This window comes from Cohnella suwonensis (assembly GCF_042655365.1).
Lineage (GTDB): Bacteria > Bacillota > Bacilli > Paenibacillales > Paenibacillaceae > Cohnella > Cohnella suwonensis.
The window spans coordinates 114,813-171,464 of record NZ_JBHSMH010000005.1; the positions used below are offsets into that span (position 1 = coordinate 114,813).

At 57.1% G+C, this 56,652-nt stretch carries 55 protein-coding genes (2 of these 55 running past the window's edge); 7 read left to right on the forward strand and 48 right to left on the reverse strand.

From position 1 onward, the window contains the following. Window positions 1–541, forward strand: partial view of an alpha/beta hydrolase gene (locus ACFPPD_RS02670; protein ID WP_209742855.1) — the 3' portion only. 215 nt of this gene lie to the left of the window's left edge; the window shows 541 of its 756 coding nt (coding positions 216–756); its start codon lies off the left edge, out of view; its stop codon occupies window positions 539–541. A 25-nt stretch (window positions 542–566) separates the two neighbouring features. On the opposite strand, the gene ACFPPD_RS02675 is transcribed toward ACFPPD_RS02670, so the two are convergent. From ACFPPD_RS02675 to ACFPPD_RS02685, 3 genes are read right to left on the reverse strand one after another with little or no spacing between them, the layout of a single operon-like run. Continuing rightward, window positions 567–1,091 (reverse strand): hypothetical protein, encoded by a 525-nt coding sequence (locus ACFPPD_RS02675; protein WP_209742857.1) that lies wholly within the window; start codon window positions 1,089–1,091, stop codon window positions 567–569. Then, the gene (locus ACFPPD_RS02680; protein ID WP_209742859.1) at window positions 1,075–1,560 is read right to left on the reverse strand and encodes a low molecular weight protein-tyrosine-phosphatase; all 486 of its coding nucleotides are present in this window, start codon (window positions 1,558–1,560) and stop codon (window positions 1,075–1,077) included. The genes ACFPPD_RS02675 and ACFPPD_RS02680 overlap by 17 nt, the downstream gene beginning before the upstream one ends. Continuing rightward, complete coding sequence (locus tag ACFPPD_RS02685; RefSeq protein ID WP_209742861.1) at window positions 1,557–2,198, reverse strand: trimeric intracellular cation channel family protein; 642 nt, start codon at window positions 2,196–2,198, stop codon at window positions 1,557–1,559. Before ACFPPD_RS02685 ends, ACFPPD_RS02680 begins: the two co-directional genes overlap by 4 nt. 141 nt (window positions 2,199–2,339) lie before the next feature. Here ACFPPD_RS02685 and ACFPPD_RS02690 point away from each other — a divergent pair, with 141 nt between their 5' ends. Next, window positions 2,340–3,002: a thiamine diphosphokinase gene (locus ACFPPD_RS02690; RefSeq protein ID WP_209742863.1), complete on the forward strand. Its 663-nt coding sequence runs from the start codon at window positions 2,340–2,342 to the stop codon at window positions 3,000–3,002. Here the strand turns inward: ACFPPD_RS02690 and ACFPPD_RS02695 are convergent. The 3 genes from ACFPPD_RS02695 to ACFPPD_RS02705 all read right to left on the reverse strand — a co-directional run bounded on the left by ACFPPD_RS02695 (window position 2,999) and on the right by ACFPPD_RS02705 (window position 5,317). Continuing rightward, window positions 2,999–3,772, reverse strand: a complete 774-nt coding sequence (locus ACFPPD_RS02695) for an MBL fold metallo-hydrolase (RefSeq protein ID WP_209742865.1) — start codon at window positions 3,770–3,772, stop codon at window positions 2,999–3,001. The genes ACFPPD_RS02690 and ACFPPD_RS02695 overlap by 4 nt on opposite strands. A gap of 239 nt (window positions 3,773–4,011) precedes the next feature. Further along, window positions 4,012–4,683: a GNAT family N-acetyltransferase gene (locus tag ACFPPD_RS02700; RefSeq protein WP_209742867.1), complete on the reverse strand. Its 672-nt coding sequence runs from the start codon at window positions 4,681–4,683 to the stop codon at window positions 4,012–4,014. A gap of 1 nt (window position 4,684) precedes the next feature. Then, window positions 4,685–5,317 carry a GNAT family N-acetyltransferase gene (locus ACFPPD_RS02705; protein ID WP_209743654.1) on the reverse strand — a complete coding sequence of 211 codons (633 nt, stop codon included), beginning with the start codon at window positions 5,315–5,317 and terminating at the stop codon, window positions 4,685–4,687. 386 nt (window positions 5,318–5,703) lie between these two features. Here ACFPPD_RS02705 and ACFPPD_RS02710 point away from each other — a divergent pair, with 386 nt between their 5' ends. Continuing rightward, a complete protein-coding gene (locus tag ACFPPD_RS02710; RefSeq protein WP_209742869.1) occupies window positions 5,704–6,198 on the forward strand; it encodes a C40 family peptidase in 495 nt (164 codons plus the stop codon). Window positions 6,199–6,251: 53 nt separating this feature from the next. Here the strand turns inward: ACFPPD_RS02710 and ACFPPD_RS02715 are convergent, their stop codons facing one another. From ACFPPD_RS02715 to ACFPPD_RS02775, 13 genes are all read right to left on the reverse strand, one after another. Further along, a complete protein-coding gene (locus tag ACFPPD_RS02715; RefSeq protein ID WP_209742871.1) occupies window positions 6,252–7,601 on the reverse strand; it encodes a HAMP domain-containing sensor histidine kinase in 1,350 nt (449 codons plus the stop codon). Next, window positions 7,598–8,296 carry a response regulator transcription factor gene (locus ACFPPD_RS02720; protein WP_209742873.1) on the reverse strand — a complete coding sequence of 233 codons (699 nt, stop codon included), beginning with the start codon at window positions 8,294–8,296 and terminating at the stop codon, window positions 7,598–7,600. Before ACFPPD_RS02720 ends, ACFPPD_RS02715 begins: the two co-directional genes overlap by 4 nt. A gap of 10 nt (window positions 8,297–8,306) precedes the next feature. Further along, entirely contained in the window at window positions 8,307–9,524 is a 1,218-nt protein-coding gene (chrA, locus tag ACFPPD_RS02725) for a chromate efflux transporter (RefSeq protein WP_209742875.1), read from the reverse strand. Between the two features lie 128 nt (window positions 9,525–9,652). Further along, window positions 9,653–11,317: a serine/threonine-protein kinase gene (locus ACFPPD_RS02730; RefSeq protein WP_209742877.1), complete on the reverse strand. Its 1,665-nt coding sequence runs from the start codon at window positions 11,315–11,317 to the stop codon at window positions 9,653–9,655. Window positions 11,318–11,435: 118 nt separating this feature from the next. Continuing rightward, window positions 11,436–12,458 carry an SAM-dependent methyltransferase gene (locus ACFPPD_RS02735; RefSeq protein WP_209742879.1) on the reverse strand — a complete coding sequence of 341 codons (1,023 nt, stop codon included), beginning with the start codon at window positions 12,456–12,458 and terminating at the stop codon, window positions 11,436–11,438. Then, window positions 12,455–13,234, reverse strand: coding sequence for an ABC transporter ATP-binding protein (locus tag ACFPPD_RS02740; protein ID WP_209742881.1), 780 nt, complete (start codon window positions 13,232–13,234; stop codon window positions 12,455–12,457). The genes ACFPPD_RS02735 and ACFPPD_RS02740 overlap by 4 nt, the downstream gene beginning before the upstream one ends. After that, complete coding sequence (locus ACFPPD_RS02745) at window positions 13,231–13,551, reverse strand: thioredoxin family protein (RefSeq protein ID WP_209742883.1); 321 nt, start codon at window positions 13,549–13,551, stop codon at window positions 13,231–13,233. Before ACFPPD_RS02745 ends, ACFPPD_RS02740 begins: the two co-directional genes overlap by 4 nt. Next, window positions 13,544–13,894: a cyclic-phosphate processing receiver domain-containing protein gene (locus tag ACFPPD_RS02750; protein WP_209742885.1), complete on the reverse strand. Its 351-nt coding sequence runs from the start codon at window positions 13,892–13,894 to the stop codon at window positions 13,544–13,546. The genes ACFPPD_RS02745 and ACFPPD_RS02750 overlap by 8 nt, the downstream gene beginning before the upstream one ends. Beyond that, a complete protein-coding gene (locus ACFPPD_RS02755) occupies window positions 13,891–14,742 on the reverse strand; it encodes a deoxyribonuclease IV (protein ID WP_209742887.1) in 852 nt (283 codons plus the stop codon). The genes ACFPPD_RS02750 and ACFPPD_RS02755 overlap by 4 nt, the downstream gene beginning before the upstream one ends. After that, window positions 14,743–15,561: a bifunctional DNA-formamidopyrimidine glycosylase/DNA-(apurinic or apyrimidinic site) lyase gene (gene mutM / locus ACFPPD_RS02760; protein WP_209742889.1), complete on the reverse strand. Its 819-nt coding sequence runs from the start codon at window positions 15,559–15,561 to the stop codon at window positions 14,743–14,745. Between the two features lie 61 nt (window positions 15,562–15,622). Next, window positions 15,623–16,501, reverse strand: coding sequence for an HAD-IIA family hydrolase (locus tag ACFPPD_RS02765; protein WP_378081198.1), 879 nt, complete (start codon window positions 16,499–16,501; stop codon window positions 15,623–15,625). Between the two features lie 7 nt (window positions 16,502–16,508). After that, window positions 16,509–17,885 (reverse strand): ribonuclease H-like domain-containing protein, encoded by a 1,377-nt coding sequence (locus ACFPPD_RS02770; RefSeq protein WP_209742891.1) that lies wholly within the window; start codon window positions 17,883–17,885, stop codon window positions 16,509–16,511. Next, complete coding sequence (locus ACFPPD_RS02775) at window positions 17,882–20,167, reverse strand: DEAD/DEAH box helicase (RefSeq protein ID WP_209742893.1); 2,286 nt, start codon at window positions 20,165–20,167, stop codon at window positions 17,882–17,884. Before ACFPPD_RS02775 ends, ACFPPD_RS02770 begins: the two co-directional genes overlap by 4 nt. Before the next feature lie 268 nt (window positions 20,168–20,435). On the opposite strand from ACFPPD_RS02775, the gene tlp reads away from it, so the two are divergent. After that, complete coding sequence (tlp, locus tag ACFPPD_RS02780) at window positions 20,436–20,657, forward strand: small acid-soluble spore protein Tlp (protein WP_209742895.1); 222 nt, start codon at window positions 20,436–20,438, stop codon at window positions 20,655–20,657. Window positions 20,658–20,728: 71 nt separating this feature from the next. Here tlp and ACFPPD_RS02785 read toward each other — a convergent pair whose 3' ends face one another. Both ACFPPD_RS02785 and metH read right to left on the reverse strand, forming a co-directional pair. After that, on the reverse strand, window positions 20,729–21,697 hold the full coding sequence (locus ACFPPD_RS02785) for a metal-dependent hydrolase (protein ID WP_209742897.1): 969 nt from the start codon (window positions 21,695–21,697) through the stop codon (window positions 20,729–20,731). 164 nt (window positions 21,698–21,861) lie between these two features. Then, a complete protein-coding gene (metH, locus tag ACFPPD_RS02790; RefSeq protein ID WP_209742899.1) occupies window positions 21,862–25,317 on the reverse strand; it encodes a methionine synthase in 3,456 nt (1,151 codons plus the stop codon). 145 nt (window positions 25,318–25,462) lie between these two features. On the opposite strand from metH, the gene ACFPPD_RS02795 reads away from it, so the two are divergent. After that, on the forward strand, window positions 25,463–26,002 hold the full coding sequence (locus ACFPPD_RS02795; protein WP_209742901.1) for a cupin domain-containing protein: 540 nt from the start codon (window positions 25,463–25,465) through the stop codon (window positions 26,000–26,002). 50 nt (window positions 26,003–26,052) lie between these two features. On the opposite strand, the gene ACFPPD_RS02800 is transcribed toward ACFPPD_RS02795, so the two are convergent. The 4 genes from ACFPPD_RS02800 to ACFPPD_RS02815 all read right to left on the reverse strand — a co-directional run bounded on the left by ACFPPD_RS02800 (window position 26,053) and on the right by ACFPPD_RS02815 (window position 28,171). After that, a complete protein-coding gene (locus ACFPPD_RS02800; protein WP_209742904.1) occupies window positions 26,053–26,850 on the reverse strand; it encodes an HAD family hydrolase in 798 nt (265 codons plus the stop codon). Between the two features lie 12 nt (window positions 26,851–26,862). Continuing rightward, window positions 26,863–27,381, reverse strand: coding sequence for a hypothetical protein (locus tag ACFPPD_RS02805; protein WP_209742906.1), 519 nt, complete (start codon window positions 27,379–27,381; stop codon window positions 26,863–26,865). A 22-nt stretch (window positions 27,382–27,403) separates the two neighbouring features. Next, entirely contained in the window at window positions 27,404–27,595 is a 192-nt protein-coding gene (locus tag ACFPPD_RS02810; protein WP_209742908.1) for a DUF896 domain-containing protein, read from the reverse strand. A gap of 180 nt (window positions 27,596–27,775) precedes the next feature. Then, window positions 27,776–28,171, reverse strand: a complete 396-nt coding sequence (locus ACFPPD_RS02815) for a LysM peptidoglycan-binding domain-containing protein (RefSeq protein WP_209742910.1) — start codon at window positions 28,169–28,171, stop codon at window positions 27,776–27,778. Between the two features lie 170 nt (window positions 28,172–28,341). On the opposite strand from ACFPPD_RS02815, the gene lexA reads away from it, so the two are divergent. Beyond that, complete coding sequence (gene lexA, locus ACFPPD_RS02820; protein WP_209742911.1) at window positions 28,342–28,965, forward strand: transcriptional repressor LexA; 624 nt, start codon at window positions 28,342–28,344, stop codon at window positions 28,963–28,965. Window positions 28,966–29,289: 324 nt separating this feature from the next. Here the strand turns inward: lexA and glnA are convergent, their stop codons facing one another. From glnA to ACFPPD_RS02885, 13 genes are all read right to left on the reverse strand, one after another. Beyond that, a complete protein-coding gene (gene glnA / locus ACFPPD_RS02825) occupies window positions 29,290–30,618 on the reverse strand; it encodes a type I glutamate--ammonia ligase (protein ID WP_209742913.1) in 1,329 nt (442 codons plus the stop codon). A gap of 30 nt (window positions 30,619–30,648) precedes the next feature. Continuing rightward, on the reverse strand, window positions 30,649–31,062 hold the full coding sequence (locus ACFPPD_RS02830; protein WP_209742915.1) for a MerR family transcriptional regulator: 414 nt from the start codon (window positions 31,060–31,062) through the stop codon (window positions 30,649–30,651). Window positions 31,063–31,167: 105 nt separating this feature from the next. Beyond that, window positions 31,168–32,433: a methionine gamma-lyase family protein gene (locus tag ACFPPD_RS02835; protein WP_209742917.1), complete on the reverse strand. Its 1,266-nt coding sequence runs from the start codon at window positions 32,431–32,433 to the stop codon at window positions 31,168–31,170. A gap of 48 nt (window positions 32,434–32,481) precedes the next feature. Beyond that, window positions 32,482–33,777 carry a GTPase HflX gene (hflX, locus tag ACFPPD_RS02840; protein WP_209742919.1) on the reverse strand — a complete coding sequence of 432 codons (1,296 nt, stop codon included), beginning with the start codon at window positions 33,775–33,777 and terminating at the stop codon, window positions 32,482–32,484. Between the two features lie 32 nt (window positions 33,778–33,809). Then, window positions 33,810–34,817, reverse strand: coding sequence for an AAA family ATPase (locus ACFPPD_RS02845; protein WP_209742921.1), 1,008 nt, complete (start codon window positions 34,815–34,817; stop codon window positions 33,810–33,812). Window positions 34,818–34,892: 75 nt separating this feature from the next. Next, entirely contained in the window at window positions 34,893–35,534 is a 642-nt protein-coding gene (locus ACFPPD_RS02850; RefSeq protein WP_209742923.1) for a YdcF family protein, read from the reverse strand. Continuing rightward, the gene (locus ACFPPD_RS02855) at window positions 35,534–36,094 is read right to left on the reverse strand and encodes a ribonuclease FAU-1 family protein (RefSeq protein ID WP_209742925.1); all 561 of its coding nucleotides are present in this window, start codon (window positions 36,092–36,094) and stop codon (window positions 35,534–35,536) included. Before ACFPPD_RS02855 ends, ACFPPD_RS02850 begins: the two co-directional genes overlap by 1 nt. A 239-nt stretch (window positions 36,095–36,333) precedes the next feature. Continuing rightward, the gene (locus ACFPPD_RS02860) at window positions 36,334–37,128 is read right to left on the reverse strand and encodes an alpha/beta fold hydrolase (protein WP_209742927.1); all 795 of its coding nucleotides are present in this window, start codon (window positions 37,126–37,128) and stop codon (window positions 36,334–36,336) included. A 50-nt stretch (window positions 37,129–37,178) separates the two neighbouring features. Further along, the gene (locus ACFPPD_RS02865) at window positions 37,179–38,765 is read right to left on the reverse strand and encodes a glycoside hydrolase family 43 protein (RefSeq protein WP_378081205.1); all 1,587 of its coding nucleotides are present in this window, start codon (window positions 38,763–38,765) and stop codon (window positions 37,179–37,181) included. A gap of 37 nt (window positions 38,766–38,802) precedes the next feature. After that, complete coding sequence (locus ACFPPD_RS02870) at window positions 38,803–39,828, reverse strand: dienelactone hydrolase family protein (RefSeq protein ID WP_209742931.1); 1,026 nt, start codon at window positions 39,826–39,828, stop codon at window positions 38,803–38,805. Window positions 39,829–40,049: 221 nt separating this feature from the next. Then, window positions 40,050–41,609 (reverse strand): extracellular solute-binding protein, encoded by a 1,560-nt coding sequence (locus ACFPPD_RS02875; protein WP_209742933.1) that lies wholly within the window; start codon window positions 41,607–41,609, stop codon window positions 40,050–40,052. 65 nt (window positions 41,610–41,674) lie between these two features. Then, the gene (locus ACFPPD_RS02880) at window positions 41,675–42,541 is read right to left on the reverse strand and encodes a carbohydrate ABC transporter permease (RefSeq protein WP_209742934.1); all 867 of its coding nucleotides are present in this window, start codon (window positions 42,539–42,541) and stop codon (window positions 41,675–41,677) included. Window positions 42,542–42,558: 17 nt separating this feature from the next. Beyond that, window positions 42,559–43,470 (reverse strand): ABC transporter permease, encoded by a 912-nt coding sequence (locus ACFPPD_RS02885; RefSeq protein ID WP_209742936.1) that lies wholly within the window; start codon window positions 43,468–43,470, stop codon window positions 42,559–42,561. A 273-nt stretch (window positions 43,471–43,743) separates the two neighbouring features. Between ACFPPD_RS02885 and ACFPPD_RS02890 the strand changes: the two genes are divergently transcribed. Beyond that, window positions 43,744–45,975, forward strand: coding sequence for a helix-turn-helix transcriptional regulator (locus ACFPPD_RS02890; RefSeq protein ID WP_209742938.1), 2,232 nt, complete (start codon window positions 43,744–43,746; stop codon window positions 45,973–45,975). Window positions 45,976–46,063: 88 nt separating this feature from the next. Here the strand turns inward: ACFPPD_RS02890 and ACFPPD_RS02895 are convergent, their stop codons facing one another. The 10 genes from ACFPPD_RS02895 to ACFPPD_RS02940 all read right to left on the reverse strand — a co-directional run. Next, a complete protein-coding gene (locus ACFPPD_RS02895) occupies window positions 46,064–46,894 on the reverse strand; it encodes a phosphoenolpyruvate hydrolase family protein (protein WP_209742940.1) in 831 nt (276 codons plus the stop codon). 37 nt (window positions 46,895–46,931) lie between these two features. Beyond that, a complete protein-coding gene (locus ACFPPD_RS02900) occupies window positions 46,932–48,149 on the reverse strand; it encodes a Tm-1-like ATP-binding domain-containing protein (RefSeq protein ID WP_209742942.1) in 1,218 nt (405 codons plus the stop codon). 49 nt (window positions 48,150–48,198) lie between these two features. Further along, window positions 48,199–48,555: a cupin domain-containing protein gene (locus ACFPPD_RS02905; RefSeq protein WP_209742943.1), complete on the reverse strand. Its 357-nt coding sequence runs from the start codon at window positions 48,553–48,555 to the stop codon at window positions 48,199–48,201. Between the two features lie 18 nt (window positions 48,556–48,573). Continuing rightward, window positions 48,574–49,683 carry a Gfo/Idh/MocA family oxidoreductase gene (locus ACFPPD_RS02910; protein WP_209742945.1) on the reverse strand — a complete coding sequence of 370 codons (1,110 nt, stop codon included), beginning with the start codon at window positions 49,681–49,683 and terminating at the stop codon, window positions 48,574–48,576. 46 nt (window positions 49,684–49,729) lie between these two features. After that, window positions 49,730–50,566: a carbohydrate ABC transporter permease gene (locus tag ACFPPD_RS02915; RefSeq protein WP_209742947.1), complete on the reverse strand. Its 837-nt coding sequence runs from the start codon at window positions 50,564–50,566 to the stop codon at window positions 49,730–49,732. Between the two features lie 11 nt (window positions 50,567–50,577). Beyond that, window positions 50,578–51,471, reverse strand: a complete 894-nt coding sequence (locus ACFPPD_RS02920; protein ID WP_209742949.1) for a carbohydrate ABC transporter permease — start codon at window positions 51,469–51,471, stop codon at window positions 50,578–50,580. 70 nt (window positions 51,472–51,541) lie between these two features. Continuing rightward, the gene (locus tag ACFPPD_RS02925) at window positions 51,542–52,894 is read right to left on the reverse strand and encodes an ABC transporter substrate-binding protein (protein ID WP_378081356.1); all 1,353 of its coding nucleotides are present in this window, start codon (window positions 52,892–52,894) and stop codon (window positions 51,542–51,544) included. Window positions 52,895–52,995: 101 nt separating this feature from the next. Further along, window positions 52,996–54,588, reverse strand: coding sequence for a helix-turn-helix domain-containing protein (locus ACFPPD_RS02930; protein ID WP_209742953.1), 1,593 nt, complete (start codon window positions 54,586–54,588; stop codon window positions 52,996–52,998). Continuing rightward, window positions 54,575–56,383: a cache domain-containing sensor histidine kinase gene (locus ACFPPD_RS02935; protein WP_209742955.1), complete on the reverse strand. Its 1,809-nt coding sequence runs from the start codon at window positions 56,381–56,383 to the stop codon at window positions 54,575–54,577. Before ACFPPD_RS02935 ends, ACFPPD_RS02930 begins: the two co-directional genes overlap by 14 nt. A 188-nt stretch (window positions 56,384–56,571) precedes the next feature. Continuing rightward, a protein-coding gene (locus ACFPPD_RS02940; protein WP_209742957.1) for a transglycosylase domain-containing protein crosses the window boundary here: on the reverse strand, window positions 56,572–56,652 show its 3' end. It continues 2,436 nt past the right edge of the window; only the last 81 of its 2,517 coding nucleotides appear in the window; its start codon lies beyond the right edge, outside the window; its stop codon occupies window positions 56,572–56,574.

The window sequence follows — 56,652 nt, forward strand, 5'->3', positions numbered from 1 at the left end:
GGAACCCTTCGTCATCGTCGGCGTCGAAGTCGACAAAAGCAAAAGAACGTCGGAGTACGCCCCCGACGGCAACCGCAACGCCGCTTACATGAAATTTTTCGCCGAAGAAATGATTTCATGGGTGGAATCGAATTATCCGGTGCGCGACGAGCCGGAGCAACGGCTATTGGCCGGAGATTCGCTCGGAGGCGCGGTGTCGCTGTCCCTCGCTCTCGCCTATCCCGCCCTCTTTAACCGCATCGTTTCCTTATCTGGCGCGTTTTACGATACGTACATCGAACAAATCGAAGCGGAGGGATCGCTCGACCGGCTTAAGCTTTGGATGGTCGTCGGCTTGCAGGAGACGGCTTACGAGACGGACCGAGGCGTGTACGATTTCGTCGCCCTTAACCGGGAAGCGGTAGAGATATTGAAAGCCAGAGGAGCGAAACTCGTCTACGAGGAGAAGGACGGGGAACATAAATGGGGGTTCTGGCAACAGCAACTGCCGGAGGCGCTGGCCGTCTTTCTCGGGCCGACGCCTTCGTCGTTCGCGGACTAATAACGATACGTTTTTTTCATTGCGTTTAATTACCAGGAGGAAGCTGCCGGTCGATGTCGTCCAGCAGCTTCTTTATTTCGTCTTCGGACCATTCGACGCCTGAGCGACGGAACGCGAGCAAACGTTCGCGAATGGCCGCTCCCGCGTCCTCGTACGCCTCCTCCGCGCCGTCCGCTCCCGAAGGATCGTACCAGACGAAGCCTCCGTCGGGTCCGTTGCGCAAGTACGCCGCTTTCCAATTCGCCGGGTAGACGTAATCGCCGTTCCCGAGCGCGAAAGCGATGACGTCGTCATGGGACAGCGGCATCAAGTGATGATACTCTTCCTCGGCTCCGCCCGCAGCCATGTGAAGATGATAGACCGCGAAGTGCAAATAGTGCTCTCCCGTGGCCGAATCCTTCACGAGACGGTACAGCTCCGCCTTGCTCTCGCTTAACGTCTTCACCGGTTCCATCCGAACCGCCAGCTCGTCTTGGGAGACGAACCTCAGCTGCGACATCGGTACCGGGATCGGCGTTGGACGGATCGGCTCTTCACGTTCGCCGTCCATCGTCCAGCCTCCCTTTGATCGCATCGAGCAATCGTTCGCAGCCCTTCTTCACGAGGGCATACACTTCGTCGAAGTTGCCCGTATAGTAAGGATCCGGCACGTCGTCCATGCCCGCTTCCGGCAGCACGGAAAGGAATCGGATCACTTCCGTCCCGCGGCCGGCGCCAAGGATGGCCCGAATGTCCCGTTCGTTCTTCGTGTCCATAGCCACGATCAGATCGAACTGCCCGCCGTCGTTCGCGGCGAACTGACGGGCCTTCATCCCTTCGTATGAGATCGAGTGGCGGTCGAGAAGCGCCCTCGTTCCTTCGTGCGGCGGTTTGCCGATATGCCAATCCCCCGTTCCGGCGGAATCGACCGAGATCTCGTTCTCCAGCCCTTCCCGGCGTACGAGGTCTTTCATGACCGCCTCCGCCATCGGAGAGCGGCAAATGTTGCCCAGACAGACGAACAGCACGGAATAACTCATCGTTGACCTCCTTGCGCGCCGCCTTCCGCCGAGCGCAGCAACGACCGGCGGGGCAGCTTCCATTTGTAATGTACCGACAGCATGCGGAACAGGACGACGAGCAAGAACAACGAGAACAATTCCCAAGGCTTATCGAGCTTGAAAACGCCGAGGGCGAGTCCCGCCAAGATGGTCCACACCGCGTAGATCTCGTCCCGGAGCACGAGAGGCTTGCGTCCGGCCATGATGTCCCGGATCATGCCGCCTCCGATGCCCGTCATCATGGCGGCAACCATGACGGCGCTGATCGGCAACCCGTTGTTCACCGCGAACGACGCGCCTTGGATCGCGAACGCTCCGAGACCGATGGCGTCGAAGAACGCTTCGGCCCTTTTCCAATGAAAGATCCATACGGCCGGCAGCAGGAACACGATAAGGATCGAGATAACGGCGATTTTTAACGAAAGGCTTTGCTCCCATAGCGTCGTAACGGGCACGCCGATCAGCAAGTTGCGAACAACTCCCCCTCCGAACGCCGTTACGAGGCCCAATACGAATACGCCGAGAATATCGTATTCTTCTTCCATGGCGACGATGGCGCCGCTGACAGCGAACGCGATGACGCCGATGATGCTGAATGCTTGAAACTCCCACTCCACGATGGTCTCTCCTCCGCGCGGCTATGAATTCCTTACTCATTGTAGCGAGCGTGCCGCCGGATCGCAACGGGGGATTTCGGGCATTTTCGCGCAATTTTCGATATACTGATAACATAATCGACGAGCGGAGGCTTCGTTAACATGTACGAAAACGACACGAGGACGACAAAACGCGCGCTTATTTTCACGGGAGGAACGTTAGGCCGGTGGGCGCTAGACCGTATCGAAGAAGGCGATTTCCTCGTCGGCGCCGACCGCGGCGCCGCGTTCCTGATCGATAACGGACGCGTTCCCGATCTCGCGCTCGGCGACTTCGATTCGGTCACGCCGCCGCAACTCGAGAACATTCGCCGGTCGTCCCGGCAATTCATCGATTTCGACGCGGTAGACAAAGACTGGACGGATACGGAGCTCGCCCTTCGCGAGACGATCGCGAGAGGGTATCGGCTAGTCGTTCTTCTCGGGGCGATAGGAACCCGCTTCGATCATAGCTTGGCCAACGTGCAATTGCTGGAGTACGCGCGCGAGCGAGGCTGCCTTCTGCTGGTCGCGGACGAGCGCAACGAAATCCGGCTGTGCGACGGACGAACGGAAATCGAGCATGACGCGGCGTTCTCCCATGTCTCCCTTCTTCCTCTGACCTACGAAGTCAAAGGCATCACGTTAACCGGCTTCCGTTATCCTCTTCATGAAGCGACGATCCGCGCGGGCGCTTCGATCGGCGTGAGCAACGTACTGGACGCCCCCGCCGGGCGGATCGAGATCAAGGAAGGCTTGCTCCTCGTCATCCGAACCCGCGACTAAATCGTTAACCGCAGGCCCGTATGCGCGATCGTCACATGATCGGGATGGCCGTAGCTTCGCCTCAGATCCACGTCATGGGACAAATGCGTGAACACGACGGAGCCGGGCCGCGTCTCTTCCGCCAGCGCCAGCCCTTCCTTCATGTCGTAGACGGAACGGGTGTCCATCGGATACGGCTCTTCCGCGAAGCTCGTACCGAGCACGAGCAGGGACAAGCCGGCGAGGGGCGCCTTTTGCCCTTCCGTCAGATCGATCGAGTCCGAACAGTAGGCCCAGCTTACGCCGCGCTCCGCGTGATCGAAGCGATAGGCGTATGAATACCCGTTCTTGCCGTGATTGACTCGCCATGGCGCGATGCGCCATCCCCCGTACGCCGTCCCCTCGTCGTTAGCCTCGAACCGGAATTGACGATCTAACCATGGGAATCGCGAGAGAACGTCGCCGGTCACTTCCCTCGGCGCATGGATCGTCGCCGGCGCCTCCGTCCACCTGCACGCGTCGGCCCATTCCGGGAGCCCTACGATATGGTCGAAATGGGCATGCGTCAACAATGCCCTTCCTACACCGCGCAAGCCGGCTTTCTCCATTTGCTCCCGCCAGTCCGGACCGCAATCGAGCAACAACGGGAGTTCGCCCTCGTCTTCCAACAGCAGCGAAGAACGAAGCCTGCGATTGATTCCCGTTTCCCGCGCCTCTTCGCACACCTCGCATTCGCAATATACCCTAGGCGTCCCCATCGAATCGCCCGTCCCCAGAAACGTGATGATCATGTGCCATGCTCCCCGTCGATTGGATATGAATAGGCCCGTAACGGACCGAGGTTATCGAATTGATCGCTTCGCTTCACTTTATTTCTTATCGGGCAATTTTTCAACCGGTGCCGTTTTATCGCGCATACGAAAAAAGTCCGCATCGATTACGAGCTCGAGCAGGCGGTCGAGGAGCGGATCAGGCTCGTTTAAGACGCCGGCAGGCAAATCGATGCGGACATATTGAATTTAGGATAGGGTTACAGCGGGGAAAGCTTGAGCTCGTCCGCCCCATCCAGCTTGGCGATCATGTCGTCCCATTCCTTCGGCCGGTTCGGCAATGCCGAATAGTATCCTTTCAGAAAGCGGGATACGAGCGAAGCGTCGACCGTATCCGCGTCTTCATCGGCGGAAAGGAAGCCGAGATCGAGCTCCGACACCGCTTTGCCCTCGTGATCCCAGGACGGATGAACGTAGGAAAAGTCCAGCTTGCGGTAACCGAGATGCGACAGCACTTCGCGCCTGACGGCCGGATGCATCGCGATCACGTTGCCGAACCGGAGGGACGTCACGGCGTGCGGCTTGTAGATTTCCGCGAACATGCCGAGCGATTCCGTACCGCTTTCCTTTTCCAACCTGCGTAGATCTTTGGACCTGTTCGCGTAAAGAAAACGCCCGATGCCGAGGTTCGAAGCGCCGACGATCGTGAAATCGGTCATCGCCACGCGTAAATCCGGATAATACCGGTATTCCGTGGCGCCGACGATCGCCCCTTCGTGCACGGCGACGTACACGTGGATGTCGGGATCCGAGATCGGCTCCTTCCACAATTCGAATGCCAGCACTTCCTCCGGCGGGAAAATCGAACTCATCATTTCGTGCATGGCGGCGAAATTCGGATCTTCGATCGAGGTTACGCGGATATAATCCAAGTTAGTCATTCTCCTTGTCAAAAGGGTTTCTCCACTCCATGAGCGCGGCGAAGCCCGCGGACGACTCGTCGTCCAAATAATCGGCGACGACGCCGACGGGCATTCTGCCGCATGCTAGCAAAAACGTGATGACCGGATCCCGGCGCTTCCCCTCGCACGCCTCCGCCAAATAAGTCTCAGGCGTCAGCTCGTTCGACACGGCGGCGTAACCGGGCATTCTACCGCCCCCTAATAGCCTGAAGCATCGCAGATGCACGACGGTCTCGTACATCGCCTGCATCAGTTGCTTGCCGATACCCAACTTGCGGTAGTCCGGCGAGACGCAGATGTCAACGACATAGATGGTATCGCCGTCCGGTTCGTGATTGCGAATATAGCCGTCGTTCGTCGCCGTCGACCAAATCTCGTGGGCGCCGCTTGCGATCCGGCGCCTGAGCGCTGTCATCGAACCGACGACGGCGCCGTCGATCTCCGCGCACAGCGCCCCTTCCGGGAAACGGTTCACGTGTTCGGACAGTTGTTCGACGTTCCACAACAGTTCCGGCGGGAACGGCGGCGGAAAACATTGCTCCTGAAGAGCGATTAGTTCCGCGAAGTCCCCCCATTCATAATTGCGTATCGTGACCTCGTGCATGCGACCCCGATCCGGAATTTTGAACCTTTTGTACACGCGTATGCCGCCTCCAGTCCGTAAGCCCGGGTACGTAAGGCGGATATCGCTCTCCGGCACGCCCGTCAACGCGACTTATTACCCCTTACTCCCCTCCTATATTATAGGATAGGACGAAGCCCGGGCAAGCGGGAATCGTCCGCTTTCGGCACCCCGTCGCCGCCGCGCCTTACGGAGCGCGGCAAATGAGAAAACGTTCATCCATTTCTAAGAAATGCCTCAAGGTCCAGTAATAACGCCATTTTCCGCTCTCCTTGGAAAAATATAGTCGATTCCGCGTTTGTTATACTGAACGACATGACAGATGACTTCGCGACAACGGACTCGCATCGAAAGGATGGATGAACGGCATGGGTTGGACGAAGACATGGCTGCGCCGGATCGCCGTCGTCGGGCTTAGCGCGACGATCGCATTCGTCGGAGCGGCCGTCGGCGGAGGCCAGCGGGCGGAAGCGGCGCAGGCGGCGAGCAAAACGGACAAAATCATATCTCTCGGCAAACAATACATGGGCGTTAAATACAAATTCGGCGCGACGCCGGGTTCGACGAAATCGTTCGATTGCTCAAGCTTCACCCAATACGTATTCGGCAAAATCGGCATCAAGCTGCCGCGCGTATCCAGCTCGCAAGCGACGAAAGGCGTCAAGGTCGCGCGCAAAAACTTGATAAAAGGCGATCTCGTCTTCTTCCGCGTCGCCCGGACCGGAAACAAAATCGGCCACGTCGCCATCTATATCGGCAATAATAAAATTTTGCATACATACAGATCTACCGGAGTCACGATATCGTCTCTCGGGGAATCTTATTGGAACACCCGCTACGTCACCGCAAGACGCGTACTGTAAGGAGTTTCAAAGAAACCGGCATTCGGATCATCCGAACGCCGGTTTCTTTGCGTTTATTTACGCGGGAATTGGATCGAGATCGTCGTGCCGTTTCCCTGCTTACTGTAGACATCGACTGTTCCTTCGTGGATATCGATGATTTTCTTCGCGATCGATAAGCCGAGCCCGCTTCCGCCGGTCGATCTGTGCCGCGCCTCGTCCACCCGGTAAAACCGGTCGAACATGAAAGGAATCTCGCTCTCGGGAACGCCGATGCCGTAATCCGACACCTCGAGCTTGATGGCGTTCTTCGACTGGCGAATGCGCAAGTCGATCGGCTCTTTGCTGTACTTGATCGCATTGTCGATCAGGATGAGCAGTAGCTGGCGAACCTTATCCTTGTCGCCTTTCATATGGACGGCGTTGTCGGAATGGACGCGGATTTCCCTGCGGAACGTCTTGCCGAGCACCTCGGACAGCTCCCGGACGACGCTCGTCACGTCGAAGCGGGAGACGTTCATCCAATCGTCCTGCTCCGCTTCGGCGAGCGTCAGCATCGAACGGATCAAATGCTGCAGTCTTTCCGTTTCCTTCGCTATCGCTTCGATCGCTTCGTCGCGCACTTCCGCGTTGTCCCTGCCCCACCGCTTCAACATGTCCGTGTAACTGGAAATGACCGTCAACGGCGTCTTGAGCTCGTGCGACGCGTCGGCGACGAAGTGCTTCTGGTGTTCGATCGTCCGGTCGATCCGGTCGATCATCTGGTTGAACGCCCTGACGAGCTGCTGCAGCTCGACCGATTCTTCGCGTCCGTTCAGTTTCACCCGGTAAAGCTTGCCGCTTCGGTCGATCTCCCTCATCGTCTGCACCATCTGTCCGATCGGACCGGTCAACCGCGACGTGAACCAATACGTCCCGAAAATCGCGAATACGATCGCGCCCACGCTCGTGACGCTGAGCGCGCCGATAAGAATTTGCAGGTAGCTGTCCAGGACGGTCAGTCGGCGGGCCGCCTCGACCGTCCCGATCAGATGGCCTTGATCAAAGAACGGAACGGACAAATACAGAACGCGTTGGCCGTTGATATGCCGCGTCTCCGACAGGTTATACGGTTGCATCTGGGGAGGGATGGTCAACAATTCCTCGTCGGTCCCGACCTGATTCGCGACCCGTAAGTCGCCCGTGACGATTCTGAGCATTTCGTTATAGTTGTACAGGTCGGTCAGCAGCTTCGGATCCTCGAGTCCTCTCATGTCTTGCTTGCGCAAGTTATCGATGACGAGATCCGCCTTGTTCGTCAATAGCTGAAGTTCGCCTCTCGTCGTTACCCGGATGACGAAGAAGTAAACGAAGATGTTATACAGGATCAAAATAAATATAAGCCAGAATACGGTAAAAAGCGTAAATCTGGATCTTAAAGTCATGCATCGGGCTCCTTCAGCATGTATCCGACGCCGCGCACGGTATGCAGCAGCTTGTGCCGGTAACCTTTGTCCATCTTCTGGCGCAAGTAACGAATGTAGACGTCGACGACGTTCGTATCCCCGATGTATTCGTAGCCCCAGACGTCCGACAGGATCTCGTCCCTTGTCTTCTCGGCGTTCTTATGCCGCGCCAAGTAAAGCAGCAGCTCGAATTCCCTCGGGGTCAAGTCGATCGAATGATCCTTGCGGAACACTTTGCGGGTGAGCAGTTCTATCGACAGGTCGCCGATCTTCAGCACGTCCTCGCTCTCCCCTTCCCGCGACGCCTTGAAAATGCGTAGCAGGTTGCGTACCCTCGCGAGAAGCTCTTCCATCGCGAACGGCTTCGTGATGTAGTCGTTCGCGCCGTGTTCGAAGCCGCTCACCTTGTCCGGCACCGTATCCCTCGCGGTCAACAGAATGACGGGAACGGCCCCGTCGTTCTGGCGCAGGCGGCGCAACACCTCGATGCCGTTTAATTGCGGAAGCATGACGTCCAGCAGAATCAAATCCCATTCTCCGGAAACCGCCATCTCCAACCCTTTGCGCCCGTCCGCCGCGCGTCCCACTCCATAGCCTTCGTGCTCGAGCTCCAATTGGAGAATTCGCGCGATCGCGTCCTCGTCCTCGATGATCAAGATGTTCTCGTTGTTCATATCATTCACCTCACGAATATAGAAGCCAACCTATCGCGGCCGCCGCTACGGCAAGCAGCCAAGGCGGACAGCCCCAGACGGCGATCGCCAAGAATCCGGCGCCCGCCGCGATTAATTCCTTCTCGGTATGAATCGTGCCGATCCATACCGGATCGTATAACGCCGCCAGCAGAATGCCGACGACGGATGCATTCACGCCGCTTAACGCGGCTCTTGTCGTCCGGAACTCCCGAAGCCTGCCCCAGAACGGCAGGACGCCGGCGACGAGCAGGAAAGACGGGAGAAAAATGCTTATAAGTAATAGGATTGCCCTAAAAATGCTATCCGTTCCGGTCGAGGACGCCGCTCCCAAATAGGCGGCGAACGTAAATAAAGGTCCCGGAACGGCTTGCGTCGCTCCGTATCCCGCGAGGAAGCTCCGCTCGTCCGTAAAGCCGCCTCCGACGATCTCGTCGTGAAGCATCGGCAGCACGACGTGGCCGCCTCCGAAGACGAGCGAACCGGCGCGGTACCCGATATCCGCGAGTTGTGCCGCCGAATGCGGCCATGCCGCGGCAAGCGCCGGCAATCCCGCCAGCAGCGCCGCGAACAGGACGAGACAGCCGACCGCTCCCGCAACCTTTCGATTGCCGGGAACGCGTTCCTCCGCCGCGCTAGGGCTGGCGTTGGTTGGCCGCTTCTCATCCGTTCGCGGTTTAAGCAGCATCGCTCCCGCTATTCCGCATAGCGCGATCGGCGCCAACTGTCCGATCGCGCCCGGCACGGCGATGGCGAACGCCGCAGATGCCGCGACCATAGCGATTCGGGGCTTGTCCGGGGCGAGCGTGCGTCCCATGCTCCATACGGCGTGAGCGACGACGGCGACCGCGGCAAGATTCAAGCCGCGAAGCCAACCCGCGTCCGCTATGGCGCCATGTCTGGCGAGGAACGCGAACGCCGTCAACAACAACGCCGACGGCAACGTAAAACCGAGCCAAGAGACGATACCGCCGAGCATGCCCGCGCGGCCGATTCCGATCGCCATGCCGAGCTGGCTGCTAGCCGGACCGGGCAGAAATTGACATAACGCGGTCAAATCCGCGAATTGTTCGTCCGAAAGCCACTTCTTGCGACTCACGTACGTTTGCCTGAAATACCCGATGTGCGCGACGGGTCCGCCGAACGAGGTCAATCCTAACCTCAGCGCCGTAAGTCCCACTTCCGACAACCGTCGCCGACCGTTTGCCATTTTCGGTTTCTCCTTCGCGAAAACGCCTTACTCCCATCCCTATTGTATCATGGCTGTCAAAGCCAAGAAAATCGGCTCGAATTCGGGCGGAATCGGACCCGAAGCATCATGGCATGTCCGAGGCTACCTTAGCGACCGGCGCGCAACGTCATCGATCGGACGACCGCGGGCATCCAATTCGCGAATGCCGCCGATATCGCTTGCGCCGAACCCTCGTCCGCCGGCAAGCCTTCTCCGTTCCATAGCGCGCTCAGCATGCGATCGGCCGGCAACTCCGGAAAAAAAACCGCGGGAGCTGCCGGAAACAGACGAAGCCAAGCGGCCCGCTCCCGGAAAGGACGGTCCCGGTTCGCGATCCAATCGCATTCGACGTTGCGGCCGGCCGCTTCCCTTAACAGCTCCTCGCAGGCCATCTGCCTTCCGGGCGTCCACTTGACGGGATAACAATCCGCCGCGAATACGATGCGGTCGGCGTGACGCGTCAGCCATTCCCCCGCGCCGGGACGCTCCCAGCCCCCGGAGACGTCCAGCAAAACGACCGGAACGCCCAATCCGCGAAGCCATGCCGCGAACGCTTCCCGCGTACCTTCTTGACTCGACGAATCCGACGGATCGAGCGGGTAATACGCCGCCTTGCCATAGCGCCAAGCGGGTACGGCGGCTTCTCCGCCGCCCGCCCTGGAGAATACCGCCCCGCCGGGCATGCGCCTCATGCCGTCTAGGCGGGCGTACAGCTCCGCTTCGCCGCCGGGATATTCGACGAGCGCATGCGCGACGCCATTCTTCCCAAGCGCTGCCGACAGGGCGAGCGCGACCGTCGTCGCTCCCGCTCCGGGGTATGCTGACGCGATCGCGACGACGGCAACGGACGAATCGCGTTTCGCGTAACGGCTAGTCTCATCTTCGACGAGGAAGTCATCTCTCGGCGAACCGGCCTTGCGGGGACGCCCTTGATCCCTTCCGACGACTTCCCCGATCGCGCCGAGCTCACCCGCAAGCTCGGCCGCGGATTGCGGTCGGCGCGAAGGGTCGTCCGAGAGCATCCGCCCGAGCAATCGGGCGAACGCTTCCGGGACGTCAGCCTGCAACTCGTCGCGCATGTCGCTCTTTCGGCGCAACGCGAATCGCCCGCCGGACAGCAGGTAATAGGCGAGCGCGCCAAGTCCGTACAAATCCGTGCGGGGATCGGACTGTTCCCCTCGAAGCTGTTCGGGAGCGGCGAACCCCGGCGTTCCGAGCATAAGCGTGTCCTTGGCCGAGGAAGCCCGGTAGCGGCGGGCAATGCCGAAATCGACGAGAATCGCCGCGCCGTCCCGATCCAGCAGCACGTTGGCCGGCTTCAAGTCGCGGAACACGACGGGAGGCCGCTGCGCGTGCAAATAGACGAGCACGTCGCACAAGTCGGCGACCGCCCGGAGCACGAGCGGGAACGGCAGCGTCCGCCCGTACTTCTCGAACCTTTCAGCCAGCGTATCGCCCGCGATATAGTCCATGACGATGCACGCGATGCCTGCGTTCTCTTCGGGCGAATAATAGTCGACGATCGCCGGCAGTCCAGGGTGCTCCAGCTCGCTAAGCAACCGCGCCTCCGGCAGGAACGCGCGGCTTTCCTCCGCTAACGGGCGCGTCAGCTTAAGCGCGCGCCGCTTGCCGCCGAGCCGCGTATCCTCCGCGAGATAGACGCGGCCCATTCCTCCTTTGCCGATCGGCATGACGATAGCGTAACGCCCCGCGAACAGCTCGCCGGGAGCGAGCGCGACGTCTCCGTCCGCTCCTCTCGCGCTTCTTTCCATAGTTCCCGTCCTCCCTCGAATGCGCATATACAAAAATCCCGCGTCGCGGACGGCCTCCTCGGTTAGCGAAGAGACCGTCCGGCCGCGGGATGCTTTCCCTGCCGTAATGCCGTGCCGGTTATTTTCTTTTCACCCACATTGTAACTTCTTCCCGGTTATGAAACAACTGTTTTACTTTCAAGATATCGAACCGGTAGCCGTATTCCTTCGTCAGCTCTTGAATGCTCTGGAACGGCTTGCGGTACATAAGCTTCAGCGTGATGATGCCGGACGCGCCGGCGGACAGCACGTCCGCGAGCTCGTTCACGATCATGCACGTATGGTGCGGATCCCAGCTCATGTCGCAGACGAGAAGATCGAACGAACCCGGCGCGAACGACACTTCGGCCGCGTTGCGCCGAATGTGGCGCAATCTCGGGTGCGTCTCCAGCGACGGATCCATCTCCGCCGGATCGACCGCCGTTACTTTCAACCCTCTTTCGAGCAGGACCGACGTCCACCCGCCGGGCGAGGCGCCCAGATCGAGCGCGTGGGAGAACCGATCGAGCGGCAAGTTGAACGCCTTCTCGGCTTCGAGCAGCTTAAAAGCCGCCCGCGAGATGACGCCTTCGTCCTTCCGGAAGCGCGGCGCGCCTCCCGGCCAGTCGGACAAGTTATCCCGAGGCGTCGAACACCCGACGAACAGCTTCTTTTTCGTCGCGTAGACGCTCACGATCCAGTCCGCTTCGCGCGCGACCGGTTCTCCGCCCAGCTCCCGGACGACGGTCGCGATCTCGTCCCGGCCTTCCGCGGAGCCGAAAGGAAACGGGCTATGTTGTTCTTTGCGTACTTGGATCGCGACTTTGGCGTCGCGTACCCGTTCCCCCAGCGTCGCGGCGTAAGCCCGAAGCGACTCGGCCGTCGTCTCCGGATCGCCCGATACGTCCATCTCTTGTTCTACCGGGAACATATGCCGAAGAAATACCGGCTCTTTCTTTCGCAAGTCCTTCAGCAGCGTTTCCGTCTCGACGTCGCCGTTCGTGAACGTGAACGTCTCTCCCGGCGCGAGTCCGGACACTTTCGTTCCCGGAATGCGCCTGCGGATTTCTTCCATCGCGTAGGGCGCGAATCCCGGGTTCGCCGTAGCGGCGTAAGTCGTCATTTGCTCGTCACCTTTCCGACCTCGATCCACGGCCGCTCGTCTTTCCATCGGATGTCGATCGGCAGATCGTAGGCTTCCTTCAGCCAGTCCGGCGTCAACACCTCTTTCTTCGGACCGGAAGAGAGAATGCGCCCCTCCGCCATCAGCGCCACGTGCGTAAACAGAGGAATGATTTCTTCGATATGATGCGTTACGTACAGCATGGACAATTGTATAGAAGATAAGTCCGACAACGTCGCGAGAAACTTCTCCCTCTCGTACAGGTCGAGGCCGGCGCAAGGCTCGTCCAGAATGAGAAGCTCGGGAGAAGCCATCATCGTACGCGCGAGAAGCGCCTTCTTGCGCTCTCCTTGCGACAGCGTACCGAAGGGCTGTTCCGCGAGAGGGCCCAAACCGACCCGCTCGAGCTCGGCGAACGCGCGCTCTCGGACGTCGGCTTCGATCTCGACGTAGAAGCGCAGGAACGCGAACGCTCCGCTCGCGACGATCTCCCAGACGGGATCGCGCAACGTCATTTTCTCGATCAGGGCGGGGCTTATGTAACCGATTCTTTTGCGCATTTCCCGGACGTCCACTTGCCCGTATCGTTCCCCGAGCACGTCGACCGTGCCGGACGTCGGAAATTGGTATCCCGTTATGATTTCCAGTATCGTCGACTTCCCGCAGCCGTTGCGTCCGAGCAGCGTCCAATGCTCTCCCGGCTTCACGTCCAGGTCGACGCCTTGCAGAATAAGTCGGTCGTCCCGGCGGAAAGTCAGATCATGTAATCGGATCATCGTCCATCCCTCGCGTTTCTCATCGTCTCTACCAGTTCCGTCACGGAAGGGAAACGGTAATTTTTCGTCCATTCGCCGGAAGCCTTCTTCACGAGAAGACACGGAACGCTCTCGATTTGGAACCGTTGCGCAAGCCCCGGCATGACGTTCAAGTTCGCCGCGGACACCGGAAGTTCCGGCACGAGCGCCTCCGCGACGGCTAGCATCTTTTTGGCCGCCAGGCAAGTCCCGCATAGAGGCGTGTGTACGAACACGGCGAACGGCGCAGAAGCGAACGTCCATTCCTTCATCCAATTCGCCGGATCCCATTCACGCATTCGCTTTCCCTCCCGACGCGGCGGCGGCCTCCAGCACGCTCTGCGGCATCGGCCCGTCGTGCACGACGACGCCCGCCGGATTCGCGGCCCGCAGCTCGCGCACCATCTGCTCGCGGCCGTACAAGCTGGACGAGTGAACGTACACTTCTTTCGGATACCGGTCCCGGACGATCATTCCATGGACGACCGCGAGCCCGTTCGGCTGTCCGTAACCGAGCTCGAAATCGAGCGACAGCAAGTTAACGTCGCATTCGGCGAGCAGCAATAAGCACTCCTCCGCCGACCTGGCGACGACGAACCCTTTGGGACACGCGCGAACATCGTCCAAATATACGTTGATCATCGGACAGCCTCCCCCGTCTCTTCCAACCACCGTCGCGCGAGCGCGACTTGTTCCCCGTGCGTGCCGTCAGCGCCCGCGGGCGTCTCCAGCACGAAAGGTACTCCCCCAAGCTCCGGCGTCGCGAACAAGTCGCGCAAGCCGCTTTCGCCGATATAGCCTTCGCCGATCGGCGCGTGCCTGTCTTTGAGCGAACCCGATCCGAATCGGGAATCGTTCAAGTGCACCGCCTTCACGCCTCCCCAGAAGCCGACGGCCGCCGCCCTTTCCGAGAACGCTTCCCAACGTTCCGGTTGCCATTCGCCGCTCGCGAACAAATGGCAACTGTCCAAGCAGAAGCCTACCTTGTCCGGCTCGTCTACGAGCGAACGGATTTGCGCGAGCTCTTCCGGCGTCGTGCCCATCGGTCCCCGGTCGCCGGCTTGGTTTTCCAATAAGATCAACGCTTTGCCCCGCCATCGCGACAAGACGTCGTTGATCCACGAGATGGCGTTCTTATAGCCTTGCAGCGGATCCGCGCCTTTGTAGTGGCCGAAATGGACGACCACGCCGAGAGACCCGCAAGCTTCCGCGATCTCGAGATCGTTGAGCGTGCAGGCCGCCATAGGTTCCGCCGAATCGCCGCCGGCCGCCGGGTTGACGGCATACGGGCCGTGGGCGATCGATACGATGCCTCGTTCCGCGCACCACGAAGCGCATTTCCCCGCATCCGCGGCGTCGAATGCTTTCACGCCGATCGCCCGTGGGTTTTTCGGAAAATACTGAAACGCGTTGCCCCCGATATGCGCCGCGTACTCAGCCGCTTTGCGATAGCCGTGTCTCGTGCTGACGTGGCTTCCAATCCGGATCATTCAAGCCGTTCCTTGGCAGGAAGGACAGAAATGCATTTTGCGTCCCGCCGCCGTTTCCGATCGGATCGGCGTTCCGCAGGACAAGCAAGGTTCTCCCGCGCGGTCGTGCACCTTGCGCGATTGCCGGTAGCCGCCCGACGATTCGTCGCCCGCGATTAGCGGATGCACCGTGTAGCCGCCCGCTTCGATCGCTTCCGCGAGCACGTCTCTCATGGCGCGGTACAGCGCTTCCGTTCGCTCCGGCGAGAGCGAGCCGGCGGAAGTCGCGGGATGGATGCGCGCGGCGAAAGCGATCTCGTCCGCGTAGACGTTGCCGATGCCGGACACGATCCGTTGATCGGCCAGCGTCGTTTTCAGCTTGCCTTTCTTACCGGCAAGCCGCTTGGCGAACGCCTCCGGCGTCAATCTCGAATCGAGCGCGTCGGGCCCCAGCTGCTTCATCTGCTCGATCGCGGCTTTCGCCGTCAGGCGATGCAGGTGCGCCGCTTTCATATCGCCGAACAGCAAAGCGTTGCCGTCGTCGAACGTCAGAACGACGTGGGCATGAACGTCCGCCCCCGAAGCTTCGTCGCCGTAATAGAGCCAGCTATCCGCGGACAAAGTCAGCAACAACCGGTAACCGTCGTCCAAGTGAAACAGCAAGTGCTTGCCGCGACGCTCGACGAACAGCAAGACGCGACCCTTCAGCGCTTCCCCGAAAGCCTCGGGCGTTTCGTTGACGGCGGCGGGCCGCTTGATCGCGACTCCCGCTATTGTATGACCGCATAACAACTCGGATAATTTCGTGCGGTAATGCTCCATTTCCGGAATTTCCGGCATTCTGTGATCTTCCCTTCCGCTTTAGCCGCGCGTATGATCGTTATCGCCTCGATGGCGTCCATTATAGCATATTACCCAGCAATTGCATGACTTCCTCAGGTCCGTCGCATACCGCGTCCGGCGTGACGCCCGCATCCCCGCACAGCTCGCGCCAGTTGTCCGGCGTGCACAGTCCCGTCAATACTAGCACGGACGGGCAGCCCGCGTTTCTCGCGGCGGCGAGGTCGGTATACGGGTTGTCGCCGACGACCCATGCTTGATCCGCGGCCGTGCCGGCGCGCTTCAACGCGAAATCCATGATGATCGTCGACGGCTTGCCGATGACGAGCGGAGACTTGCCGCTTGCCGCTACCAGAATGGCTCCGAGACTCCCGGCACCCGGAAGAAACCCGTCGCCGACCGGCAGCAGCCGATCCGGGTTCGTCTGCACGAAGCCGGCTCCCGCGAGCAGGTGTCTCGTCGCTTCCGTCAGCCGGGCGTAAGTCGCCTCTCGATCGAGGCCTTGGACGACGAGATCCGCGCGGCCGTTATCCGATGCGCCGGCGACGTCACGATCCTCGCCGACGAGAAGAAGACCGGCTTCGCGAAGCGCTTCCTTCAGGCCGCGCTCTCCGATCGCGAATACGGCGGCACCCGGCTGCCTCGCTTGAATATCGTAAGCGGCGGCCAGCGCGGAGGTGACGATTTCTTCGCGTTCCGCGACAATGTTCATATGCAGGAGATGCCCGGCGACGTCTTCGGGCGTCCGGGTCGAGTTATTCGTGACGAAAAGCGGAACGAGCGACTTCGAACGTACGTAAGCGACGAGCTCGGAAGCGCCCGCTATCGGTTCGTCCCCGCGATATAACGTGCCGTCCAAGTCGAACAGCAGCGCGCGCGGGGACGGAAATTTCATTAATGCCGTTAAATTCGTTTCCATCTTACGAATCGCATGAGTCATGATGCGGTCATTCCTTCTCCCTGTCGCTTAGCCTCGCCGCCTTCTCCCGAAGCCGGGCCAAGCGGCGTTGCCAAGCTTCTTTCTCTTCCCTCATCTTGGCGGCGTTGGTCCCGAGCTTCGCCCGGCGATGGACGAGCTCCAATGCGTTCTCCGCGTAACGAACGGCGACGCCCGGTTGCTTGTCCCGATGCTCGTAGTAGATCGCGAGCTCGAGATGCGCCTCCAGCTTAGGCGCCGCGGAATGCTCCGCCCTGTCCGCGGCTTGCTTCCATAACGGCAATGCGAGACCATGACGCCCGGCTTTCTTGTACCGGGCCGCCAGAGCCAAGCCCCATCCGCCGTCCCCGGCATCCTCCCGCTCCGCGAGCCTGGCGAACAGCCTCTCCGCGACGTCCGCCTTGCCGTGAAGCTCCAACCAGCAAGCCGTGCGGTACAATTCCTCGCTGCCGGCTTCGTTCGCGTGCGATTCCATGTCGCGTTCGCTTAACAATACTCCAAAATGAACGCATAGTGAAGCGAGAGTCAGAATATCTTTCTCGTTATGAAGAAACACCCCTCGAAGATGCTCGGGATCGCCATCGCTTAAATACCGGAAGTATAGCGCGGGCGCGAGCGATCCCGGCACGTCGTCCTCCCGGACGAAACCGAGTCTCTCGACCTCCACCGTCGCGAGACGGCAAGACGCGAGCGTGTTGCGCCACAGCGCCCTGGACGGATGCAGGAAATCGAGATGCGCCGGCTCCGCCCCGTTCTTGCGCCAACCGTTCAAAATAAAGCGGTTGACGAGCACGGGCCAGTCGAACGTTCGGCCGTTATACGTCACGAGGTGACTGCGTCCGCCCATCTTATCGAGCAAATAAGCGAGCATCGCCTTCTCTTCCCCGGGATGGCGAATGAGCGCCTGCTCGACGACGAACGCGTCGTCTTCGCAATAGCCGAAGCCGATCATGAACGGCACGTTGCCCGCGCCGACGCCGAGTCCCGTCGTCTCGGTATCGAGGAAGAGCAATCGCGACACGTCGAGCGGCTGTCCGGTCTCGGTTTCTTTGTTCTGGCGGTGGGCGACCGGCGATAAATAACCCGTTAGGGATGACAATTCGGACAAGTCGTAAGTGCCATGGCGATACGGGTACGGATATCGGATTTTACGGAGCAGGAAAGAACCGAACTCGGTCCGCTCCGAGTCGATGCCGAGTTGGCGAAAGCCTTCCGGTATCGTCTCCGCGCCGACTTCGGACACGTCCGGCCCTTCCATAGAAGCATCGGCCCCGCCTCTATCCGCGACGGACTCCATGTTCGCGGTCCCGATGTCCGCCTCCGGCGTTCCTTCCGCGGGCGAAACGCCGCGAAGCCTGCCGAGCCTCTCGCGCAGACCGCCGCTCATCGTTGTTCCCTCACGCCGGCGAGCATGGACAACGCCAAATCCTTGCCGAGCAGGCCGACTTCCTCGATCGGACCGACGCATGCCGGACAGCCGCTCAGGCAGCCGCACCCGACGATAAGCCGCTGCGCTTCTTCGAGCAACACATCATGCTTTTCGTATAGACGCTCGCTGAGGCCGATGCCGCCCGGGTAACGGTCGTAGAAATAGATCGTCGGCCGTTTCGTGTGCGTCGCCTTCACTTGCGGCACGACCCGGATGTCGAGCGGATCGCACATCAGATGTAGCGGCGCGAGATGAATGAGCACGTTCGCGAGTCCGAGAAGCGCCATCTGCATGTCGTTGGCGCTCCGCTTGGCCGACTCCTCCTCCGAGAACGAGAACCAATACCCGCTCGTATGGAGAATTTCTTCCGGCAGGTGAATCGGTCCGCTTCCGATATTCTCGTGCGTGCGGAGTCGGATTTTTTTGAATATCGTCGGCTTCGCCATGACGGTCACTTCCCCGTATTGCCGGGTAAGCGGTCCGGACGCCGACTCCCGGTCGACGTGAAGCACCTTCAACTCGACGGCCAAGCTCGCGTCCGTGAAGTAGTCGACGTTCACCTGTCGGACGTACGCCTTCTTCTCCGGATAATCGAGCTTCTCGACTTGGTATTGCACGCCTTCGTGCAAGTAGATCGCTTCCTCGTGAACGAGCGTCGGCGCGCTGAAGCGGTCGACCTCGCCGATGACGCGATGGCCTTCCGTCATGTCGATGATGACGATGTTCTCCTGCGCGGCCGAACGAAGCGAAATATTGTGGGCGGGAAAGGCCTGCTCCATCCAGTACCAGCGATTGCCGACCCGGTGCAGCACCTTCTCCTCCGCGAGAAATTCGAGCAAGTCGACGAGCTTCTCTCCGCCGAACGTGTCGCCCTCCTCGAACGGTAGCTCGTAAGCGGCGCACTTCAGATGGTCGAGCAAAATAAGCAGGTTGTCGGGGTGGATGCGCGCCTCTTCCGGAGGGCGGCCGAGAAAATAATCCGGATTCTGGATCAAGTATTGATCGAGCGGATTGCTGCTGGCGACGATGAACGTGACGGAGCTGCCCTGCCTCCGCCCGGCTCGCCCGGACTGCTGCCACGTGCTGGCGATCGTGCCCGGATATCCGTTCAGCACGCAAGCCTGAAGCTGACCGATGTCGATGCCGAGCTCGAGCGCGTTCGTGCTGACGACGCCCCTGATCTCGCCGCTGCGAAGCCCTTTCTCGATTTCCCTGCGCAGCTTCGGCAAGTAGCCGCCGCGGTAGCCGCGTATCGATTTCGTTCCGAGCTCGTTCTTGATCGCGTCCTGCAGGTAGGTCAGCAAGATTTCGACCCGCACGCGGCTGCGCGCGAACACGATCGTCTGGATGCCGCTCTTGAGCAGCATCGATGCCAGCTTCTGGGACTCCAGCACGCTGCTTCTGCGAATGCCGAGCTGCTTGTTCACGACGGGCGGGTTATAGAACACCATGTGTTTCTCCCCGGCGGGCGCGCCGTTGTCGTCGACGAGGGCGACTGTCTCCCCGAGTAGCCTCTCCGCGTGTTCGCGCGGATTGCGGATCGTCGCCGACGCGCACAGAAATTGCGGCTCGCTGCCGTAGAACTTGCATATTCTCTTGAGCCGGCGCACGACGTTGGCCACATGGCTGCCGAACACGCCCCGGTAGGAATGGAGTTCGTCTATGATGACGTATTTGATATTTTCGAACAGCTTGACCCATTTCGTATGGTGAGGCAGAATCGCGGAATGGAGCATGTCGGGATTCGTCACGACGATATGGCCCGCGTTGCGGATCGCCTGGCGAACGGTCGGCGGCGTGTCGCCGTCGTAAGTATGCGTCTTGATATCCGCCTCCATCAAGTTCGCCAGTTCTTGAAGCTCGGCGACTTGGTCTTGCGCCAGCGCCTTCGTCGGGAACAAATACAGCGCCCTGGCGCTGTCGTCCTTCAGCAGCGTCTGGATAACGGGCAAATTATAGCAAAGCGTCTTCCCCGACGCGGTCGGCGTCACGGTGACGACGTGCCGTCCCGCGTTCACCGCCTCGAAGGAAGCCGCTTGATGGGTATACAACCGCTCGATGCCTTTGGCGCGAAGCGCTTCGGCGAGCTTCGGGTGGATGGACGCCGGAAGCTCCGCCGTGCGAGAAGGACGCGCGGGCTCCGTATGCCAGTGCGTCACGTTGTCCATCAGCTCGGGCTTGCTTCGCAGCAGGTCGAGCCATTCGTCTACCGACTCCGTTCGGAGCGTCCACGGATTCATGTTCATTTCCCCTAGATCTATAATACTTTTATTGTACAGAATATATGTTCGCACGGCAACGGTGCTTGCGCGAGTCTTTTCGACAAATGCATGCGCGGAATCCGCTTCGGATCGGCCCGATCCCCGCCCAACGCTCCGATTGCGACAATTCGTGTCGTCTCCTGCGCTTTCCCGGGAAAAGTTTTTCCTTCCGTATAGGAGGACGCGCATTCTTGCATACTAGTCGACGTCACGTCAACCTAATTCCCGATAAGAAGGAGACACGAACATGGCCAAACCGGACGACCGTTCCGACAACGTCGAGAAATTGCAGGAAGCGGTTCAGAACACGATCGACAATCTCGAACAATCGGAGCATTATTTGGACGAACACGCGGAAGAAATCGGCTCGCAAGAACGGAATGCGTTAACCGAGAAAAACGAAGGACGTCGCGAGGCGATCTCCAGCATGAGAAGCGAAATCAAGGACGAAGCGGACGCCGCCGAATAACCCGATGGCCAAAAAGATCCCCGTTCGACGCGCCGCTCATCGGCGAATCGTTCGGGGATCTTTTGCGAGCGTCATACAAATGGCGCTTCCCACGTTTTCTTATGCCAGCCCAGCTCTTCGCGCACGATATTCATCCGCTCGTCCAACGTCACTCGAGCACGGTACGGCCATTCGCCCGGGCGCCAGAAGCGCATATCCGTCCACGTGACGACGTATCCGCCATCGGAAAGCGCTGCCCACGAGACATACTCCTTTTTGGCGAAGCCGCGAAGCGTCCGGACGGCATCGGCCCGCCGACTAGCTTCAACGCAAGCGTGTTCCTCGCATACGGGAACCGTTGCCGACGGTAGCCACCGTCTCCCTTCGATCGTCCCCGTCTCGAATCCTTTATCCGTCTGAACGACGTATTGCCACCTGAACCACCATAAGCCCGGCAGCACATAGCTCGATCGCCACCTTCGAAATCTTCTTCGCACGCGACGGACGACGAGCCGATGGTGGGCGATTCTCCACGCGACGTAGATGACGGTCGCAGCCCAAGACGACAAGCAAGTCCAAGAGACGACGAGCGGCTCGCCGTATATCGCGGCGATCGCCGCGGATGCGTGAAGACAGAAGAGCCAAGGATCGGTCAGCGTCAGCGTGTCGAGATGCAGCCATCGCCCGCTGAAAGGACGCAGCCATTGGACGCCGTATCCGTTCGTATAGTCGAATAAGACGTGAATGACGACCGCCGCGAACGCGATGGAGATCAGCAACGCCATGTGCGTCATCTCCCCCGCCGCCCATGCCGTTAGAGCGCCGATCGCGCCCGACCATAGAAACCAAGCCGGGATCGAATGGCTGACGCCGCGGTGATGCTTCAAATACTTTTCGCGGCCGAACAGTCGCATAGCCGAGTCGAAATCCGGCGCGTGCGAGCCGATCAGGGACGCGGCGACGACGGCGGACGAGAGGGCGGGATCTTGAGCGACGGCCGGGTGAAAAAGGGCGATTCCGGATAACGTGGCGCCGAAGAGCAGATGCGAACCCGTGTCCATGATGACGGCCTCCTTAGCGGAATGCTTTCCTCTTCCGATCGTAACGGACGACGATTCGGAGAAGATCATCGGCGCGTTATCCTGCCGTTATCCGCGAAAAAAAAAAACCGCCGGAAGGGAAGCGCGATCTCCGCTTCCTTGCCGGCGGTTCCGTATGGCATCGATTAGACTTTCTCGACGTTGAAATACTGCGCTTCCGGATGGGCGAACACCATCGCGGACACGGACGCTTCCGGCTCCATCATGAAGCCTTCGGTCAGTTCGACGCCGATGTCCTCCGGTTTCATGAGAGCGAACAACGGACCTTGATCTTCCAAGTCCGGGCAAGCCGGATAACCGAACGAGACGCGAATGCCTTGGTAACGCGCGCCGAAACGCTTCTTCATCGTCATGTCGGCCGGATCAGGGAAGCCCCAGATGTCGCGCATGATGTGGTGAACGCGTTCCGCCATCCCTTCGGCCACCTCGAGCGCCGTCGCGAGCAAAGCATGCGAACGCAAGTAGTCGCCGTTTTGTTTCCACTCTTCCGCTTGCTCCCGCGCGCCTTGACCCGCCGTCACGACGAGGAATCCGACCGTGTCCATGATGCCGCTCTCGACGGTCTTCAGGAAGTCCGCGAGGCATAGGAACGGCTCCACTTGCTGACGCGGGAACGTGAACTTATGCAGCACGCGGCTCGTATCCGCCGGATCGTAGACGAGAATGTCGTTCCCGTCCGATTGCGCCGGGAAGAACCGGTACATCGCCTGCGGATTCAGCCAGCCTTTCGCTTGCGATTGGCCGATGATCTCGTCGACCGTCGCTTTTAAGTTCGTCGTCCGTTCGTCCCCCGCCGCGAGCAACTCCTCGACGTTTCCTTTTAACCCGAGGTGATGTCCGAGCAGCATTTGCATGTTCACGTAAGGCAGCACGTGCGACATCGGATAGTCGCGCAGCACGTGGCGGTCGAAGTCCGGCGCCTTGAAGATCGGCGCGTCCTTCGAGATGTTCGAGACGCGCGAGCGCGAAGCTTGCGGCAACTCCGGCTTCGGCTTGTCGGCCTCTTCCGCGAGCTTCGCCTGCCCCGCCCAGTGCTCCTCGATGATCCGCGCCCGATGGCCGGGATCGCTCAGCTTGTTCGCGATGTCGAGACCGTCCATCGCGTCCTTCGCGTACAAGACGACGCCCTCGTACTCCGGCGCGATGCGGGTTTTCGTGAATTTCCGCGTAAGCGCGGCGCCGCCGACCAAGATCGGCGCGTCTATGCCCGCGTTACGCATATCCTGCGCGGTGATGACCATCTGCGCGGCCGACTTGACGAGCAAGCCCGACAAGCCGATCGCGTCCGGCTTCTCGAGGCGGACCGCTTCGATGATCTGGTCCGGCGGAACCTTAATGCCGAGATTCACGATATGATAGCCGTTATTCGAGAGAATGATCTCGACGAGGTTTTTGCCGATATCGTGCACGTCGCCTTTGACGGTCGCGAGCAGGATTTTGCCTTTGACCGCGGATTCGTTCTTCTCCATATGAGGCTCCAGATGCGCGACGGACGCTTTCATCACTTCGGCGCTCTGCAGTACTTCGGCGACGATCAGCTCGTTGTTGTTGAACAACCGGCCGACCTCTTCCATCCCGGACATAAGCGGTCCGTTGATGATCTCAAGCGGCGGATACTTGGCGAGCGCCTCGTCGAGATCCCCAGCGAGGCCGTCCTTGCTGCCTTCGACCACGTAGCCGGCCAGACGTTCTTCCAATGTCAGGTTGTTTTCCTTGACCTTCTTCTCCGTCTTCTTGTCGCGGAAAGCGGCGACGAACGCGGCGAGCGTCTCGTCGTTCGTATTATAGATCAACGCTTCGGCGAGCGAACGTTCGTGCTCCGGAATCGAAGCGTAACGCTCAAGCTTCTCCGTATTCACGATGGCGTAATCGAGGCCGGCTTTCGTGCAATGGTACAAGTAGACGGAATTGAGCACTTCGCGGCCCGCGTCCGGCAGGCCGAAGGAGATGTTGCTTAAGCCCAGAATCGTTTTGGCGCGCGGATACTTCTCTTTGATCATCCGGATGCCTTCGATCGTCTCGACCGCGGAACCGATATATTGCGGATCCCCGGAGCCGACCGGGAACATGTTCGGGTCGAAAATGATATCGTCCGGATTCATGCCGTACTTCCCGGTCAGAAGCTCGTACGAACGGGTCGCCACTTCCATTTTCGCTTCGCGGGACACCGCTTGGCCTCTTTCGTCGATCAGAATGCAGACGACGGCCGCGCCGTATTGGTGGATAAGCGGCAATATTTGCTCGAACTTGGATTCGCCGTCCTCCAAGTTGATGGAGTTGATGATCGCTTTGCCTTGCGAATATTTCAATCCGAGCTCGATGATGTGATCGTAAGTCGAATCGAGCATGAGCGGCGCTTTGATCTTCTTCGTGACCATCGGGAGAAAATGGTTCACCGCGTACGCCTCGTCAATGTCCGTGTCCTGCAGGTTGATATCGATAATATGGGCGCCGCCCTTCACTTGCGCGCGCGCGATATCCGACGCTTCGTCGAACTTCTCTTCCTTGATCAGGCGCTTGAACTTCCTGGAGCCCGAGATGTTCGTCCGTTCGCCGATCATGATCGGACGGTTGTCGTCTTCGATGAACACCGTCTCGATGCCGGACACCGCCGGAGGGTGGGTGCCTTCCGGTTTACGGGGAGCGATCGTCTTCATCGCTTCGGCCATCGCGGCGATATGGGCGGGCGTCGTGCCGCAACAGCCGCCTACGACGTTAATCCAGCCTTGCTCGGCGAAGCCTTTCAGCTTCGTCGCGAGCGATTCGGGAGATTCGTGGTAGTGTCCGTTCTCGTCCGGCAAGCCCGCGTTCGGATAACAGCTGACCGCCGCGTTCGTGATGCCCGACAGCGTGCGGATATGATCGCGCATGAATTCCGGACCCGTCGCGCAGTTGAGGCCGATCGAGATCGGTTTGAGATGCTCGAGGGAGATCGAGAACGACTCGATGTTTTGTCCCGCGAGCGTCGTGCCCATCGGTTCGATCGTGCCGCTGATCATGATCGGCAGCTCGCGACCGAACTGGGCGAACGCGTTGCGAACGCCGATGCCGGCCGCCTTTACATTAAGCGTATCTTGGCATGTCTCGATGAGAATGCAGTCGACTTCGCCTTCCATCAGCGCGACCGCCTGCTCCTCGTAATCGTGCACGAGTTGGTCGAACGTCACGCCACCTGTTACGGACAGCGTCTTCGTCGTCGGACCGATCGCCCCCGCCACGTAACGCGGCTTATCGGGCGTCGAATATTTATCGCAAGCTTCCTTGGCTAGCCGGGCAGCGGCGAGATTGATCTCGCGAGACTTCTCCGGAATATCGTATTCCGCCAGCACGAGCGCCGTAGCGCCGAAAGTGTTCGTTTCAATCAAATCGGAACCCGCCGCGAGGTAGGCTTCGTGAATGCCGCTAATGACGTCCGGACGGGTCAGTACGAGCAGTTCGTTACATCCGTCGAGGTCGTCCCCGCCGAAATCTTCCGCGGTCAAGTCCGCTTGCTGAATCATCGTGCCCATGGCGCCGTCGAGGATGAGAATGCGCGATTTCATCGCCTCTTGCAGAGACGGTTTCGTTTGCGTTAAAGTCATAGTGGAGTCTCTTCCCCTGTCTGTCAAATCATTAAATTCTATAGTAACAGAATCGACACTGCACGAAAAGATGCACGTCGACAGCCTGCGGGAATTGGACTATAATAATGTCATGAATACCTATTGGGAAAAGAGGGATTAACGGATGGCTGAAATTCGCATTCGCAATACGAACGAACGGATCTCCGGAGAGCAAGAAGTTCTCGAGTTCCTGACGAAACAAAACGTCCTTTACGAACACTGGGACGCTAGCAAATTACCGGCTGACCTCGTCGAGAAATTCACGCTGTCGGATGAAGACAAGAACGGTATCCTGTCCGCTTACGAGTCGGAGATTCGCGACTTGGCGAACCGTCGGGGCTACAAAGTATGGGACATCGTCGCCCTCTCCGAAGCGACGCCGAACTTGCCCGACATTCTGAAGAAGTTCGAGCAAGTGCACACCCACACGGAAGACGAAGTGCGCGCGATCACGGCCGGACGCGGCATCTTCATTATTAAAGGCGACGAGGAAACCGGCTATTTCGACGTCGAGCTGGGCGTAGGCGACGTTATCTCCGTTCCGGAAGGCCAGCCACACTTCTTCACCCTGATGGACAACAAAGCGATCGTCGCGGTCCGCTTGTTCATCGAGCCGGCCGGTTGGGTCGCCGACCCTTTCGAAGACCCTACATTCGTCAAGTAATCGATGGTCATGGAAAAAGCGCCCTTGCGGGGGCGCTTTTCGTTTATCGTTTATCCGTTTAAGGCTTTAAGCAAATCGTGCAGCTCCGTCAAGCTCGCGATTTCGTAAGAAGGTACGATTTCGTCCCCGCGGGTCGCGCCATGACGGTTGATCCATACGGAAGTCATGCCGATTCGGTTCGCGCCGAGGATATCCGTCGTCAGCTTGTCGCCGACCATAATGCCCTCTTCCGGCGAGATGCCGATCTGGTCCATCGCGTGGGCGAACAAGTTCGAGGAAGGCTTGCCTTCGCCGAAGTTGCCCGAGATGACGATCGAATCGAAATAAGGAATGAGTTCGGGCATGCCGTTCAGCTTCTCTTGCTGCAGATCGGGCGATCCGTTCGTCAGCAGCAACAGCTTGTACGACTTCTTCAGCTCGTCCAACACGGCGAACGTCTCGTCGTAGACATATTTGAGCTTTCGGCGCAGCGCCGGAAAAGATTCCGCCAGCTTCTCGCCGAGCTCCGGATGGTCGACGCCGAGCGCGGCCAACCCTCTCGTCCAAGCTTGTACGCGATACTCAGGCGCAAGCTGCTGAAGCTTGCGGAACATCGGGTGATCCCCGCGTTCGAACTTGCCCCATAGCGCTTCGAACGGATTAATCCCGATCATCTGCGTGAACGGGAACGTCTCGTACGTCTCGTACAATGCCCTCGCTTCGCGGCGAACGGCCGCTTCCAGTTCTTCCTCGCTCACCCCCGCCGCTTCGGCGGCGATCCTGCACGTTTCTTTGAACGCTTCGCTTACGCTGCGATCGTCCCATAATAACGTATCGTCCAAATCGAAAAGCACGGCCTTAACCGTCATGCTGCCTTCTCCTCACTTTGCCTTGACTTCCCAGTCGATATGATGAAGCTCGGCGAACGCCTTGAGCCTTTGTTCCATGTCATGAATCGGAAAACGGTTCATCAGCTTCGAGAACACCCAATTGGCGCCCTTCACCGACTCGACGATCACGTATCCGGGCTGAATGGTGATTTTACGGATTTCGCCCGGACGAAGCGTCTTATAACCCGTGAATTTGCGCGTTTCGAGCGTATCGCGCGTCACGGACAAATAAGGCCGACGCAAGTAGTAGAATACGGCGAGAACGACGTAACAGCCGACAGTCAACCAGAACATCGTCGGATCTTGCATGAAGTCCTTCGACCAAGGCTGCGCGAGCGTCACGTACAGTACGATCAGCATGAGCAACATCACGGGAACGACATAGTTGCGCCCCTTGAATCGGTCGACTTGCGGTCCGCTCGAAGTAATACCCTTCTTGCCATCCTTCTTGCGGCGTTTGTTGATTTCTTTCGAATTTTTCGAGACCATGCGTTCCCACGAGCGGGACATAAGCTTCCTCCTTAGTGACCTTTCAATGCTTGATCGTCGAATCGTCGTCGACGACTTCGATACGATCCAGCTCCTGACGGAAATTTTGCTTGAAGATCGCAATGTATTGGCGACGGAGACTGTCGCGTTCGGCCATTTCGCTTTCATTTAAGCCTTCCTTTTTATTTTTACGGGATAGCTCATTGATTCGCGTGATCAGACGATCCATATCCATCGTATACTCGCTCCCTTCTTTTTATCTTCTCTACTTTGCCATTTCGCCGGAGCGATTGTCAAGAAAAGCGACCCGGTCGGACGACAAAGAACGGGAAATTCAAAAAAGACCGGCACACGCCGATCTTGTCAATATTCACAATATAAAGGAAATCGAATCGAATGGCTTGCGACGCCGGGTTCAGGGCAATATGCTCTCCGGCAGGATCAACTGCTGACCGACGTCGACTTGCGAAGACGTCAGCGCGTTGCGCTTCTGGATCTCGTGAACCGCTTTGCGCGTATCCATGCCATCTTTCTTATTGGCGTTCGCGATTCCCCATAGCGAGTCTCCGCTGTCGATGGAAACGACGACCTCGTGAGCTTGGACGGGAACGGACTCTCCGGAAGAAGCAAATACGCGTACGAGCGTAAAGCCGCTGAACAGCAGCAAGAAGGCGATCAGGAAAAAGAAGCCTCTGGCAATTCGCCAATTGAACGAAGAAGCTTTGCGTCTTGACGAAGACGTATAAACATAAGTAGAAGATTTATGATGAGATGAAGTTGCAGGAGCAGTCGATACCCAAGTATGTACCATTTCATTGTCCCCCAAACATTTGTTCTCGTTTGATCTGAAGTAATCGTAACACGAACATACGTGCCTGTCAACAAAATTTGGAACGTTTGTTCTGAAGAACGAATGTTTGTGCGAACTCCGGTTCTGTGCTATAATTTGTCATCATGAGCTCATACATAGGAGGGCTAGGCGTGTCCAAGATGTCCAATCGCCAGAATTCCATACTCGAATTCATTAAGAACGAAGTTCGCGACAAAGGTTATCCCCCTTCCGTCCGGGAGATCGGGGAAGCGGTAGGCCTCGCGTCCAGCTCCACCGTCCATGGCCATCTCGACCGCCTGGAGAAGAAAGGCCTCATCCGCCGAGACCCTACGAAGCCTCGCGCGATCGAGATTCTCGGAGACGAGGACGATGCGATCTACAAGATCTCCGCGTCCATCCGTCCGATCCCGCTCGTCGGCAAAGTCACGGCAGGCGTCCCCATTACCGCCCAGGAGAACATCGAGGAATATTATCCTCTTCCCGTCAGCATGGTCGGCGATCAGCCCGTCTTCATGTTGTCGGTCGTCGGCGAGAGCATGATCGAAGCCGGCATCCACGACGGCGACTACGTGATCGTCAGGCAGCAGCCGACGGCCACGAACGGCGATATCGTAGTGGCGATGACGGATGAGAACGAAGCGACCGTCAAGACGTTCTACAAGGAGCGCGACCACATTCGCCTCCAACCGGAGAACGCCAGCATGGAGCCGATCCGGCTTCCGAACGTCAGCATTCTTGGCAAGGTTATCGGCTTAATCCGTTCCGTTATGTAAAACAACGAACCCCGCCCCTTTCGCTTCGGCGAAGGGGGCGGGGTTTGCGTTATGAGGCGCGGAATTAAACGAATAGAGAACATGCGTTCCGACAACAGCACCTCACATCGTGGCACCAATGATATATGAACATACGTACCATTAGCAGTAGCGCCCGCAGTCAATAATGTGATCTTCGACCATCCACGGTACGTTTGCGGTGGTTGAGCACAATTATTGTGCGCAAGGCGTGCAGTTGAGGCTCGTTTGCGGTGGTTGAACCCATCGACAGCAAAAAGCCCCTTGTTCGCATCAATGCGAACAAGGGGCTAATATCGAAAAACGTCAATACATCGTCAAGTACTGGTCGCGTTCCCATTGGTGAACCTGCGTGCGGTACATATCCCACTCGATTTCCTTCAGCTCGTAGAAGTGGCTGAGCGCATGATCGCCGAGCGCTTCGCAGATGACGTCGTCGCGGAGCAGTTCCGCGAGCGCTTCTTTGAGGTTGATCGGCAAGCTCGGGATGCCCGCATCCATCCGTTCTTCTTCGCTCATCACGTAGATGTTGCGGTCGACGGGAGCCGGAATCGACATTTTGTTCGCGATGCCGTCGAGGCCCGCTTTCAGCATAACCGCAAGCGCCAAGTACGGGTTCGCCGCAGGATCCGGATTACGCACTTCGATGCGCGTGCTCAATCCGCGGGAAGCCGGGATGCGGATCATCGGACTGCGGTTGCTCGCCGACCAAGCAACGTAACAAGGAGCTTCGTAGCCCGGCACGAGACGTTTGTACGAGTTGACGGTCGGGTTCGTGATCGCCGCGATGCCGCGCGCGTGGCGCAGGACGCCTGCCATGTATTGACGGGCGACGGCGCTCAGGCCGAGCTTATCGTTCGCGTCGTAGAACGCGTTCTCGTTGCCGCGGAACAGCGACTGATGCGCGTGCATCCCGGAACCGTTCATGCCGAACAACGGTTTAGGCATGAACGTCGCGTGCAAGCCGTGCTGGCGGGCGATCGTCTTGACGACGAGCTTGAACGTCTGAATCTGGTCGGCCGCCTTGATGGCCGGCGCGTATTTGAAGTCGATCTCGTGTTGACCCGGAGCGACTTCGTGGTGGGACGCTTCGACCTCGAAGCCCATCTCTTCGAGCATGAGTACGATATCGCGGCGGCAGTTCTCGCCGAGGTCCGTCGGAGCCAAGTCGAAATAACCGCCTTGATCGTTCAGTTCGGTCGTCGGATTGCCTTTGTCGTCCGTCTGGAACAGGAAGAATTCAGGCTCCGGTCCGACGTTCATCGTAGAGAAGCCCATGGCTTCCGCTTCCTGCAACGTGCGCTTCAGGATGCCGCGAGGATCTCCGGCGAACGGCGTGCCGTCCGGCATGTAGATGTCGCAGATGAGGCGGGCGACCTTGTTCTCGGTGACCCAAGGAAAAATCACCCACGTGCTCAAATCCGGGTACAAGTACATGTCGGATTCTTCGATGCGAACGTACCCTTCGATCGAAGAGCCGTCGAACATCATCTTGTTGTCGAGAGCTTTCTCCAGCTGGCTAACCGGAATTTCCAAGTTCTTGATCGAACCGAGCAAGTCCGTGAATTGAAGCCGGATGAACCGGACGTTCTGCTCTTTGGCGATCCGCAAAATGTCTTCGCGAGTATAGTTCATGACAGCCTCCTGCGTTCGTTAGTCGCTTTATTATTTGTTTTTGAAAAACCGGGAAAGCTCGCCCTGGATCAAGGATACCTGGCCCGGACGTTTGCCTTGCATCAATTGCTGTTTCAGCATCCTGTGAAGCTGGGAATCGCTCATCTCGCGCCGCTTGACCTCCGACACTTCATTGATGATCGTCCCTTCGCTTTCTCCTTCTCCGACCGGATTCATCACTTGTTTGATTCCCGCGATATTGACGCCCTTCTCGATCAACGACTTGATCTCCATCAGCCGTTCGACGTCGTTAAAGGAAAACAAACGTTGATTGCCGTCCGTACGGGCCGGCTGAATCAGCTCGTGCTGTTCGTAATACCGAATTTGGCGGGCGGTCAAGTCGGTCAGCTTCATCACGATGCCGATCGGAAACAACGCCATATTCCTGCGAATTTCGTCGCCCATCTTCTACCAACCTTCCAACTTAACATTGATGATCTTGAAATCACTTCCATTGTAACCTTGACACGCAAAACATGTCAAGGCGTGTAAGGTTTACGGCGACGAAACTTACAAAAATCCGCGCGCCCGAAAATCCGACAGCGCTTGCTTGACGGCAAACTTCACATGGGCGTAAGTTAGTCCTCCCTGCATGTAAGCGATGTACGGTTCCCGCACCGGCGCGTCGGCCGACAACTCCAGGCTGCCGCCTTGGATGAAGGTGCCCGCGGCCATGATGACCGGGTGATCGTACCCCGGCATGTCCCACGGTTCCGGCACGACGTGGGCGTCGACCGCCGCCGCCTTCTGCACGGCCTGAACGAAGCATACGAGCTGCTCCGCGCCGGGGAATCGCACCGCTTGGATCAGGTCCGTTCTCCGGTCTTCCGGAAGCGGATGCGTCTCGAAGCCGAACCGGTCGAACACCGCCGAGGCGAAAACGCTGCCCTTGACCGCTTGTCCGACCAAGAGAGGCGCAAGGAACAGCCCTTGGAAAATCGAACGCGTCGTGCCGAGCATCGCGCCGACTTCCCCGCCGATGCCGGGCGCCGTCATCCGGAACGAAGCGAGCTCGACGAGCCTTTGTTTGCCGGCGATGTAACCGCCGCTAGTCGCCAGTCCGCCTCCGGGATTCTTGATGAGCGAGCCGGCGATGAGGTCGACGCCGACTTCCGCCGGCTCGAGTTCTTCCGTGAATTCGCCATAGCAGTTGTCGGCGAATACGATGCCGTCCGGTTTGAGCGACTTCAGCCGCCCGGCCATGATGCCGATCTGCCCGATCGTGAACGACGGCCGCCAATCGTAGCCTCGGGAGCGCTGAATCGCGAACACTTTCGTCCGGTCGGTAATCGCGGCTTCTACCGCCGGCCAGTCGACGCTGCCGTCCGCGCGCAAAGGAACGATTTTGCAGACGACGCCCCAGTCCGATAGCGAACCCAAGCCGTCTCCCGTCTTGCCGATCACCTTGTTCAGCGTGTCGTAAGGCCTGCCCGTCACGAATAGCAGTTCGTCTCCGGGGCGGAGAACGCCGAACAGCGCCGCCGATATCGTATGCGTCCCGGACACGAGATGCGGCCGGACGATCGCAGCTTCCGCGCCGAAGACGTCGGCGTACACCCGGTCTAGCGTTTCCCTGCCGCTATCGTTATACCCGTAGCCCGTCGAGCCCGAGAAATGAAAGTCGCTGACCCGGTGTTTCTGGAACGCGCGGATGACTTTCGCCTGGTTGCGCTCGACGATCCGGTCGATATTGCGGAACGATTTCGCCGAACGTTCCTCTGCCGCATCCGCCCATTGTTCCCACTGCGTTTCGAATTCCGTATCTTTATGAATCATGATGATGTTGAAATCTCCTTTTCCCCATGCGAATGAATGACCGCCCCGTCACCGCTCCCCGGCATACCTGAACGGTTCGAGCGACCGACCGGATTTCTCCATGTCGGCGGGATTGAGCCGTACTTTAAGCACGAGCCAATCCTCGTCCGTATCCGTCGCCGTCACTTCCCCGACGCGATAGGCGAGCGCGGCGAGATCACCTCGATCAGCCGGAATGCGAAACGTCGCTTCGTCTCCGAGCAACAGGTCCTCGATCAGCGTTCTCAGCCGCTCCATATCGCGCGGATCGAAAGCTTTCACGCGGATCGTATCCGGTCCCCCGGTCAGCATAGAAAGCGCCGCGGCCGAGCTAAGATCGATTTTGTTGTAAACGAGCAGAGAAGGTTTCCCTCCCGCGCCAAGCTCTTGGAGCACTTCCTCGACGACTTTCATTTGACGTTCCCTCATCGGCGAGGACGCGTCCACGACGTGCAGCAGCAAATCCGCTTCCACGGCTTCTTCCAACGTCGCGCGGAACGCGGCGACGAGATCGTGCGGCAAGTTCTGGATGAAGCCGACCGTATCGGTCAGGATGATCTCTTTGCCGCTCGGCAACTCCAGATTGCGCGAAGTCGGATCCAGCGTGGCGAACAGCTTGTCTTCGGCGAGGACGTCCGCGTTCGTCAGTTGGCGAAGCAGCGTCGATTTGCCCGCGTTCGTATACCCGACGAGCGCGACCTGCACGGCACCCGCTTTCTTGCGACGCTCCCGGTGCAGCGTCCGATGGGCGGTGACCGCTTCGAGCTGACGCTTCAGCTCCGTGATGCGATCGCGGATATGTCGGCGGTCCGTTTCCAGCTTCGTCTCGCCGGGCCCCCTCGTGCCGATGCCGCCGCCGAGACGCGACAGGTTCTTGCCGTGGCCGGATAGCCGCGGAAGCAAATAAGACAGCTGCGCAAGCTCGACCTGGAGTATGCCTTCCCGAGTCTTGGCGCGGCCGGCGAAAATATCCAGGATAAGCTGCGTACGGTCGATGATTTTCAAATCCAATATTTCTTCGAGATTGCGCACTTGCGCGCCAGATAGCTCTTGATCGAAGATTGCCGTGGAAGCGCCATGTTCCTCCGCAAGGGCGCGGATTTCCTGCGCTTTGCCTTTCCCGACGAACGTCCGGGTATCCGGAACCTCCAAGTTCTGCATAAGCGATCCGATGACCGCGACGCCCGCCGTATCGGCGAGCGCGGCGAGCTCTTCCATCGAGTGGCGCGGATCGGCTCCGGATCTTTTGACCGCGTCGGTCACCAAACTGACGAGCACGGCTTTCTCTTGCTCGTCTGCTCCGGTCTCGTATGTTCTAGGTCTCAAACGCCAACCCTCTTTCGTCTGTCTTCTCTGCGTCATTGCCCGCTCTGGGCTAACGTGCGAACGTCCTCCGGCCGAAGCGCCATCAATTCCAGACGTCCGGGAGAGCCGTTCGGATGCTGCCCAAGCAACCTGACCGCCTGGTATCGGATCGCCCGTTCGAGCACGTTGCGAACGAATCTGGCATTGCTGAAATCGTAGATCGCGTCGACTTTCTCCTGGGCGATCAATTGACGGAGCTTGAACACCGTCTGAGGCAGCATCGTATATTCCCGATCCTTCGCCATGCCTTCCGCGATGTTGACGAGCTGGTCGACCGAATAATCGGGAAACTCCATCTGAATCGGAAAACGCGACGGAAGTCCGGGGTTCGTCAACAAGAAACTCTCGATCTCGGCCGTATACCCCGCCAAGATGAGCACGAATTGGTTTTTATGGTCTTCCATCGCTTTCACGAGCGTGTCGATCGCTTCCTTGCCGAAATCCTTCTCCCCGCCGCGGGCAAGACTGTAGGCTTCGTCGACGAACAACACGCCGCCGAGCGCCTTGCGTACGAGCTCCCTCGTCTTCTGCGCCGTATGGCCGATATATTCGCCGACGAGATCGGCGCGCTCGACTTCGACTAGATGTCCTTTCGCGAGCAGGCCCATGCTCTGGAACAGCTTCGCGAGCAGCCTCGCCACCGTCGTTTTGCCCGTCCCGGGATTGCCTTTGAAGATCATATGGTACACGTGCGCTTGTGCTTGAAGGCTTGCCTCGCTTCTGTACTGCATGATCTGCAGCAGCGCGTAGATCTCGTAGACGAGCGATTTCACGTTGTCCAGACCGATCATGCGGTCGAGTTCCTTTTGCCATTCCGCCCAAGGACCCGAAGCGGGAAGCGCCTTCGGATTGCCTGCGGCTTCGGCCGAGGAAGCGTACGAAGTTCCCGGAGAAGCCTCGCTTTCCGACGCGTTCCGCAGAACGATGTTGATTTGCCTTGACGGCCGCTTATGCGCGGCGGCCGCTTCCTTCGCTTCGGACGTACCCGCCTTCGCGTTCATGACGTTTCGCCCCCGTATGGCTGATGTCGACGAAATTGCCGCAATACCAATGTATTCCGGCAGTCCGACGGCTAGTCATACGAACGGTTTCTCGAGGAGCCATTTCGTGTAGGCGAGCACTTCCCTCGTCCTATGATACGATAGTTTCAACACCTTGGAGTCGGTCACGGCCACGCTAACGGCCTCGTAATCCAGCGATCTCGCGATATTCGCCGCTCGGGAACCGTGATAACTGTGGGTGACGATGACGGCCGTCTTCCAACCGCGTTCCTCCATCAGCTTCCGCGAATTCAGAAGATTCTCGTACGTGCTTCGCGCCAGCGGCTCCGTCACGATCGCCCGCTCGGGAACGCCCTTGGCGACGAGATACGCCTTCATGCCTTCCGCCTCCGTCACGGTCGCGCCGTTATCGTCTAGCCCGCCCGTCACGATCACGTGCGAGAACGCGCCGGCCCGGTACAGCTCGAGCGCCCGGTCGAGACGCTCCGCCAAGCCGGGACTCGGCCGGTCGTCCCATAACGTCGCGCCGAGGACGATGCCCGCGTCCGCCGGCCCGGCGTTCTTATTGTCCACGTTCCCGTCGTAATGGGTAATGACATAATAGAGACTACCGCACCACGCGCAAACCGCGACGAATCCGATCGCCGCGATCCATAGCAACGCCCGCAGCTTCCAACGCCTCTTCGTGCTTAACCTTTGGATCGGCATGCCGCCCATCAGCCGTTCCCTTTCTCCCAACCGAGCTTATCGAGCATCTGGCGCCGATGAGTCAAGCTCAAGTCGAAGTACGGGAATTTGTTCTGATTAATCAAGTCCATCAGCCTGGTCGCCGTTTTCTGCGCCATCGCCGAGTCGCGCGCCGTAATCTGGCCGTCGTCCAGCGCTTCTTCCAGCTCGTCCTCGTCGAGAAGAAGCTTTTCCCCGGTCGGTAGAACGACGATGTCGAGAAACAGATCGTCGAACCAAGGCACCTGCTGATCTGTCAAGCCTTGCACTTTGCAGATGTCGATGTACCATTGCACGACTTGGCCTTTGTCATCGAACATCGTCGTTACGACGAAATGTTCCCCGCGGGGAAAATGCTGCATCCAGAGATATCCGCGGTCCGCGAGGCACATTTTGCGCCCGTTGTATTCCTTCCACAGCGGATCGCGAAGCTCATGAATGCGATACAGTGTCACGAAGCCCCGGAAAGCGGGCTCATCCATCGGAATGCAGGCATAGCTCTTCTTGAGAATTCGTCGCCAATTGGCCCGATCGGAAAATTTACGTTTCATCCCGATTATCCTTTCCGTGCTTGCATCGATAATTGTCAACACGCGCCGCTCGCCATGAGCGGCTCAACATACTCAAAGCTTACCACATCTTACCGTACCGAACCAGTTTCGCGGTATCCTAACGCTTCCTAACTATGAAGAAGCTTCGTCATATGCAAAAAAAGCAGCCCCTGTAAGAGCTGCCGATAAATCGTTTCATTCGCTTCGCATTTCCATTGATTGATTCATGCATGAGCGTGTTATTCACCCGGCACGGCCCGCCAAAATCGTAATAGCGCGTCAAGGAACGCATCGGGCGTCTCCATGCTGGACATATGTCCGGCATCCTGCAGGCGCACTTCGCGGGCGGACGGCCGGATGCCCAGCAGCTCCGCGGACGAACGGCGGCTGCCTGCGGAATCTTCTTCGCCGATGATGACAAGCACGGGAATTCGGGCGTCGGCATCGCGGAGCAAGGGGACCGAAGAAGCTCCCGCAATCGGTAAAACCGTTTCGTAAACGGGCTGCCATGCCGACCAGTCCGCGACCATCCGCTGCAAATCGCCGCTAATCTCTTCCCTGTAAGGACCGCAATCCGCGAGGAGCGATTGCAACCACCGTCGCTTGAACGCAGGCACGTCGAGATCCCGCTTAAAGTTCGGATCGCTCTTTGCTTGCGCTCCCGTTTCCCCTTCGAAAATCGCCCCGCTCGCAACCGCGACGGACAACACCCGGTCAGAATGAAAAGCCAGCATGTCCAACGCGACGAACGAACCTAGCGACAGGCCGACCAGATGCGCTTTCGGGACGTCGAGTTCATCCATGATCCCGCGCAAATCTTCGGCATGAGAAAACGGTTCGCCGGACCTCGGAATGTCGGATTGTCCATATCCCCGCAGATCGTACCGGATAACCTCGTAAGACTCGGCAAGTTTCTCGAACTGCGGATTCCACATCCGCCGGTCGACGGAATGGGCGTGAAGCAAGATAACCGGTTCCCCGGACCCAAGAGATTCGAAGCCAAACTTCGCCCCGTTAGCGTGCAGGAAGCCCAAATCCGTTACATCCTCCCCTATATCACCAACCCGTTTGTGCGGATCGCTTCTCAGTCGATAATCTCCCGATAGCGGAAATAATCGAAGTCGGCGTGCTTGCGCGTTCCGGCCAAATCCTGCGCGCATAGGCCGATCAGCGTGCCGGTGAAGCCAAGCTTCCCTTCGTATTCGTCGGACAACTGGCCGAGGTCGAGCGAAGGACCGACTTTCTGCCATTCCGTTCCGTCCGGCGAGCAAAGGAACTGCACCCGGTCCATATCGATGATCGCCTTCAAATAAACGCGTCCCCAGCCCTCGGCGCCGACGACCGGCCCTTCCGGCTCGTCGTAAACCCCGCGGTGATTAAGCGCGACCCGAACATGCTTGCCGAGCTCTTCATCGTGGCTGACCCGCAAATAGAAATGGTCCGCTTCGTCGTAGTAGCACGCCAATCCGGCTGCCTGCAAGTAATGCTCGGGCTCGAATTCGACGCACGTTTCCGCTTCGGCCCGAAAATGCTGAAGCCTGCGCGCCGCCATGCTCTGCCGGTTCCAGGAGTTCAGAGATTCCTGACCTGCGAGGCGCAGCCATCCGGGGCGGGCGGATAGGCTAAGCCAATCGTCCGTTGCCGGAATCCGGAGCGTGTAGTATTGAATTCCCAGCGAATCCCGATCGAAATGGTCGGTTTCCGGTTCCTCCGGCCATGGATACGGCGGAAGCTCAGGCGCGGGCACTTCTACGGCCGGCAGCTTGCCTCCGCCGGAAAGCCGTAGCCAGCCGTCCGCCGTCCATTCCATCTTCTGGATCGCCGTCTCCCGGCCGAGCGGACAAAGCATCCGTCCGGGCAGCGGACGGGCGCAAAGGTGTGACATATACCACTCGCCGCTTTGCGTCTGTACGAGCGAACCGTGACCCGCTTTGAGCAGCGGATGCTCCGGATTGTTTATCGTCGTCAACAGCGGCGTTTCCGGATCGTATTCGTACGGCCCGTTAAGGGTCAGCGACCGGGCGAGCGTCGCCGCATGGTTGTATCCCGTCCCGCCTTCGGCCAGCAGCATGTAATAAAAGCCGTTGCGCTTGAACAGCTGGGGACCTTCCGAGCACGGGAGACCGCTCCCCCTCGTGATGACTTCGGCCTCGCCGATCAGCTTGCGTTCTTCGGGCGAGTACTCTTGCAGAACGATGCCGCCGAACCGGTTTTTCCCTTTGCGGTGATCCCATTGCATGTTAAGAAGCCATTTGCGCCCGTCATCGTCGTGAAACAGGAACGGATCGAAGCCGCTGCCGTTCAGATAAATCGGTTCGGACCACGGACCTTCGATAGTAGGTGCGGTAACCATGTAATTGTGCAAGTCTTTGTACACGCCCCGACGGGCCTTCACGTCCGTATAGATCAGATAGTACGTACCGTTATCATAGGATAGCGCCGGTGCCCAAATGCCGCCGGAGCTCGGATCGCCGCGAAGATCGAGCTGCGAAACGCGGGTCAGCGGATGCGTCAGCAGTCGCCAATGGACAAGATCGCGCGAATGATGGATCGCGACCCCGGGAAACCATTCGAACGTGGAGGTCGTGATGTAATAATCGTCTCCGACGCGGAGAATGGAAGGATCGGGATTAAAACCTTTTAACACCGGATTCGTAATCAAATCAAGCACCTTCTTCGAATGTGATGGACATTGAGTTCCTACTTCTTTAACGGGACAACGTACCCGCCAGCCAGTCGTAAGCCTTACGACCGCTAATTTCGTGAACGCCTTCGAACGTGTCGGAAGCGAATCGATCCGCGGCCCCCTCTTCCTCATATTGCCGCCGAAACGAATGAATCGCCGCTTGAGCCGACTGCGACGGGAAGATCGGGTCGTCCGTCGCCGATTCGACGAACAGGGCGCGCGGCGCGATCAGGCCGATCCACTCCGGAAGCTCGGCATGCGCGAGCAGGCCGGGCGTGTAATTATCCACGCAATGATACACTTCCATGATCGTTCCTTTGAACGTACCCGGGAACCCGGTAAGTACCGTCGCCCGGATCCGCTCGTCGAGCGACGCGCACGCCCAAGAGAGCAGCGCGCCGCCGGAGAAGCCCATCGCCCCGATCCGAGTCGGATCGATCTCTTCCCTGCCGGCCAAGTAATCGAGCGCCCCTAGTAGCTCTGCCGTCCTTAACCCCGTCAACGTTTTGCCGTATAGCAGCAAGTGAGTCGCCATCGTATAACACGAGCTGTTGCGGCGCGGATCCTTGCCTTGATCCGTGTGCAGCATGCGCTCCCCGAAACCGATGACGTCCGGCGCGATGACGACAAGTCCCCTTTTGACAAGCTGAACCGCAAAATGCTGATGGATGCCGGGAGGCTCCGTATCCGGCGTTCCGTCCGGCTGCAAACCGACGATTTCCCGGCTGCCGTACCCGTGGCCATGAATGGCCAGAACGGCCGGGCATCGAGCCGAGCGCGTTTTCGGAACGAGAACGTAAGCTGCGAAAGATAAACCGGGCACAACCGAAAGCCGTACCCGTTCCCGAACGTAATCTCCGCAATCCACCCTTTCAAGCAACTCCGGCTCGTTGACCGAATCCGCTTTCGCGAACGTCCCGATGGCCGTCCGAAGCGTTTCGCGAAGCTGCCGCCGGCGCTCCTCCTTGCTGTGACCGCCCGCCGTTTCCCGGTGCCGGGCGATCGTCTCCTCGTATATTTGTTCGAAAAAACCGTCCGGAGTCCACATCGAATTACCCTCCTATTCGTCTAAGTATGAACTAACATGGAATAAGCGTACAGGAAGATTTTTAAGAAGAATTTGTCGTTTTTTTAGATTCCTGCAGTTGCCGCGATTCCCCGCGAATACAGACCGACGCGAAGCGACCCCTTGTCGTCAAGGTCTCTTCGCGTCGGCTGCCGGCCATCTGCCGCGGGGCGTCCCGCTACGTTAGGTTATCGGCGTTCGGCTTATTTTTTTGCCGCCAGGAAAGCGTCGATTTGCTTCTGCATTTCTTCTTGAATTTTCTTCGCGACGCCGGATGCTTCTTTTTTGTATTTCTCGAACGTCGATTCCGGATCGACGACGCCGTTGCCTATTGCGTTCATATATTTATCGCGGATCGTATTGAATTGCGCGATTTCGTTGGCAACCGGAGCCGAGTCGAACGTGAACCCGGTCAGGATGTCCGGCGTGAAGTTATCGGCGACGCCGGTGAATTTGTTCAGGGCGATCGTCTCGTCGCCGAGAGCTTCGTCGAATCGGTCGTTTTGCGGATTCCAAATCCACGCGAACGGGAACCAAGCGTAACCGTCGTTCAGCTTTTTGTATTTGTCGTCGCCGACCGGCTCCCAGTTTTGTCCTTTGATGCCGTATGCAAGAAGGTCGTAATTGTCTTTTTGGCTCGCCCAATCGAGGAATTGGATCGCGCGCTCTTTGTTTTTGCTGACGCTCGTCAGAGCCAGGAAGTTCCATACCTTGAAGTCGGTGACGTTCGCGCCTTTTTCCGTGCTGAAGAACGTGACCGCTTCGACTTCCCCGCCGGCGCTTTGCTTGACGGCCGATTGGATATCGGACAGAACCCCGAAATCGTTCGTGTCCATGATGGCGATTTTGCCTGCTTTGTATAATTCGCGGTAATCCTTAACGGACAATACGTCCTGATACATCAATTTGTCCGTATACAGCTTGCGAGCGTCCGTAATCCAGCTCCAGAACGTCGGGTCTTTCTCGTCGAACATGTTGTACACTTTGCCGTCGTTGTTTTTGTGATAAAGAACTCCGTCCGTGCCGAGCTGGGTGTCTTTGATCGTCGACGCGTAATCGAACACTTTACGGAACTGCGCCCAAGACATCCCTGCGTCCTTGGCGATAAGCGGCGTGACGTCCGGTTTCTTTTCTTTAACCAGATAAGCGAATTTAATCAGGTCTTCGTACGATTTGATCTCCGGGAAGCCAAGTTCCTCGCGGATGTCTTTGCGAACGTAATAAACGCGTCCCTGGTAGAAGGAATTGCCCAGCGGAACCGCCATGATTTTACCGTTAAACTTGTTGGCGTTCATCATCTGTTCGGAGCGGGTGCTGATAATGTTCGGGCCGTATTGCTTGAGCAAGTCGTCAAGCGGTTCGTAATAGCCGGAAGCGATCATTTGGGACATGTGCAGCCATGGCGCGTCGAAGATGAGATCGACATCTTCCCCCGACGACAACGTCACTTGCGTTTTTTGCGCCACATCGGCCCATGGAATAAAGACGACGTCGAGCTTCACGTTATGCGTATCGGCCATCCGTTTCTCGGCTTCCGCGACGACGGCGTCGAAGTCTTTCGGACGGTCTCCAGGAATCATGATTTTCAGAGTTACAGGGTCAAGCTTCTCCGAAGACGCGCTCGGCGATGCGGACGGGCTCGAGGAACCGGATGCGGAAGGCGAGCTGCTTGTTGCGTTGTTCCCGTTGTCGTTATTGCCGCACGCGGCCAGTATGACCGTAAGCAGGCATAGCGAGAGCAGGATGGAAAGCGTCTTTTTCATTTTTGTACTTCCTCCCTTTTTTGTACTTCCTATTTTATCTTCCCGACGGGTTGCCGGGAAACTTGTTAACCTTTTACGGCTCCGATCGTCAAGCCTTGCACGAAATAGCGCTGGACGAAAGGATATACGAGCACGATCGGACCGATCGTCAAGCAAACCGTCGCTAGCTGCACGACATTTGCCGGTACGGATACATTGTAGGAACCGCTGGCTCCGGCAACATAGGAAGATACGTTAATATTCGATATCAGCTGCCGGATCATGATTTGCAGCGGATGCAGCTGATGATCGTCGATGAACAGCAGAGACAGCCACCAGTCGTTCCAGTAATGGAGCGCATAGAACAAGCTGATCGTGGCCATTACCGGAGTCGAAATCGGAAGGATGATCGTCCAGAAAATCCGGAATTCCCTCGCGCCGTCCACGGTTGCCGATTCGTTCAGCTCGAACGGCAGCTGCCGGAAGAACGACACGAAGATAAACGCGTAGAACGGATTCAGCACATAGGGCAAAATTAACGCCCATATCGAGTCCTTCAGTTCGAGCCAATTGACCATCAGAATATAGAATCCGACCAGTCCGCTGCCGAAAATCATCGTAAAGTAGGTGAAGAAGGCCATGATATTACGGTACTTGACCTTTCGGTTGGCGAGCACGTACGCGAAGCTGGCCGTAATCAGAACGGCAATCAAGGTTCCCAGCCCGGTAACCATTACGGTGACCATGTAACTGTTCGCGATTTGATCCCCTTGGAGCAGAAACCGGTAGGCTTCAAGGCTGAACTCGCTCGGCCAAAGCTGATATCCGTGTTTGACGAAGCTGCTCTCCGTAGCGAAGGAATCAATCAATATGAGCCAGAACGGAAGCAGGCAAGCCAAGGTAAATACCGAGACGACCGCGTAGACGAACAGATTAAATCCTTTTTCCTTCATTTTCCGCCGCCCCCCTGTCAGAACAGTTTGCTTTCATTATCGATTTTGCGCACGAAGCCGTTAAACAAGACAATGCAGACGAGTCCCATGACCGATTGGTAGAACACGACGGCGGCCGCCATGCTGAAATTGCCCATTTGGCGAAGCGCCCGGAAAGAATACGTGTCGATGACGTCGGTCGTCGAGAATAAAACGCCGTTATCGCCGACGATACCGTAAATCATTCCGAAGTCTCCGTAAAAAATGCGACCGATTCCAAGAAGCGTGAGCATGATAATGACCGGGCGAATGAGCGGAATCGTGATACGCGTGATTTGTTGGAACCGGGTTGCCCCATCGATTTCGGCAGCTTCGTAATACTCTTTGGAGATCCCCGTCATGGCCGCCAAGAAAATGACCGAATAATACCCCGCGAATTTCCAAACGTAAATGAAGGTCAGTATTATGGGCCATACCCAAGGCGTCTGATACCAACCGACCGGCTCCTTGCCGAGGCTCGTCAGCCATTTATTCAGCATGCCGTCCTCCACGTTGAGAAACGCGAAAGCCATCAAGCTAACGACAAGCCAAGAGATGAAATAAGGAAGAAAAATGAGCGATTGCGCCAGCTTCTTGAAAAACGCTTTGCGAATCTCGTTTAGAAGAATCGCGATGAAAGCGGAGAAGGCCAGCCCGACGACGAGAAAAAGCCCGTTCAAGTACAATGTGTTAAGCGTTACCTTGAACCAATCTTGACCCCCGAAAAAAAATTCGAAATTTTTCCACCCGATCCATTTGCTGCCCCATATTCCGTCCGACAAACGATATTGTTTGAAGGCGAGCAGATGCCCCTGCATGGGCAAATAGGCGAAAATAATCAGAAATGACAATCCGGGTACGGCCAAAAGGTAAAGATCGATGTTTTTGCGGATTTCCCGAAAGAATCCCATGATGCAAGTCCTCCTTACTACGAATCGGTTCAGACGTTCATCCGTTCGGCCGTTAAGCGTTTGCGTTTCCGTCTTGAATTCATCGTAGCTTCAGCGCCGTCGGGGGGTAAAGTCAACATTCCGCCGATTCCGGTACTGATACGGGCTTTTTCCGGGAATCATCCTCAAAAAGCCGCAAACAGGACATTAAGCCGTTTTCAGCACTTTCTGAGAGAGGCATGATTGATTACAATATTTTTATAGACAATGAAAGACTTCTGGGGGCATAAGCGGATGAAAACGTTCTATCACTCGAAACTTACTCGACATCTGCTGCTTGTCGTCTTTACGGCCGTTGCCGTCGTATTTCTCTTCTCGCTTCTCCTCTCGAGGGAATACGCCAAGGAAGCGATGAACGACGTCAACACGATAGCCAACTCCAAAATGACCCACATTTATCAAAATACCCAATTTACTCTTGATCATTTGCGCAGCTTTGGCGTGAGCATGTATCAGGACGAAAACATCAATACTTGGATGGTCGCGGACGACAACGACGCGCTGGACGATTATGCCGCCTACTCGACGATGCGCAGATACCAGTCTCTCCAACAACCGTTTATTTCGAATATTTATTTGATCAACACCAAAGCTCGCCGAGCGCTAGACGCGAACTATGGCTCGGTCAACCTGAACGAGTTCAAGGACCAGGACATGTTGCGATCGCTTGGCCAATCGTCTCCCAACTATGCCTCTTTCGGCTCGCACAAGCACGACGGGATCACTTACGTTTCATGGATCTTTCCGGATTGGAGAACCAAGGGGAGTTTTTTGGTCGTTCTATTCGATAATCGGGAGCTTGAGAAATTTCTATTTCAAAAAGACAACGCGGCAGGGTTTTCCATTCAAGTCGTAGACCCAAATAACAAGCTGATGCTCGGAAGCCGCGAAGGTTTCGAAGGACTGGAGCAAGCGAAGGAGTGGAACGAAGCCGCCGGTTTCCGGCAAGCCGACTTCGTAACGGGAGGAGCGGCGCGACGCATCACCGCGGCCGATCTGGATATGTACCGCTGGACCCTCTATTTCGCGACGGACCCCAATGAATTGACGCAAAATATCGGGGCATTCCAACGAAAAATTACGTTGGCGGGCATTTTGTTGGTAGCCGTACTGCTCGGCATTATCGTATGGGGATCGATTCGGACGTTAAGCCCGTTCCGCAGGCTCGCGCGCGAATTTCAGGTCAAGCTGGGTCCGCAATCGGGTTCCGCCCTTAAAGAAGAGGATGATATTATCCGAAGCGGCCTTCATTATTTGCTTGACTCCGTCCAACAGATGAACACGTCTTTACGCAATTACAAGGAACTAGCCAAGGAAGAGTATTTGCGTCAATGGATTCTTCAGGGCTCGGATGCGAATATTCGCGCCCCGTTATCGGAGATTAGCGAGCTTCCGGCGATGGACCAAATCCGAATGGCCGTCATTCGGATCGAATCGTACAAAAGCTTCGCGGAACAATACAACTACCGTTCGAGGAAACTGATCAAGTACGCCATGGGCAATATCGCTTCCGAAGTAGCGAAGAACCAAGGGTTCAAATCGGAAGCGGTCGACATGGACGGCGACCGGTTGGTCATGCTATTCGCCCCGAACCACGCAGAAGATGACGATACGTCCTCGGAGGTTATGTTAATGGCCGCACAGGAGCAGCTATCGAAATGGCTTCATGCCCCTACGGCGGTCGCCGTAAGCGGACGGATTGCGGCTTCCGGTAATTTGAGAAAAACGTACGACGAAACGTACGATCTCACTTTGCTCAAATTTTTGACGGGCGAGGCGAAGGTGTTCCGGGAGTCGGATTTGGAGGAGTCGTTTCAATCCCAAAGAACGCAACCGGACGATAACCTGCTTAACGAGTTGATCCGCGCCGTCAAACAATCCGATCACGATCGGATGAAGGTTCAACTGTCGCTGTTGATGGACGGGTTAAAGGCGCTGCCGTTGGAGGATTTGCATTTCCAGCTTAAAATGATCGTGTACACCCTTTTCAAATCGTTCAGTAAAGTGATGAATCTGCAAGAAACAGCCGGCACCGATACGCTGCTGGGCCGCTTTTCCTCGTTAACGGAAGTGTCGGCGTGGCTGGAAGAGAAGCTGTCCAGCGTCATGAACGATCAGAAAGCGAAGCCGCCGGCCAGCCGGAAGGACGAAATCGCGCAGGAAATCATCGATTTCATCCAGAACCACCTGCAGGATTCGATGCTCAGCCTCGATTCGATCAGCGACCATCTCGGCTTGTCGTCCAGCTATATCCGCCACGTGTTCAAGGAAGTGTACGAGATTACGCTCGCCGACTACATTTTGCAGGAACGGATCGGCAAAGTGAAAAAGCTGCTCGTCTCGACCGACCATACGATCGCCGAAATCGCGGAAATGGCCGGCTTTCAGACGAAAAGCCACTTCTATAATGCCTTCAAGAAGTCGGAAGGCGTTACTCCGGTGCAGTATCGGAATTCAGAGAAGTAATCGGAACGAAAAGAAGACCGCACCGTCCTGCCGAATCGGCGGCAAGAACGGGCGGTCTTCTTTTGTTAAACGGCAGTCGATCCGCCGCTTACTGCATGGAAAGCGACTTGAATTCTCTCGCGCGCTGCTCGATGGCAATCTCGGTCGGTAGCCGCTCCAAGCTCGATGCGCCGAAGAATCCCGCAACGCCGTTCGTACGTTCCAGCACATAACGCGTGTCCTCGGGTTCGGAGATTGGTCCGCCATGACACAACACGATAATGTCCGGATTGACCGCCTTGCCCGCATCGTGTATCCGTTGAACCCGCCGCACGGCTTCATCCAACGTAATCGCCGTGCTTGCGCCGATCGTCCCTTTCGTCGTCAACCCGACATGCGCAACCAACACGTCCGCCCCGGCCTGTGCCATCTTCACCGCGTCTTCTTCGTTAAATACGTACGGAGAAGTGAACAAGTCCAATTCATACGCTTTGCGTATCATCTCCACTTCCAGGTCGTAGCCCATTCCGGTTTCTTCGAGATTTTGGCGGAAAACCCCGTCGCACAAGCCTACCGTCGGAAAGTTCTGCACGCCGGAGAAACCCATTCTTTGCAAGTCGGCCAAATACACATCCATCAACCGAAAAGGATCGGTGCCGCATACGCCCGCCAGAACCGGCGTATCCTTGACGATCGGCAGCACTTCCCCGCTCATCTCGACGACGATCCGGTTGGCGTCTCCATAAGGCATTAAACCCGCCAAGGAGCCGCGTCCCGCCATGCGATAACGCCCCGAATTATAAATGATGATCAGATCGACGCCGCCCGCTTCCGCGCTCTTGGCGGACAATCCGGTCCCCGCGCCCGCGCCGACGATGATGTCGCCCCGATCGATCTGCCGCCGTAAACGTCTTAATATTTCCTGTCTTGAGATTGCCATATACGAACCGCTCCCTTCGAGTTGCCGTCCCGTCCATTTACTGCCGGAATATTCGGACGAAGTGCTCCGCAATCAAGTCCGCGACAGACGGGTCGTTAATATCCTTATCCGTCGTTACCAATTGAATATTCTCATTCAACCCTGAGCGTATGGCCTCGAACAACGCATGACGCTCTTCCGGACCGTCGAACGCTTTGCCCGCCATATCCAGCAGCGAAACTCCTCCGCGGGGGAAAACGACGACGGTCGGCGATCGGCTTTGATTTAGCTTCGCCGCCAATAACATCCCGAGTTGCCTGTTCTCCTCCTTCGTCGTCCTCATCAGCGTCGTATTCGGGTTATGCTGATAAAATCGACGGTCAGCGAATCGGTGCGGCACGGTATCCGGGGGTCCGAAATTGACCATATCCATCGCCCCCACGGAGACGACCTGCGGAATGCCGGCCAGCCCGGCCGCTTCCAGCCGGTTCGCTCCCGCGCTGAATATGCCTCCTACCCATTCGTCGGCCAGTTCCGTCGTCGTGACGTCCACGACTCCCTTGACGTAGCCGTCTCCGATGAGCTGCTCCATCGCCATGCCGCCCGCGCCGGTTGCATGGAAGACTAGCACTTCGAAACCTTCACGCTCCAACCGGTCCCTGATTCTCGTGACGCATGGGGTCGTCACGCCGAACATCGTCATCCCGACCATCGGCTTCTCGCCGGCAACCGATTCCGATTCGAATTCGTATTGGCTGATCATGCCGGCGAGCGCATTGGCCCCGTTATGCAAAATGCGGGTAGACAACGGATTCAATCCGGCGATGTCCACGACGGAATACATCATTGTGACATCCTTAACGCCGACATAGGGTCTCGTATCCCCTGAAGCGACGGTCGAGATCAATAGCTTCGGAATCCCGATGGGAAGCGCCTTCGCGGCTGCCGCACCCAATGTCGTGCCGGCCGTTCCTCCCATCCCGAACAATCCGCCGATTTGCCCGTCTGCCAGAACGCCTTTTACGACCTGTTCGATTCCTTTCGCCATGACCGCGATCGCCTCGCCTCGATCATTCGCGGTCTGAAGCTGAGCCAGACTCGAACCCCCGGCTCTCGCGACCTCGTCGCTTGAGATGTCCGGCTGAAACTCGGGTGTCCCCAGCACGCCTACGTCTATCGCGATCGTTTCGATTCCGCAACGATGCAATTGATTTCTGACGTAACCGAACTCTTTTCCCTTCGTATCCAGAGCTCCTACGAGAATCGCTTTCCCCATCTTCGGTTTCCCCCATTCGGAATCGGATATGGCCAATCCCCCGCTTGCATCATTCGCCGATCGTTTGCCTGTCGGGAGCGGAATACATGATCAGCATCCTGCACGGTTCCCAGCTTGTCGTCGTGGCGTTGTGGGGAACTCCTCTCGGAATTCTCAGCATCATTCCGGGTTCCAGATGATAGGATTCATCTCCGAGCGTGTGATCGCATTCTCCGGACAACACGAAAATATATTCTTCGCAGTTGGGGTGATAATGTCTGGGGTTGGACGTATCGGCATGAATATAGACCATTCCGAACGTCATCTCGCAATCGGGGTCGATTTCCTTGCCGCATAACCATTGAATTTTGCCCCAATCGAGGTGGAGCATATGTTCTTCTTTCCGCAAATCCGCTATCGTAGCCATGTCCGTCTCTCCTCCGATCTATTTATCGTGGCTGTTGCTATGAAGAGAAATCTTCTGCCCCGAAGGATGCCGGCAAAAAGCTTCGAACAGCTTCAAGATTTCCATCGACGCTTCGAGCGTGCCTTTGACCGGAGCCCTGCCCTCGAGAATGCTTTCGCAGAAGTGCAGCACCTCTTGCACGTAGCCCAAATAGAAAATGTTCTTGTTCATGAGTTGGCCAAGCGAGAACTCAGGCTCCCAATAGAGCGGCGCCACTTCATCCGGCACGATAAAACTGGATGCGCGGCCGTAAGTCGGCCGATCGGCCCGGCGGTAATACGTCATCTTGACCCCGTTCTCCACGATGACGTTGCAGCCGTCTCCGACAACCTCCAGCCTTTCCAATGGGCTGCTGCCCGCGATGCCTGCCGTCAAGTGAACCGTACCGACGATGCCGGAGCGGAACTTCAGAATGGCGACGCTGCCTCCGTTGGCAGGCTCCCATTCATAGCTGAAGTGCTCGATTTCTCCGAACAAATAATTGAGGATCGATGCGGGATGAAAAATATGATCCAACAAGTCCTCGGTCTTCCGCAGGTCCGCTCTATCCTCTAGAGCCGGCATCGCCATCGGATAACGAAGCGAGAACGATGCGGGCGCGCCGAAATCGACCGAATGGATAATCTCGTTCGCTTTCTCGATGGTAGGAAAGAAAATCTTCTTCATGCCGGTCATTACGTATCGGCCCGTTCGCCTGCTCGTCTCGATAAGCTCCTTCACTTCCCCCGTGCTGGAAGCCGTCGGTTTCTCCATCCATACGTGCGCCCCCGCTTCCATGGCCTCTCTGGCGATTGCCGTCGCTTGCACCCGTCCGTCCGGTTCGTAAGCCGTCACGATGAAGACAGCGTCGGGCTTCTCTTTGTCCAGCATCTCGCGGTAATCGGAATAGCTTGCCGCGGCGCCGAATTGACGGGCGTATGCAGCCGCCCGATCCGCGTTCACGTCGCAGATCGCGGCCAATTCCACCGGCGCGTATTGAAACGTAGGGTACACGTTGCGGAAGGAATGTCCCCCCGCCCCGATAAATCCGATTTTCAATTTGCGATCGTATTCGAAGTTATATTTGGTCCAATCCTGTTTCCGACTCATGTGGTTATCCTCCTAGCCGTATAGCGTACGGTTCACTGGAACGCGCTTACCCTTTGACACCCGACATCATAATGCCGCGGACGTAATATTTTTGCAGGAACAAGAAAATAACGAGAATCGGAACGGAGCTTGCCGAAGATGCGGCGACGATTTTCCCCCAGTGCTTCTCCTGATCGGACGTAAACGAAGAAATGACGACTTGAATGACCTGTTTGCTATCTTCGCTAATGATGATTAATGGCCACAATAACGAATCCCACTGGTGAATGAACGTAATAATGCCAAGCGTGATGAGCGCGGGCACGGCGCTCGGCAGCACGATGATCGTGAAAATCCGAAGCCAGGAAGCCCCGTCGATTCTCGCCGCCTCCAGAATCGCCCTCGGGATGTCGGCGAAAAACTGAGTGAGCATGAAGATGCCGAATACCCAAACGATGGAAGGCACGATGAGCCCCGCGAACGTATTCAGCCAATCCAGATCGCGGATGACCAAATATTGCGGCACCATGACGACCTCGGGCGGAATGGCGAGCGTGGACAAGAAAACGACAAGCAGCAATTTCTTGAAAGGAAAATGCAGCTTCGCGAATGCAAAGGCGGCCATGGCGTTGACGATTAGCCCTGCCGCCGTTACCGTGCCGGCCATCGCGAACGTGTTCAACATATAACGGCCGAACGGCTTATCCTCGTCCAGGAAAATAGCCTCGAAATTATGAAACGTCCAATCTACGGGAAAGAACAGCCGCCACGAAAGCTCCGTATACCGGAACATCTCCGATTCGGCCCGGAACGCGCTCATGAACATCCAATAGATCGGGAATAAGGTCATTACCGCCAATAGGGCCATACTCGCATAGTGAATCCCTCTTAAAGTCGCGCGCATGCGGATGCCTCCTAATATTCCACATCCGACCGGAATAGCCGAAGCTGTATGATCGATATGGCAAGCACGATGATGAAATAGATGAACGCGGCCGCGATGGCATAGCCCAAATTCATATGATGAAATGCCGTTTCATAGATGAATTGGACAACCGTGCGCGTGGAGCCGGCCGGCCCTCCCGCCGTCACGACATAGATGGGAATGAATATCTTCAACGCGTCCATCGTCGTAATGATGAGGACGAACGAAATCGTCCTTCTCATCAAGGGAAGCGTTACGTACAGAAATTTCTGGAACCCGCTCGCGCCGTCCGTCTCCGCTGCCTCGTACAGATCTCCGGGAATTTGATTCAGGCCCGACAGGAAAATGATCATGAAATATCCCATCGCATGCCAGATCCCCAGCAAGATGATTCCGAACATGGAAACATCCGGATCGGATAACACTTCGAACGCGGGCAATCCCAGAGCATCCAATAAAATGTTCAACATTCCGTATTCGCTGTTATAGATCAATCGGAACACCGCCGAAGCGATAACGAAAGAAATAACGACGGGTAAGAAATATACCGTCCGGAACAGCGCCACGAAGGGCGTTTTTTTCTGTACGATGAGCGCCAGACCGAAGGCGATCGCCGATTGAACCGGGATGACGATAAGTCCGAAGTAAAAGGAGTGGCCTAGCGTCGTCCAGAATTCCGGATCCCGAACGAGCCTAACGTAATTGTCCAAACCGACGAAGGTTAGCTTCGTACTGATGAGATTGCTTTCATGGAAACTCAGCAGAAGCGCCCGAAGCATCGGATAGAACATAAAAATCAAGAGCAGCAGCAGCGCCGGCAGTACGAAGCCCCATGCCGCGTATTTCTCGCGATTGCCGAAATTCAACCATTTTGCCGTTCCCACGCGCATTCCTCCCATGAATAAGGAGAGTAGGCGGTCGTCTACTCTCCTTCCCGCTGCCGATCGGCGTTCGTTATTTCACTTGCGCCAAGGCGGCGTCGATTTTCTTCACGGCTTTCTCCAACGCCGCATCGACGTCATGGTTGCCGATGCCGATTTCCTCGAACAGCTCGCGGATCGTCTCACTGATGACCGGATAAGCCGGCGTAACCGGACGAGGATGCGCGAAGTTCAGAGATTGGCCGGCGAAGACGTTCAGCGGATACTGGTTCAGCTCGGGAATCGCCGCAATCGTCGATTGACGGGCCGGCAAATTGCCCGTGCCTTTGTACCACTCTTTGGCCCCTTCGGCGCCCGTTACCCAATTGACGAACAACCACGCTTCCCTAGGGTGCTTCGACTGCGAAGTGATCGCCATGTTCCAGCTGCCCATCGGAGTCGCTTGTTTCATGTTCTTGGCGAGCGGCATAATATCGAAATCCACTCCCAATTCGAAATCCGGATATTTGGTTTTCAATTTGTTCAAATAACCGGGCGACTGAATATCGATCGCGACTTTGCCGTTGGGTAGCGGATCCTCCGGAAGCTCCTTGGGTGCGACCTTGTATTCGTTGTAGAGCTTGCGGATAAACTCGAGCGCGGTCTTGGATTCCGGCGAATCCAGATAACCCTTGGAAGTCGTGCCTTCGGCATTGATGATCTCTCCGCCAGCTTGCCAGATCCAAGGCATTTCTCCGTACGGCGGCGCTTCTCCGCCAGTAAACCCTTTGAAGATCGGATTGAGCCCGTATATGCCTTTGCCCGTATCGGTTAATTTTTTCGCCGCTTCCAACAATTGATCCCATGTCAACGGCTCGTTCGGATTTTGGGAGGGAAGCGCGATGCCCTTCTCTTCGAACATCTTTTTGTTGTAGAAAAATACGAGGCTGTGATCCTGAAGCGGAGCAGCGTAAATCTTCCCTTTATAAGTAATGCTGCCCAGTACCGGCTTGGAGATGTCCTCCTTATTCCCGTCCGCGTTCATGTAATCGTCCAGCGGAATGATGGCTTCCTGACTCGCGTACGAGGCGATCGTCGGAGCGTCGATGGCCATGATGTCCGGCGCGTTCTGGCCGGCCATCGCCGTGCGGATCTTCGTCTCGTATTGCTCGGAAGGAATAAGCTCGAGCTTCACGGTGATGTGAGGATATTGCTTCTGAAAGGATTCGATCAGAGCCTGTATCGTTTTCGTTTCATTGTCGTTCTCGTAACGCCAATGCGTGATTTCCACTTTCTCGGGCTCGGGAGTCGCCTCTTGGGAAGCCGATTCCGTTGTTGCCGACGAAGACGGGGAGCCGCTCGATTCGGAATCGTTGTTCGAGGAACAGCCCGCTAAGACGAGGCAAAATGCTAGAAAGACGCTGACCCGCTTTGCTTTTTTAGACATCGCGTTCAATTGCTTATCCCCTTTCGAATGGTTTGTCGTTGCTTCTCCATCTTATCGGCGGGAAAGGGTTGAAGGAATTCACTCTCGTCGGAAGTGCGCTTTCAATTTCGTTGTTCTCTTAGATTCCGATACTTGGAGGGACTCATCCGATAGCGCTTCTTGAACGCCGTGCTGAAATAGCTGGGATTGGCATAACCGCAAAGCTCGCCGACCTCCGTCAGCGGAAAATCGCTTTCCATCAGCAGCCGCGCGGCCTTCGTCATTCGGATATCCGTCAAATAGTCGCTGAACGTCTGGCCGATATGAATGCGGAACAACTCGGAGAAATACGAGGAATTGAAATGATACTTTTCGGCCAGCATCGATAACGTAAGCTCGCTTCCGTAATTATCGTCGATGAAACGCCTCACCGATTCGAATAGATCGCTGCCCGGCGCATGATGAAAGAACGCGATCCGATCCGCGATCCAGTCCGCGGTCCGTTCGATATATTCATTGGCCCGCTTGGACGCGTTTAATCCCCATACCAGATCTGGCTGCAGCCAGATGCGCTGTTCCGTCGGAATCGCGATCCCGTAGTCCTGCGCGACCGATTCCATAACGAAGTAAGCGTAAAAAATCGTCCTCGCCAGCACTTGAGGAGAATGCCGCTCGGCAAGCTTAAGCAGCTTGTTCAACTCCTGCTTGAACGGCTCCCGCTTATCCGACTTGAGCAAGTGAACGAGCTGCTTCTCTAGCTCAGGAGACAGAGGAACTTCCGTTATGACGCCGTTGCTCTCGGCCTTATTGATGTTCGCTTTGTTCTCGTTCCAGCCGAGCAGCGCGGATAGATAGCCTTTTTTCCATTCTTGAAAGCCTATCACCGGCTCCCCGATTCCGTTCACCGTCGCCATTCCGATATAGCGTTGAATCGCCGGCGCGAGCTTGCCGATCAGTTCATTCACCCGATTGGCGAAGGAATCTTCCCCTTCCCGCCCGGGATGAACGACCATCATGCCGATCATATACGGCAATCCGGGATCCCGAAACACGTAAGCCTCGCCGCTCCATTCCGCCGCGATTTCCCTGCATAGCAGCTCGAAGGGCAGAAGGAATAATGGCCTATCCTCCGACGAATCCATATCGATAACCAGGAATTGAACCTTGCTGTCGTTCCAATGATTCGTGCGCAGCCGCTTCGCTTGATCGCGCCACAGCCAAGCGTAATCGCTCGTATGTTTAAGCGTCTGCACGATGAGCTGCTCCCTCATCGAGATTAGATTTTGCGAGAGCTGCCATTCCATCTGGTTGCGGTCCGCATGCGCTTGACGTTCCTTATCCAGCTCGCCGATGACTTTCTGCAGCGAGTCCGCTAATTCCCTGCGAACGACCGGCTTAAGCAAATAATCTTTGACGTTGCTGCGGACGGCCGCTTTCGCGTACAGGAAATCATCGTAGCCCGACAGCACGATCAGCTTCAGACGGGGATAATGATCCGCGCAAGCTTTCAGAAATTCCACCCCGTCCATGTACGGCATATGCATATCCGTAATGACGATATCGATCGGGTGCTGCTCCAGCGCGCTCATCGCTTCCTGCCCGTTGGACGCTTCGGCGTGAAGGATCAGACCGAGCGCTTCCCAATCGACTTTCATCTCTATCCCCTTGCGGATTTCCGGTTCGTCGTCCACGATCATCACTTTATACGGCTTCATCGGCTTCTCCTTTTCTAGGCATGGAAATCGTGATCGACGTGCCTTGTCCGACTTCGGACAGAATGGAAACGTTAAAGGCATCCCCATAGAACAAAAAGCATCGGGCAAGCACGTTCCTAAGCCCGATCTGATCCCCTTTCGTGTTAAGAACATCGATAAACTGCGACCGGCGGAATTCATCGAACATTCTTTCCACCATTCCTGGCGGCATGCCGACTCCGTTGTCTTCGACCCGCAAATGCAATGTTTCGTCTGCCATCCAGCCTTGAATTCGAATAACGGCGGAATCTTTATTGCGAAGACTGTACTTAACCGCGTTCTCGACGATAGGCTGAAGGATGAATTTCAAGATGCGGCAGTCTCTCATCCCCGGGTCGATGTCCATGCTAATTTGCAGCCTGTCGGAAAATCGGATCCGAAGGATGGAGACATAACGCTCGATATATAACAATTCTTCGTCCACGGATACGAGATCATTGCGGATATTAAGCGAGAAACGTAACATTTTCCCCAATGACTCAATGACATCGACCGCTTCCATCGCTCGTTTCTGCATCGTCAGACTGCTGATGACATCCAGGGTGTTATAGAGAAAATGAGGGTTGATCTGCATCCGCAACGCTTTGTATTCCGCCCATTGCCTGCGAATGTTCATTTCGAACTCGCTCTGGATGTGCCGTTCAAGCCGCTCGATCATCGTCAGGAAGCTGCTCACGACGAATCCGACCTCCGACTTCGAGCCCGCGGCCGGCAGCACGATCCTCTGGGCTCGGGCAAAGTCGCCCTTCTGCACTTGGCGCATGGCGAGGGAAAGCCGCGACAACGGCTTGACGACGCCCGCCGAGATGACGGTAGCCGCGAATACGGTCGCCGCCAGCAGGATCGCGATAATCGCCAGCATCGTCGTATTCAGATTGTTGAGCTTCCGGTATAGATCCGCTTCCGATATAAGGCCGATCAGAATCCAATCCTGCACCTTCAGCGTACGGTAGAATAGAAAATAATTGCCTTCTGCCGTATGCAGCCGGATCGTTCCGTTGCCTCCCCCGTTTCGGCGGATTTGGCTTAACTGCTCCCTGATCTGATCCGCATGCTTCGGATCGTCCTGGGCGAGAACCGGCTTCCCGTCCCAGTTCACGAGAAGAACGCGCCCCTTCTCCCCTAGGCTGATCTGCTCTAGAGGCTGCCGGATTAAATCGGAACGGAAGTTGACCTTCAAGACGCTCTCCGCTTGCGCCGGATTGTACACCCCGAGAGGAAAAACGAGGCTAATCATCGGAACCTCCGCCATGGAAGCGGGCTGATACGGATCCGTATGCGCGGAAACCCATTGTTCGCCGCGTTGTTTGAAATAGCGGTACCATGCCAACGCCATGAAATTCTGTTCCCGATAAATCTGATCTTGTATGCCGATGGATATTCCGTTCCGATGAAATACCGACACCGACGAGATGACGGAGTAGTTGGCCGTCGTTCGCGTTAGAAACTGCCGCATCTTCAAGTCGGCCAGCATCTTCTCGTCCTTGGACAGCTGGGGATCGGCCTGGGCGGACAGCCAAGCTTGCGTCATCTCGCTATTGAACATCAGATTGGCGAAATCGCCGATCTGCGCCGCGACCGTGTTCACGGAAAACGTATATTGATCCATCGTCTCCGATACGGAGCGATCCGCGAAACTCCCGATAATGTTCTTCGCTTGGCGGGAAATGAACACGTACATGGCAAGAAAAGAAATCACGAGCAGCAAAGCAATGATGAGACTCAATCGATTTCTTAATGAGTAAACGACCCGCATATTCTCGCCTCCCGTCTCCAATATACCATTCCGATGTTTTCGTTTTTATTGGTTTAACGCTTTTCATTAGATCGGGTACGAAAAAAATGAATATTAAAAGAAGGGCAGTCCCTTCGTCATCTTCGATGACGATTGGGACTGCCCCTCTTTAAGTTCAAATGATCCGTCTTTCTGCGGCTTCGTTACGGCTACGGATTCGGAGAAGGATCCGGACTTGGAGACGGCGTCGTCGACGCGTTCTCGTCCGGCGACGGGCTCTCCGGCGGCGG

Excerpts from the sequence above, each read along its gene's own strand:
- ACFPPD_RS02745 (WP_209742883.1), bottom strand. The coding sequence starts at position 13,551 with ATGCGTGAATGGGATCCGGCGAATTGGATGAAGGAATGGACGTTCGCT.
- ACFPPD_RS02795 (WP_209742901.1), top strand. The coding sequence starts at position 25,463 with ATGGCTGAAATTCGCATTCGCAATACGAACGAACGGATCTCCGGAGAG.
- ACFPPD_RS02765 (WP_378081198.1), bottom strand. The coding sequence starts at position 16,501 with ATGACTCATGCGATTCGTAAGATGGAAACGAATTTAACGGCATTAATG.
- ACFPPD_RS02730 (WP_209742877.1), bottom strand. The coding sequence starts at position 11,317 with ATGGAAAGAAGCGCGAGAGGAGCGGACGGAGACGTCGCGCTCGCTCCC.
- ACFPPD_RS02690 (WP_209742863.1), top strand. The coding sequence starts at position 2,340 with ATGTACGAAAACGACACGAGGACGACAAAACGCGCGCTTATTTTCACG.
- tlp (WP_209742895.1), top strand. The coding sequence starts at position 20,436 with ATGGCCAAACCGGACGACCGTTCCGACAACGTCGAGAAATTGCAGGAA.
- ACFPPD_RS02740 (WP_209742881.1), bottom strand. The coding sequence starts at position 13,234 with ATGATCCGATTACATGATCTGACTTTCCGCCGGGACGACCGACTTATT.
- ACFPPD_RS02855 (WP_209742925.1), bottom strand. The coding sequence starts at position 36,094 with ATGAAACGTAAATTTTCCGATCGGGCCAATTGGCGACGAATTCTCAAG.
- ACFPPD_RS02705 (WP_209743654.1), bottom strand. The coding sequence starts at position 5,317 with ATGCACGAGGTCACGATACGCAATTATGAATGGGGGGACTTCGCGGAA.
- ACFPPD_RS02850 (WP_209742923.1), bottom strand. The coding sequence starts at position 35,534 with ATGGGCGGCATGCCGATCCAAAGGTTAAGCACGAAGAGGCGTTGGAAG.
- ACFPPD_RS02830 (WP_209742915.1), bottom strand. The coding sequence starts at position 31,062 with ATGGGCGACGAAATTCGCAGGAATATGGCGTTGTTTCCGATCGGCATC.
- ACFPPD_RS02895 (WP_209742940.1), bottom strand. The coding sequence starts at position 46,894 with ATGGCAATCTCAAGACAGGAAATATTAAGACGTTTACGGCGGCAGATC.
- ACFPPD_RS02900 (WP_209742942.1), bottom strand. The coding sequence starts at position 48,149 with ATGGGGAAAGCGATTCTCGTAGGAGCTCTGGATACGAAGGGAAAAGAG.
- ACFPPD_RS02710 (WP_209742869.1), top strand. The coding sequence starts at position 5,704 with ATGGGTTGGACGAAGACATGGCTGCGCCGGATCGCCGTCGTCGGGCTT.
- ACFPPD_RS02735 (WP_209742879.1), bottom strand. The coding sequence starts at position 12,458 with ATGACGACTTACGCCGCTACGGCGAACCCGGGATTCGCGCCCTACGCG.
- ACFPPD_RS02680 (WP_209742859.1), bottom strand. The coding sequence starts at position 1,560 with ATGAGTTATTCCGTGCTGTTCGTCTGTCTGGGCAACATTTGCCGCTCT.
- ACFPPD_RS02910 (WP_209742945.1), bottom strand. The coding sequence starts at position 49,683 with ATGAGTCGGAAACAGGATTGGACCAAATATAACTTCGAATACGATCGC.
- chrA (WP_209742875.1), bottom strand. The coding sequence starts at position 9,524 with ATGGCAAACGGTCGGCGACGGTTGTCGGAAGTGGGACTTACGGCGCTG.
- ACFPPD_RS02785 (WP_209742897.1), bottom strand. The coding sequence starts at position 21,697 with ATGGACACGGGTTCGCATCTGCTCTTCGGCGCCACGTTATCCGGAATC.
- ACFPPD_RS02915 (WP_209742947.1), bottom strand. The coding sequence starts at position 50,566 with ATGCGCGCGACTTTAAGAGGGATTCACTATGCGAGTATGGCCCTATTG.
- ACFPPD_RS02755 (WP_209742887.1), bottom strand. The coding sequence starts at position 14,742 with ATGATCCGGATTGGAAGCCACGTCAGCACGAGACACGGCTATCGCAAA.
- ACFPPD_RS02875 (WP_209742933.1), bottom strand. The coding sequence starts at position 41,609 with ATGAAAAAGACGCTTTCCATCCTGCTCTCGCTATGCCTGCTTACGGTC.
- ACFPPD_RS02835 (WP_209742917.1), bottom strand. The coding sequence starts at position 32,433 with ATGATTCATAAAGATACGGAATTCGAAACGCAGTGGGAACAATGGGCG.
- ACFPPD_RS02720 (WP_209742873.1), bottom strand. The coding sequence starts at position 8,296 with ATGAACAACGAGAACATCTTGATCATCGAGGACGAGGACGCGATCGCG.
- ACFPPD_RS02930 (WP_209742953.1), bottom strand. The coding sequence starts at position 54,588 with ATGAAGCCGTATAAAGTGATGATCGTGGACGACGAACCGGAAATCCGC.
- ACFPPD_RS02880 (WP_209742934.1), bottom strand. The coding sequence starts at position 42,541 with ATGAAGGAAAAAGGATTTAATCTGTTCGTCTACGCGGTCGTCTCGGTA.
- ACFPPD_RS02675 (WP_209742857.1), bottom strand. The coding sequence starts at position 1,091 with ATGGACGGCGAACGTGAAGAGCCGATCCGTCCAACGCCGATCCCGGTA.
- ACFPPD_RS02845 (WP_209742921.1), bottom strand. The coding sequence starts at position 34,817 with ATGAACGCGAAGGCGGGTACGTCCGAAGCGAAGGAAGCGGCCGCCGCG.
- ACFPPD_RS02890 (WP_209742938.1), top strand. The coding sequence starts at position 43,744 with ATGAAAACGTTCTATCACTCGAAACTTACTCGACATCTGCTGCTTGTC.
- ACFPPD_RS02905 (WP_209742943.1), bottom strand. The coding sequence starts at position 48,555 with ATGGCTACGATAGCGGATTTGCGGAAAGAAGAACATATGCTCCACCTC.
- ACFPPD_RS02805 (WP_209742906.1), bottom strand. The coding sequence starts at position 27,381 with ATGTCCCGCTCGTGGGAACGCATGGTCTCGAAAAATTCGAAAGAAATC.
- ACFPPD_RS02775 (WP_209742893.1), bottom strand. The coding sequence starts at position 20,167 with ATGAATCCGTGGACGCTCCGAACGGAGTCGGTAGACGAATGGCTCGAC.
- ACFPPD_RS02870 (WP_209742931.1), bottom strand. The coding sequence starts at position 39,828 with ATGTGGACTCCGGACGGTTTTTTCGAACAAATATACGAGGAGACGATC.
- ACFPPD_RS02935 (WP_209742955.1), bottom strand. The coding sequence starts at position 56,383 with ATGCGGGTCGTTTACTCATTAAGAAATCGATTGAGTCTCATCATTGCT.
- ACFPPD_RS02715 (WP_209742871.1), bottom strand. The coding sequence starts at position 7,601 with ATGACTTTAAGATCCAGATTTACGCTTTTTACCGTATTCTGGCTTATA.
- ACFPPD_RS02815 (WP_209742910.1), bottom strand. The coding sequence starts at position 28,171 with ATGGTACATACTTGGGTATCGACTGCTCCTGCAACTTCATCTCATCAT.
- ACFPPD_RS02800 (WP_209742904.1), bottom strand. The coding sequence starts at position 26,850 with ATGACGGTTAAGGCCGTGCTTTTCGATTTGGACGATACGTTATTATGG.
- glnA (WP_209742913.1), bottom strand. The coding sequence starts at position 30,618 with ATGAACTATACTCGCGAAGACATTTTGCGGATCGCCAAAGAGCAGAAC.
- metH (WP_209742899.1), bottom strand. The coding sequence starts at position 25,317 with ATGACTTTAACGCAAACGAAACCGTCTCTGCAAGAGGCGATGAAATCG.
- ACFPPD_RS02810 (WP_209742908.1), bottom strand. The coding sequence starts at position 27,595 with ATGGATATGGATCGTCTGATCACGCGAATCAATGAGCTATCCCGTAAA.
- ACFPPD_RS02750 (WP_209742885.1), bottom strand. The coding sequence starts at position 13,894 with ATGATCAACGTATATTTGGACGATGTTCGCGCGTGTCCCAAAGGGTTC.
- ACFPPD_RS02695 (WP_209742865.1), bottom strand. The coding sequence starts at position 3,772 with ATGATCATCACGTTTCTGGGGACGGGCGATTCGATGGGGACGCCTAGG.
- ACFPPD_RS02770 (WP_209742891.1), bottom strand. The coding sequence starts at position 17,885 with ATGAGCGGCGGTCTGCGCGAGAGGCTCGGCAGGCTTCGCGGCGTTTCG.
- ACFPPD_RS02925 (WP_378081356.1), bottom strand. The coding sequence starts at position 52,894 with ATGTCTAAAAAAGCAAAGCGGGTCAGCGTCTTTCTAGCATTTTGCCTC.
- ACFPPD_RS02885 (WP_209742936.1), bottom strand. The coding sequence starts at position 43,470 with ATGGGATTCTTTCGGGAAATCCGCAAAAACATCGATCTTTACCTTTTG.
- mutM (WP_209742889.1), bottom strand. The coding sequence starts at position 15,561 with ATGCCGGAAATTCCGGAAATGGAGCATTACCGCACGAAATTATCCGAG.